Below are 56584 nucleotides of genomic sequence, written 5' to 3' on the forward strand. Positions count from 1 at the left end.
GGATGAAGTGACAGTTGCCGGCCGCGTCTATTCCTCGCGCAACTCCGGCATGTTCATGGATGTGCGTGACGCCTCGGGCAAGATCCAGATCTTCTCCCACAAAGACACGACGCCGGAAGAAGCCCGCGATCTCCTGCCGCTCATCGACCTCGGCGACATCATCGGCGTCACCGGGAAGGTGCGCCGCACCAAGCGCGGCGAGCTGACGATCAACGCCGAAAAGATCACCATGCTCACCAAGTCGCTGCTACCGATGCCGGAAAAGTGGCACGGCGTTTCCGACGTCGAAATCCGCTACCGCAAGCGCCACCTCGACATCATGACCAATGATGAATCGAAGCTGCGCTTCCTGCAGCGTTCGAAGATCATTTCGGGCGTGCGCCGCTTCATGGAAGGCGAAGGCTTCCTCGAAGTCGAAACGCCGATGCTCCAGACGGTTTACGGCGGCGCCACCGCCGATCCGTTCAAGACCTTCCACAACACGCTGAAGATGGACATGTATCTGCGCATCGCGCCGGAACTGTTCCTCAAGCGCACGCTGGTGTCGGGCCTTTCCGACAAGGTCTACGAGATCAACCGCAACTTCCGCAACGAAGGCGTTTCGACCCGGCACAATCCTGAATTCACGATGATGGAGTGCTACTGGGCCTATGCCGACTATGAGGACATCATAGGCCTCGTGGAACGCCTGACCGAGACGCTGGCACTGTCGCTCTACGGCTCCACCGAAGTGACCTTCGGCGACAAGGTGATCAACTTCAAGGGCCCGTTCAAGCGCGTCCCGATGCCCGATGCGGTCAAGGAAGCAACCGGCATCGACTTCCTCGCGATCAAGACGGACGAGGAAGCCCGGGCCGCCGCCAAGGCCGCCGGCTTCGAAGTCGAGAAGGACTGGACCTGGGGCGAATGCCTTGCCTTCATCTTCGAGGAGAAGGTGGAAGGCACGCTGATCCAGCCGAGCCACGTCACCCACTTCCCGAAGGACATCTCGCCCTTCGCCAAGGAAGTGCCGGGCGAACCGCGCCTCGTGGAACGCTTCGAGAGCTACTGCAACGCCTGGGAAATCGCCAATGCGTTTTCGGAGCTCAACGATCCGGAAGAACAGCGCCGCCGCATGGTGGAACAGCTTGAGCAGGCACATGCCCGCGGCGAAAAGGACAAGCAACTCGACGACGAGTTCCTCGACGCCATCGACCAGGGCATGCCGCCTGCCGGCGGTCTGGGTATCGGCATCGACCGTCTTATCATGCTCTTGACCAATGCCCCGTCCATCCGCGACGTCATTCTCTTCCCGGCCCGCCGCAACAAGGCGGACTGAGCGCCGGAACGCGACAATCCATCGAAGGCGGGGATCAAACCCCGCCTTTTTTCATGTCCAAATCCAGATACATCAGCCGCGCCGGGCCTTCTCGATCGTGGCGACGTCGATCTTCTTCATCGTCATCATCGCCTCGAAGGCGCGCTTGGCTTCCGCCCCACCCACAGCCAGCGCGTCGGTCAGCACCCGCGGCGTGATCTGCCAGGAAATGCCCCACTTGTCGCGGCACCAGCCGCATTCGCTTTCCTCGCCGCCATGGCCGACAATGGCATTCCAGTAACGGTCGGTTTCCTCCTGATCCTCAGTGGCGATCTGGAAGGAAAAGGCCTCGCTATGCTTGAAGACCGGTCCGCCATTGAGACCAATGCAGGCAACGCCCGCCACCGTGAAGTGAACCACCAGCACATCGCCGTCGCGCCCGGAAGGGTAATCACCCGGCGCACGATGCACCGCCTGAACGGCACTGTCGGGAAACACGCTGGCATAGAAACGCGCCGCTTCCTCGGCATCCTTGTCATACCACAGGCAAATCGTATTCCTGGCCATCTCCGGCTCCTCCCGCTGTCGCTGCATGCCAAATGCACGAAGGCCGACGACGTTCCCGCCATCGGCCCGAAAGTTGACAGTGGCCCGGAGCCGTCGCTCAGTGGCTGGGAGGCGCTTCCGCCGAAGCGTGCTCATCGCCCGTGGATGCTCCATGGCCGCCATCGGTGGGTGCATCGTGACCGGCAGCCGGTGCTTCGCCGTGACCGCCTTCTGCCGGAGCGTCATGACCACCCGCCGGAGCCTCTCCATGTTCGCTACCCTTGGCCGCACCGCCCGTCAGGTCGCCGCAAAGGTCGCGCGTGGAAATGGAGGCGGCCAGCGCCTTCACATCCTCTTCCAGCATATCCACCTTCTGGCCGTAGAACAGACCATCCGGGCCGGCCGTGCCATCGATGAAGCGGGCCGAGAACTCTGCCGCCGGCATTTCCTTGGGCAGCTTCGCCGGGTTGGAAATCAGGAGAACGTTTGCGCCAATGGCGCGGCCGCGAATATCGGCGCGCTTGGTCGGCCCCTTGGCGTCGAGCACCACGACCTGGACGAGATCGGGCTTTTCCTTTTCCTGCACCGCCAGCGCCACACGCATGGCCGTGCGCGCACGGTCAGGACCATCGCCCTCGGCGGAAATATACTTGCGGACCCAGAAACGGTCGACCTTATGAATAACTTCGGTCTGCACATCCAGGCAGGCCACACCATTGGGATCGACGGCCTTTTTGGCCACTTCCTCGCCGCCCACCCTGTCGGCGAAGAAATAGAGCGCCGCGCCGCCGCTCGCGCCGAAGAGCACAAGCACACCCGCAGCGATGATGACGATCTTCTTCGAAAAATGAATCTTCGGAAGACGGATCTTCTTCAACAGCCCCTTCATGCCGAGTACTCCGGCATAGCACACCCCGCGTTACGCAAAACAGAGCCCGATCATGCCCAATTCTGGTTGAGGAATGCTTAAGCGGGTTCGTCAGCGGTTAAGGCTCACACCATTTATTGCAAATAATTCGCAATAGCGTTGACAAGCTCGACGGAATACCCAATCTTGTTGCGAATGGTTTGCAACAAGGATCGAAACCTTGGTGATGTTGAAATTACGTCATACCCTCTCCGCCACTCTGGCCGCGCTGCTGCTGGCAGGCTCTGCATCCGCCGCGGAAAAACCAAAGGTGGTCACGACCTTCACCGTCATCGCCGACATGGCCCAGCAGGTGGCGGGGGATCACGCGATTGTCGAAAGCATCACCAAGCCCGGCGCGGAGATCCATAATTACCAGCCGACGCCGCTCGATATCATGCGCGCCCGCGACGCCGATCTCGTCCTGCGCAACGGGCTTAACCTTGAGAGCTGGTTCGAGAAATTCCTTGCCCATATCAAGGACGTGCCGAGCGCCACTCTTTCCGATGGTGTGGAACCCATCGCAATCGGCGGCGGGGCCTATGAGGGCAAGCCCAACCCGCATGCGTGGATGTCGCCGGATGCGGCCCTCATCTATGTCGCAAACATCGAAAAGGCGCTGGCCGCACTCGACCCGCCAAACGCGAGCGCCTATGCCGAAAACGCCCGAGTCTATTCGCAGAAGATCCGCGATGCTCTGGAACCGGCACGCAAACGCATCGCCGCCCTGCCACCGGAACGGCGCTGGCTGGTGACGAGCGAAGGCGCCTTTTCCTATCTCGCCCGCGACTTCGGCCTGAAGGAGCTTTTCCTTTGGCCGGTCAATGCCGACCAGCAGGGCACGCCGCAGCAGGTGCGCCACGTCATTGATACGGTACGTGCCGAAAAGATCGCCACGGTGTTTTCCGAAAGCACGATCTCGCCGGAACCGGCCAAGGAAATAGCCCGCGAGACCGGCGCGCATTACGGCGGCATTCTCTATGTGGATTCGCTGAGCGAGCCGGATGGTCCGGTTCCCACCTATCTCGATCTCCTGACCGTGACCGCCGGCACCATTGCGGAAGAACTGAGCCGATGATGAAAATGGGTAAGCGCCGCGGTACCGGACTGGTGGTCGACAGCGTGACCGTCACCTACCGCAACGGCCATACGGCGCTGCGCGATGCAAGTTTCCACATGCCGCGCGGCTCCATCGCCGCGCTGATCGGGGTGAACGGCGCCGGCAAATCCACGCTGTTCAAGGCCATCATGGGTTTCCAGACACCCTCGGCCGGCAAGATTACCATTCTGGACATGCCGGCTCGCAAGGCGCTTTCGCGTAACCTCGTGGCCTATGTGCCGCAAAGCGAGGAAGTAGACTGGAACTTTCCCATTCTGGTTGAAGACGTGGTGATGATGGGCCGCTACGGCCACATGAATTTCCTGCGCATTCCCGGCCGCCGCGACCGCAAGGCGGTGGACGATGCGCTGGCCCGCGTCAATATGAGCGATTTCCGCAAGCGCCAGATCGGCGAATTGTCCGGCGGACAGAAGAAGCGCGTCTTTCTTGCCCGCGCGCTGGCTCAGGAAAGCGATGTCATTCTGCTCGATGAGCCCTTCACCGGCGTCGATCTCACCACGGAAGAACAGATCATCACCCTGCTGACGGAACTGCGCCGCGAAGGCAAGGTGATGCTCGTCTCCACCCACGATCTCGGCAGCGTACCGCATTTCTGCGATTACTCGGTTTTCGTGAAGGGTACGGTCATCGCCTTCGGCCCCACCGATACGACCTTCACCGAAGCCAATCTGGAGAAGGCCTTCGGCGGCGCACTTCGTCACTTCGTTCTCGGCGGGCATGATCTGCACGATGACGAGGACCCGCGCCGCGTCAAGGTCATCACCGATGACGAACGCCCCTTCGTGCTGTATGGCGGCGAGCGGCTGGCGCTTCAGGAGAAGAAAGGCGAGGCCAATGGCGACGCTTCTTGATCCCTTCGCCTATGGCTACATGGTCAACGCCATGCTGGTTTCGGCGCTCACGGGCGCGGTCTGTGGCTTCCTGTCAGCCTATCTCATGCTGAAAGGCTGGTCGCTGATCGGCGACGCGCTGTCCCATTCCATCGTTCCGGGCGTGGCCGGCGCCTACATGTTCGGCCTGCCGCTGGCACTCGGCGCCTTCGTGTCCGGCGGTCTTGCCGCCGCCTTCATGCTTTATCTTTCCAGCCGTACCAAGCTGAAGGAAGATGCCATCATCGGCATGATTTTCTCCTCCTTCTTCGGTCTCGGCCTGTTCATGATCTCGATCTCGCCGGTTTCGATCAGCATCCAGACCATCGTCATGGGCAACATTCTGGCGATTTCGCCGGGGGATGCGCTGCAACTCGTCGTTATCGGCGCGGTCAGCCTGACGATCCTGACCGCCAAGTGGAAGGACCTGATGGCGGTGTTCTTCGATGAAACCCATGCCCGCACCATCGGCCTGCATCCGCGCGCCATGAAGATCCTGTTCTTCACACTGCTCTCCGCCTCCACGGTCGCGGCCATGCAGACGGTTGGCGCCTTTCTCGTCGTCGCCATGGTCGTCACACCCGGTGCCACCGCCTATCTGCTGACGGACCGTTTCGGCCGCCTCATCTGGCTGTCGCTTGCCATCGGCGCCGTCACCAGCTTCACAGGTGCCTATCTCAGCTTCTTCCTCGATGGCGCCACCGGCGGCATCATCGTCGTATTGCAAACGCTGATCTTCCTGACCGCCTTCATCTTCGCACCACGCCACGGCATGCTTGCCAACCGCGCAAGGGCCAAGGCTACAGCCGCGGGCGACACACCATGAACGACACGATTTCCATGCTGCTCCTGCCATTGCAGGTCGATTTCATGCGCAATGCCTTCATCATCACGCTGGCGATTGCGCTGCCCATGGCGCTCCTCTCCTGCTATCTTGTGCTGAAGGGCTGGTCGCTGATGGGCGACGCCGTGTCCCATGCCGTGTTGCCCGGCGTGGTACTGGCCTACGCCGCCGGCCTGCCTCTCGCGGTCGGTGCTTTCGCCGCCGGCATGGTCTGCGCCATTTCGGCAGGCTTCATCAAGAACAACAGCCGCGTCAAGGAAGACACGGTGCTCGGTATCGTCTTTTCCGGCATGTTCGGCCTCGGCGTCGTCCTGATCGTCAAGGTTCAGAGCGGCGTCCATCTCGACCACATCCTGTTCGGCGACATGCTGGGCATTACGGCACCTGACATGGTGGAAGCGTTGGCGATCGCGGTTGCCGCCACCGCCTTTCTGCTCATCCTGCGCAAGGATCTGATGGTTCACGCCTTCGATCCGCACCACGCCCGCGCCATCGGGCTGAAAGTCGGCCTGCTGCACTACGGCCTGCTGGTGGTGTTGTCGCTCGTCGTTGTCGGCGCACTGACATCGGTTGGCATTATTCTGGCCATTGCCCTGCTGGTCGCGCCCGGCTCCATCGCCTTCCTCGTGGCCCGCACCTTCGGCGGCATGCTGGTGACCGCGGTGACCGCCGCACTCTTCGCCGTCTTCACCGGCATCTATGCCAGCTTCTTCATCGACAGCGCCCCCGCCCCAACCATCGTTCTGGTCATGAGCGGGCTCTTCATTCTCGCCTTCATCCGCAACCGGATCGTCGCTCACCGTCAGGCAAAGGCCATCGTCGCGGCCTGACCATCAAACGAGACTGGCGCCGATATTGATCGCCAGCGCCAGAATGGTGGTGTTGAACAGGAACGACAGGATCGAATGCAACGTCACGAGGCGCCGCATGCGCGTGGAAGTGACGGATACATCCGCTGTCTGTGCCGCAACGCCGATGGTGAAACCGAAATAAAGAAAGTCCCAGTAGCCGGGCTCTTCCTCCTGTTCGGGAAAGAGCAGCCCGCCGCCATCGCCATCATCCGAATAGAAACGATGGGCGTAATGCAGGGTGAACAGCGTGTGCAGGAAGGTCCACGCCATAAGGACCGTGACCATGGCAAAGGTCGCGCCGATAATCTTCGCGTCCATCGGTCCCTCGCGGGAGCCGATGACCTCGAAGGCGATGCCGACGAGGCTCGCCAGTGCGGCCAGAATGGACAGGATAAGGATGACGGAGTCGGAAAAGTCGAGATCGGCGGCGCGGCGCTTCAGCCGCTCGACACCCGAGGTAAGCATGCGCGACCAGACGACCGCGAGATAGACGAGGATCGCCAGATTCCACACCAGAAGCGCCCGGATGATCGTCCGCTCCTGCCAGAGCAGGAAGACCGCCGCAATGGCGGCGGTCATGATGGCGGTAAAGAAGGCCGGATGGCGACGAATGGAAACGAGCATGCGGATCAGGCTGCGAGAGCAGCTTTCACCTTGTCGCGCAGCGTGCCGAGATCCTTGGCGAAGAGGCGAATGCCTTCGGAAAGCTTTTCCGTCGCCATCGCATCCTCGTTAAGCGCCCAGCGGAAGGCTTTCTCGTCCAGCGAAACCAGCGGCTCCGGCGTCACCGTTTCGGGTGACAGCACCCGCGCCAGCGTGCCCGTATCCTTGTCGAGTTCCTCAAGCAGCGCAGGGCTGATCGTCAGGCGGTCGCAACCGGCCAGTGCCTCGATCTCGCCGGCATTGCGGAAGGAGGCGCCCATGACCACCGTCTTGATGCCGTTGGCCTTGTAGTAGTTGTAGATCGCACGGACCGAAACAACACCCGGATCGGTTTCAGCCGTATAGGTTTCGCCGGTCGTCTTCTTGTACCAGTCGAGAATGCGGCCGACGAAGGGCGAGATGAGGAAGGCGCCGGCCTCTGCACAGGCAATGGCCTGGGCCTTGGAGAAGAGCAGCGTCAGATTGCAGTCGATACCTTCCTTCTGCAGTACTTCCGCCGCGCGGATGCCTTCCCACGTCGAGGCAAGCTTGATGAGGATACGCTCGCGCCCGATGCCGCGCGCCTGATAGGCGGCGATGATCTGATGCGCCTTGGCGACGGAGGCGGCCGTATCGAAGGAGAGATCGGCGTCTACTTCAGTCGAGACGCGGCCCGGAACGAGGGCGGCAAGCGCCGCACCAACGGAAATCGCCAGACGGTCGGCCACCGCGGCGGTGACCGCTTCGGACGAGCCGCCCTGGCTCTTGCCCCACTTCACCGCCTCGGCAAAGGTCTCTTCAAAAGCCGGCGTCTGCAATGCCTTGAGCACGATGGTGGGATTGGTCGTGCAATCCACCGGCTTCAGACGGGCGACAGCTTCGATATCGCCGGTATCGGCAACGACGGTCGTGATCGCGCGGAGCTGGTCAAGCTTGGACGTCATGGGGGCTTTCCTCTGTTCCTGCCATTTTGGAGGCCGACTATTCCCCGCCTGCCGCGCGTCGTCAAGGAATTTGGCCCGATCAGGACATTTGAGCGGCTTCCCAGCCAAGCATGGCCCGCTTGCGGGTCAGGCCCCAGTGATAGCCGGTCAAAGCACCGCTCTTTCCAAGCGCGCGATGGCACGGCACGACGAAGGAAATGGGGTTTCGTCCGACCGCCGCCCCCACCGCCCGGCTGGCCGTCGGCTGGCCGATATCCCGCGCGAGGTCGGAATAGGTGACGGCCTTGCCAAGCGGGATCTTCAACAGGCTTTCCCACACCCGGACCTGAAAATCCGTGCCGATCAGCACTACCCGGAGCGGCTGTTCGCACGACCATTTGCCGGGATCGAAAATATGGGCGGCATAGGGCGCGGTCGCGGCACTGTCTTCCACATAGGTGGCATTGGGCCAGCGCTGCGCCATGTCCTCGTAACAGGCACGTTCACCGCCGAGATCGGCAAAGGCAAGGCCGGCAAGGCCGCGTTCCGTGATCATGACCAGCGCCAGACCGAAGGGCGAAGGATGAAAGCCGTAGCGGATCGTCAGACCACCACCGCGCGCCTTCCACTCGCCGGGTGACATGGCCTCATGCGTGACGAAAAGATCGTGCAGGCGACCGGGACCGGAGAGGCCGACCTCGAACGATGTTTCGAGCAGGGGCAGCCGCTCCTGCCCGAGCAGACGTTTGGCGTGATCGAGCGTCACCGCCTGAAGAAAGGCCTTGGGCGACAGGCCCGCCCAGCGCGTGAACACCTTCTGCAACTGCGTCGGTGACTGTCCGAGCCGTTCGGCAATGGTTTCCAGCGACGGTTGCTCGCGGTAATCATTGGTAATCATCTCGATCACCCGGCGCACGGTCTCGTAATCGCTGCCTTCGGGCGTGATGTCGGTCGCGGATACGGCATTGACAAGCATCGTCATTCTCCTTTGTAACGCAGAGGACCACGATGCGCCGGGCTTTGCCACCCGATTCTTGCGCCCATCCACGGACAGAGTTTCCCATGCCCACCAAGCCTGCCAAGACCACGCCCCGCAAGCGCAAGTTCAAATCGCCCTACAGCGAGGCAGACCTGCGCGAAATCTTCCGCCGCTTCTCGATCCAGCGGCCGGAGCCGAAGGGCGAGCTTGCCCACACCAATCCTTTCACGTTGCTGGTGGCCGTGGCGCTTTCGGCGCAGGCCACCGATGCCGGCGTCAACAGGGCGACGAAGGAACTGTTCAAGGTGGCCGATACGCCGGAAAAGATGCTGGCGCTGGGTGAGGAAAAGCTGCGCGACTACATCAAGACCATCGGGCTCTTCCGCAACAAGGCAAAGAACGTCATCGCCCTTTCGGAAAAGCTCATAACCGATTTCAATGGCGAGGTGCCCAAAACCCGGGAGGAACTGGTGACCTTGCCGGGCGTTGGACGCAAGACGGCGAACGTCGTGATGTCCATGGCTTTCGGGATACCGACCCTCGCTGTCGATACCCACATCCTGCGCATCGCCAACCGGCTCTGTCTGGCGCCGGGCAAGACCCCGGACGAGGTGGAGCAGAAAATGCTGGCGATCATTCCCGAGGACTATCTTTTCCACGCCCACCACTGGCTCATTCTGCACGGGCGCTACTGCTGCAAGGCGCGCAAGCCCGAATGCGAAAAATGCGTGATCGCCGATCTCTGCAAATCGCCGGAAAAGACCTGCGACGTGCCGGCCCCGCTCGTGGAACTGCCGCCGCAGATGATCGACTAAACCCCGGTCGACGCCTGACGGACGCTGGCCATGACGGCATCGCGCCGGGAAAGCCGCTTGTGCAGATGCACCATCAACCCGGCCGCAAACAGCGGTGTCATGAGGTTGACGAAGGGAATGGCGAGGAAGGCGGCAATCACCAGACCGGCGGTGAAGACGATGGCCGAGTTCTTCGCCCGGAACTCCCGTGCCTCCGCCGGCGTGCGGAAGCGCATGGCGGCAAACTCGAAGAACTCACGCCCTAGCAGATAGCCGTTCACCAGAAAGAAGGCGATGATGTTGATGCCCGGCACGAGCAGCAGGAAGAGCGCCACGATGTTGCCGACAATGACGACGCCGAGAAATTTCAGCGAAGCGACGATGGCCTCGCCAAGTGGCATGGCCCGGCCCGGCGGATCCTCGGGAAAATCGCGCTTTTCGATCACCTCGGCCACGTCATCGAGAAAGACGCCGGCCACCAGCGCCGTCACCGGCGCAATCAGCAACGCCAGCGCCAGCGCCAGCCCGAGGCTGGCAAGAATGGCGACGACAAAACCGAACCAGCCAGCCCATTCCGGCAGATCGGGAATGAAGGTCTGCAGCATCGGCAGAACCCAGTAGACGAAGGTTTCGCGCAGCGAAATCCACAGCGCGATCAGAATGAGGATCGTCAGCCCCAGCGATTTCCAGAAGGCCGAGCGCGTTTCAGGCGCAAGAAGATTGACGAGGGCAAGCCTGGCCGAGTCGAAAATCATGAGGGTCGTCTCCGGATGATCGTGAAACTGATTTAGGAAGGCAGGCCGCACGCGGCAAGGCTTTCAGACGAAGACGCCGCCGATCAGGAAAACCGCTGCCTTGAAGAAGGCGAAGATAACCCCTCCGGCCACGATCATGGAAACCACCGCCACGGCGAACCCGGCCAACGTGAACAGCCCGTCCTTTTCGATCAGCCCGAGCGCGAAAAGACAGATCGAAATGGCCGGCAGGATATTGGCGAGCGGAATGGGCAGGGCCAGCACCACAGCCAGCACGAAACAGACGAGACCCGCCAGATAATCCACCGGCTCGCCCGTCAGCACGCCGAAACGCGGTATCAGCATCCGCTCCGCCCGCGCCAGCCAGGGCGATATGCGGTTGACGACCACGGCGAAATCCGTCCGCGCCATGGAACGGCGGGTGATGAAGCCGGGAAGCCAGGGCGACAGGCCAAGCGCCAGCCGGGCCGAAAGAAAGACAAGCGGCGTGCCGGTGATCGCCGAGGTGCCGGGCGGCGTCGGCACGATATTCGGAAGCGCGAAGGCCAGCATCAACGCGCCGAAAGCGCGGTCACCCAGACGCTCGAACAGATCCCCGACGGAGACGCGCTCGCGCGTCTCGTCCATGGCCAGCGAAACGAGAATATCGGAAAAGCGATGGCTGTCGCCAGTACGCTCGTCACCGCTCATGCCATTCTCCCGCCGTTGCATCGCAACCGGCCTTAACGACGAAGCCGCGCGAAAGCAACGCGGGATCGCTCACAAGCGATTGAACCGGCCCTGTCAGACCCGCTTCCCGACAACGGCGCCGTAGAGTTCGGGCCGGCGCTCGGCAAGATAAGGCAGTTCCGCCATGGATGACGCATAAAGGTTGCGGTCGAGATCGACCGTAATGAGTGCTTCTCCCCGCCCCGCGCGGGCGAGATGGGCGCCATCCGGCGAACAGATCACGGAATGCCCCTCATAATCGAGCACACCATCGCTGCCGCAGAGATCGGCGTAAATCACGAACATCTGGTTCTCCAGCGCCCGGGCCGGCACGATCCTGTCCGGAATCATGCGATTGGCCTCGGAGGCCGCCAGCGCCGTCGGCACGATCAGCAACTCAGCTCCGGCCAAGGCAGCAGACCGCACGAATTCAGGAAATTCGACATCGTAGCAGATGACCATTGCCGCCTTCAGCCCACCGATCTGGAAAACAGCCGGCGGCGTGTCCGATGCCCGGAAGGCTTCGCGCTCCAGAGCGCCGTAAAGGTGGCACTTGCGGTAGACTTCAATCGTCCCGTCCGGCCGCACCAGCGCGGCGCTGTTATAAATGGCGTCACCCAATCGCTCGGGAAAACCCGCGACGACCGCAATATTGCGGGCGGCGGCCATCGCCTCCAACCGGGCCAATATCGGCCCATCCGCAGGCTCGGCAAAAGACGCGGTCTCCGCACCCAGCGCATAGCCGGTGACCGACATTTCCGGCGTGACGAGAAGCGCCGCGCCCATGATTGACGCGGCGAAGACCGCCTGCTCGATACGAGCAAGATTATCCGCCACCGCTCCGGGCGTCGCCTGCATCTGGTAAAGGGCAACGCGCATGAGGGATCAGGCGGCAAGGGCCGCCTCGCCCTCCGTGACCTGCACAAGATGACCGGGCGAAATCTCGATATAGCTGCGCTTGGGGGCCACGTAGCCGACCGGGCGAATGGGGCTCTTGATCTCGTCGGTCGACAGGTTGCGGCGCAGATGGCGGCGGGCCGGGTCGGGCACCGGAACGGCCGCCATCAGCTTGCGGGTATAGGGATGCTGCGGGTTTTCAAACAGCGCCTCGCGCGGCCCGATCTCGACGATCTCACCGAGATACATGACGGCAACACGATGGCTCACCCGCTCCACCACCGCCATGTCGTGGCTGATGAAGAGATAGGCGAGGTTCAGGCTTTCCTGCAGGTCCATCAACAGGTTGCACACCTGCGCCTTGATCGAGACATCGAGCGCCGAAACCGCCTCGTCCGCCACGATCACCTTGGGATCGAGCATCAGCGAGCGGGCAATCGCCACGCGCTGGCGCTGGCCGCCGGAGAATTCATGCGGATAGCGCTTCATCATGTCGCCGGAAAGCCCGACCTTCTTCAACAGGTCCGCCGCCTTGTCGCGCGCATCGGATTTGGAACCCAGTCCGTGTTCGATGAACGGTTCCATCACCGCCGACCCCACGGTCATGCGCGGATTGAGGCTGGCGAAGGGGTCCTGAAAGATCATCTGGATCGACCGGCGCATGGTGCGCAGTTCGGCCTTGCCCAGCGTCAGCGTATCGAACCCGTCAACATTCACATAACCGCTCGTCGGCTCGATGAGGCGGGTGATGGACCGACCGGTCGTGGATTTTCCGCAGCCGGATTCGCCGACCAGCGAAAGGGTTTCACCCGGCGACAGGCTGAAGGACACATCCTCCACCGCATGGACCGCGCCCGAGGGGCGGCCGAGCAGACCTGAACGGATCGTGAAGCGGGTAGTGAGGTTCTTGACCTCGACAATCGGCGTCGTCGCGGAAATCGTGGTGAGCACCGGCTTTGCTTCGCTCATCGAGCCCGTCGCAACATCGACGATGGGAAAGCGCAGCGGGGCCTTCTCGCCCTTCATGGACCCGAGCTTCGGTACGGCGGACAAAAGCGCTCGCGTATAAGGGTGATGGCCACGATTGAAGATGTCGTCCGTCGTGCCGGTTTCCACCACATCACCGCGGAACATTACGATGGTGCGATCGGCCACTTCCGCCACCACACCCATGTCGTGGGTGATGAAGAGCACCGCCATCCCCTCCTCTTCCTGCAACTGCTTGATGAGGTCGAGGATCTGGCCCTGGATCGTCACGTCAAGCGCCGTCGTGGGTTCGTCGGCGATGAGAAGCCTGGGCTTGGAGGCCAGCGCCATGGCGATCATCACGCGCTGGCGCATGCCGCCGGAAAACTGGTGCGGATATTCGTCGAAACGGCCCTTGGCATTGGGAATCCGCACTTTCTCCAGAAGGCGCAGCACCTCCGCCTTGGCGTCCTTGAAGCTGATATCCTGATGGCAGGTCAGCGCCTCGGCAATCTGCTTGCCGATCGGGAAGATCGGGTTGAGCGAGGTCATCGGCTCCTGGAAGATCATCGAAATGTCCTTGCCACGGACATGCCGCATCTCTTCCTCGGAAAGCGTCAGAAGCTCGCGGCCCGCAAGCTTGACCGAACCTTCGATGCGGCTCACGTTCTTTTGAAGAAGCCGCATGATCGACAGCGACGTAACGCTCTTGCCGGAACCGGATTCGCCGACGATGGCCACCGTTTCCCTCGGAGCGACATCGAAGCTCATATCCCGTACCACGCTCTTCCACCCGTCACCGGAGCGGAAGGACGTGGTCAGCCCCTTGACCGAGAGAACGGGCTCTGCGGCCCCGCTGCCGATCGTTCCAGACGCCATTTTTTCCCCTTTTTTCTATATGTTCACGTCGGATCGCTTCAGGCGGCCAGCTTCGTCTCGGCCAGCGTCACCCAATAGCTGATGCCATAGGGGATCGCTTCGTCGTTGAAATCATAGGACGAGTGATGCAGGACGGGCGTGTCACCATTGCCGAGGAACAGGAACGCGCCCGGCTTTGCTTCCAGCATGTAGGAGAAATCTTCCGCGCCCATGACCGGCGCCATGTTGTCGTTCACGGCCGTCTCGCCAGCCACCTTGCGGGCAACGTCAACCGCAAACTCGGTCTGCTGTTCGTGGTTGAAGGTCACGGGATAGCCGCGCACATAATTCACTTTCGCCGTCGCACCGCAAAGAGAGGCGGCGGCGCTGGCAACTTCCACCAGACGCTTTTCAGCGAAATCACGGGTCTCCGGCAGAAGCGTGCGCACCGTCCCCGTCAGCCGCACTTCGTTGGGGATCACATTATAGGCATCGCCGCCATGGGTCGTGGTGACGGTAATCACCAACGATTTCAGCGGGTCGGTCTCGCGCGATACGATGCTCTGCAACGCCACGATGACATGGGCAGAGGCAAGAACCGGATCGATCGTCGTATGCGGTGCCGAGGCATGGCCGCCACGACCGGTTACGACAATCTCGAACGTATCGGAGGCCGCCATGACGGAACCGGGTCGCGAAGCGAACTGGCCGACCGGCATGCCCGGCGAATTGTGCATGCCATAGACCTCGGTAATGCCGTAATTCTTCATCAGGCCATCATCGATCATGGCCTTCGCGCCTGCACCGCCTTCTTCGGCGGGCTGGAAGATCAGCGCCACGGAACCGGAAAAATTACGCGTTTCCGCCAGATACTTGGCCGCGCCGAGCAGCATGGCCGTGTGGCCATCATGACCACAGGAATGGGCCTTGCCAGGATTCTTGGAAGCCCAGGGCTTGCCACTCGTCTCGTTGATCGGCAGCGCATCCATGTCGGCACGCATGCCGATGGTCGGCCCATCGCCCAGACGACCCTTGATTATGGCGACAACGCCCGTGCGGCCGATGCCGGTATCGATCTGGTCAACGCCGAATTCGGCCAGACGCTCGGCCACAAAACGCGACGTCTCCGTCAGATCGTAAAGCAGTTCCGGCGTTTCATGCAGCTTGCGGCGCCAGCCGGCGACTTCTTCCTGCATTTCGTTCACACGGTTCAGAATCGGCATATCAGGCATTCTCCAGGCATCGGGTAGACGGCGAAGCCGGTATATTGGGATAGGTTTCAACCGTTTTGCAAGCTGCGATTTTGACCCTTGAACGAAAAATAGGCCTATGTTTAGATGGCGTAAATTTTCGGCACTTCGACCGCGTTGACTGAAATGTCAACTTTGCGAAAACTTTCCTGCAACTCATGCGAAGCCGCAAAAAATTCCTGCAAAACAACAGCTTGACAAGACTATACAATTACGGAAAGTTTCCGGCGCGCTGCCCGGTTGCAATCGCCGGAAGCGTCGTAAAGCCTGTTGGAAAAGTTTTTGAACGACATCCAAAGCGATAAGAAAATCCGGGGTCGATGAGGCCGGGCATTGCAAAGTGCACCGTTCGCCGCACCCACATCAAGGGGAAAACGTATGAAGAAACTTACGGTATTTCTGGCAAGCACGGCCGCCGCGCTGGCGCTCGCCGGCACTGCGGCCAATGCCGAACGCGCGACCGACGGCGATCTGAAGATCCTGTTCTGGCAGGCCGTTTCCACCCTCAATCCCTATCTGTCCGGCGGCACCAAGGAAATCTACAGTTCCTCGCTGACGATTGAACCACTCGCCCGCTACGACCAGACCGGCACTCTGACGCCCTGGCTCGTGACCGAAATTCCGACCGTCGACAATGGCGGCGTGGCCAAAGACATGACGAGCATCACCTGGAAGCTGAAGCCGGGCGTCAAGTGGTCGGACGGCACGCCCTTTACGGCAGAAGACGTGATCTTTACCTGGCAGTACTGCACCGCGCCCGATGGCGGCTGCGCGCAGAAGGCCCAGTATGAGGGCGTGAAGTCCGTCGAAGCGCTCGACCCCACTACGGTCAAAGTCACCTTCACCGAGCCGAAATACTACCCCTACAGCGCCTTCGTCGGCGCCCAGTCTCCGATCATTCAGAAGGCACAGTTCAAGGATTGCGTCGGCGCCAAGGCTCCGGGCTGCACCTCGGCCAACTTCGGCCCCATCGGCACCGGTCCGTTCGTCGTGAAGGAATTCAAGCCGAATGACGTGGTGACCTATGTCGCCAACCCGAACTATCGCGATGCCGCCAAGCCGGCCTTCGCTTCCGTGACGCTCAAAGGCGGCGGTGACGCTCCCTCGGCCGCCCGCGCCGTTCTCGAAACCGGCGAATTCGACTATGCTTGGAACATGCAGGTGGAGCCGGAAGTGCTCGCCACCATGATCGCCAAGGGCAAGGGCAAGATCGAAACCGCATTCGGCACGCAGGTCGAACGTATCAACCTCAACTGGTTCAATCCGGACCCGGCGCTCGGCGACAAGCGCTCCACCAAGGAGGCCGGCCCGCATCCGGCGCTCAAGGACCCGGCCGTGCGCAAGGCCCTGTCGATGGCCATCGACCGCGAAGTCATCGATGAAGTCGGTTACGGCGAAGCCGGCAAGCCGACCTGCAACATCGTTCCGGCCCCGGATATCTACATTTCCACGACCAATGACTGGTGCCTGAAGCAGGACATCGACGGCGCCAACAAGCTGCTCGACGAAGCCGGCTGGAAGAAGGGTTCGGACGGCATTCGCGCCAAGGATGGCGTGAAACTTTCCTTCCTCTACCAGACCTCGACCAACTCGGTCCGTCAGGGCACGCAGGCGCTCGTCAAGGACTGGTGGCAGCAGATCGGCGTTGCATCCGAACTGCGCAACGTTGCCGCGTCCGTCTTCTTCGGCGGTGATCCGGCCAGCCCCGACACCTTCCAGAAATTCTATGCCGACGTTGAAATGTACACCAACAACTTCGACGGCACCGATCCTGAAAAGTACCTGGCAGAATGGCTCTGCGACAAGATCCCGTCGCCCGCCAACGGCTGGCAGGGCCAGAACATTCCGCGTTATTGCAACCCGGATTACGACAAGATCGTCGCTGAACTGGCCAAGACCGGCGACCTCGCCAAGCGTGCCGAACTGGCCAAGAAGGCCAACGACATGCTGACCGCAGAAGGCGCGCACATCCCGCTCATCCACCGTGGTCAACCCTCCGCGATCTCGAACACCCTCGCCGGTGTGAACATGAACGCCTGGGATTCCGAACTGTGGAACGCCGCTGACTGGTCCCGCAAGAAGTAAGATGCCGGATGCCGGGCTCTCCCGACGGGGAGCCCGGCATTTTCGCATTCGATTTTTGCCGATCAGGAGGCGTTCATGTTCAATTACACGCTGCGACGGCTTTTGTTTGCAATACCGACGCTGCTCGTCATCAGTTTCATCATCTTCGCGCTGCTGGATCTTGCCCCGAACGACCCGACGGGTGAACTCCCGCTGACAATTCCGCCGGAAGTGCGCGAACAGATCCGGGCTTCGCTGGGTCTGGATCAGCCCTTTTTCATCCGCTACCTGCTGTGGATGCAGCAATTCTTCATCAACGAGCCGCTCAACCTGCTGGAAAAGATGACCGGCTGGCAGATCGGCGATGGCAGCCGCATGCGCATCCTCTCCTGGGCAACCCGCTCGCCCGTGGTTGATCTCATCGTGGAGCGCCTGCCGCAGACGCTGTGGGTTGTCGGCCTGTCCTACCTGCTCGCCGTCATCATCTCGATCCCGATCGGCGTCATATCGGCCTACAAGCAATATTCGATCTTCGACCAGATCGGCACCTTCGTCTCGATGGTCGGCTTCTCAGTGCCCACCTTCTTCACCGGCGTGGTGCTCATCGTCATCTTCAGTTCATGGCTGCAATGGTTCCCGTCGGTCTACGACACCAACCATCAGGTCACGGACTTTGCGAGCCTGATGTTCCAGATCAAGCAGATGGCGCTCCCGGTCATCGTGCTGACGCTTTACAACACTTCGCAGATCGCCCGCTTCGTGCGCGCCTCGATGCTCGATAACCTGAACCAGGATTATGTTCGCACCGCCCGCGCCAAGGGCGTGAAGGAAAACATCATTCTTCTCGTTCACGTTCTGCGCAACAGCCTTATCCCGGTCGTAACCGTGATCGCACTCGGCGTGCCGACGATCTTCTCCGGCGCCATCATCACCGAGCAGATCTTTCGCGTGAACGGTCTCGGGCAGTTGCTCATCACCGCGATCCAGGGAGCAGACATTCCGCTGGTGCAGACGCTGACTTTCATCTTCGCGGTGCTGATCGTGCTTTTCAACCTGATTGCCGACGTTCTCTACGGCATTCTCGACCCGAGGATCCGCTATGACTGACGCGACCACCGCCGCCGCGCCGCAGCCGCCGGCGCGCTCCCTCACCCGCGAGATATGGGGCCAGTTCCGCAAGCATACCGGCGGCCTCATCGGCCTCTGCGTGTTCATCTTCATCGTTCTTGCAGTCTTCGTGGGTCCCTATATCCACACGATCGACCCCAACAAGATCGATATCCGCGCCAAGAACCAGGGACCGAGCGTCCTGCATCCGCTTGGCACGGACAATCTTGGCCATGACATGCTGGCGCAGATCCTCGCCGGCGGGCGCATCTCGCTCGCCGTCGGCATCACCGCCATGCTCTTGTCACTGGTTCTCGGCACGCTGGTCGGCGTCATTTCCGGCTACATCAAGAAGCTCGACGGTCCGCTGATGCGGCTCACCGATCTGTTTCTGGCGCTGCCGCTGCTGCCGCTACTCCTCGTCATCATCATGCTGTTTCGCGATACGCTCAGGGCCGCCTTCGGTCCGGAAACCGGCATTTTCATCCTGATCGTCTTCGTCATCGGGATCACGAGCTGGATGCACACGGCGCGCATTGTGCGCGGCGATGTGCTGGCGGTCAAAAGCCAGGAATTCATTCTGGCGGCGAAGTCCAGCGGCATGCGGGAATGGCGCATCGTGCTGCGTCACATCCTGCCGAATGTCATGAGTTCGATCATGGTGTCGGCAACGCTCGGCATCGCATCGGCCATCATCACGGAATCGGCGCTGTCCTTCCTCGGTCTTGGCTTCCCCTCGGATTTCCCGACCTGGGGCCGCCTGCTGTTCGATGGCGCGAACTTCCTGCAGATCAACCCGTCCCGCGTCATATGGCCGGGTCTGGCAATCTCACTGACGGTTCTGAGCGTCAACTACCTTGGCGACGCCGTGCGCGATGCACTCGACCCGCGCATGCTGAAGCGTTGAAACCGACAGCCTTTTACAGACAGAAATGGCGGCTTTAAGCCGCCATTTTCATGTGCTGAAAGCAGATCTATTCCGCCGCCTCGACCGGAAAACAAATGACGTAGCGAATAAGCTCGCCGCCAACATTGTATTCCGCCTTGCCGTTGACCGAAGCCGGCACAACGCGTTCCAGAACGGTGCTGCCGAAATGCGCCTCGCTGTTTTCCAGCGCCAGTCGCGCCGCCGGCGAAAGCGGCTCCTCCCAGACGATCTCGATGCTCGCCCCGTCCTCCGTCTCGAGCTGGCGACAGGTGACGACAACGGGCTTGCCGTTGACCAGCAGCCCGCCATGAATGACGGCATTGACCACCAGTTCGTGCAGGGCCAGCCCGATATGCAGTGCCGCGTTCGGCGTCAGCATCAGGTCCTCGCCCTCTATCTGCACGAGATCGCTGTTTTCAGGCAGATATTTTTCCGTCTGCTGGCGTATGAGCGAGAAAAGACCGGCACCACGCCAGCTTGAATCCGTGATGAGATCCTGCGATTGCGCCAGTGAATAGAGCCGTCCACGAAATTTCTGCAGAAAGAAATCCAGCGAACGGGAGTGGCGCGCCGTCTGAAGCGCAAGGCTCTGGATAATGGCAAGCAGGTTCTTCGAGCGGTGGCTTACCTCGCGCAGCAACGCTTTCAACAGGCGTTCGCGATGGCGCTCATCGGAACGATCCACCAGCGTCGTCAAATGGTGCACCTCGTCGTCGCCGGCCGCGACAGCCTGGATGCGAAATTCGAAAATCTGCTCGGCACCGGCCATGATTTCGACCACAGCACGGTCCCCGACCGCAACCAGCCGATCCTTGGCGCGTGCCAGGCGTTCGGCAATTTCGAGCCCGAAAATGCCGGCCATGTCCGGTTCGCCGTCAAAGGCCAGCCGCCAGGGAGAAGGAACATTGGCGATATAAACAATATCGCCCGAAGGACCCTGCACGATAAAACACAACTTGAGATCAACCAGACCGGGAATCACATATTCCCTGAGCCTGTCTTCCCTTGGAAAGGGCTTGGTCCATATCAGCCCTTCTGACATGCCCGATCTCCGCTGAACTACTCTTCGAACACAGACGGAAGGTGCACAACGCACCTTCCGTCCGCCTCACATATTTCCGGCGATCCTGCCGCCGTAGCGTTAAACCTTTCTGAACCGGCCGGCGATCACCGACAGGACCAGAAGCACGAGGAACACAAAGAACAGGATCTTCGCGATACCGGCGGCTGCACCGGCAATACCGCCGAAACCGAGAACGCCGGCAACCAGCGCCACAATCAGAAAAACGAGAGAGTAGTAAAGCATGATACGCTCCTTCCGGGTTTGATGGAGGTATAACGCCTTGCCAGCTCAATCGTTCCGTCGGTTGAAGATCAGGCAGCCTCTTCCTTCACCGCCTCATTGAAGAACAGCGCCTGACTGATCAGCGCCTTGACCATGTCCGGATTGAACGGCTTGGTCACGAGGAAGGCCGGCTCCGGTCGTTCACCGGTCAGGAGCCGTTCCGGGAAGGCGGTGATGAAGATCACGGGAACGCTGGCGCTCGCGAGAATTTCGTTCACCGCATCGATGCCGGAACTGCCGTCAGCCAACTGGATATCGGCGAGAATCATCTTGGGCTTCGTCTTGGCAAAAAGCGCCACCGCTTCTTTTTGGGTACGGGCGATGCCAGTCACACGGTGACCGATATCGAGCACCATCTGTTCGATGTCGAGGGCAATCAGCGGCTCATCCTCGATAATCATGATGTCCGTTGCCACCTGGCGGGAAATCTCCTGCGAGGCGTCGTTGAGCAGCACCCGCACGCGGCCTTCATCCACGCTCAGGATCTCGGCCACTTCCGGCATAGAGAAGCCTTCGACGGAGGCAAGCAGGAAAGCGTGGCGCGCCTGGGTCGGCAACACCGAGAGATTGTCGATCGCCCGCCGCTCCCAGGCATAAGGCGTTTCCTGCGGAACGATCTCCACATTGACGGAACCGAACAGCGCGACGAAGAGTTTGTAGAGGGAAACACGATCTCCGGATGTTTCGGGAAAGATCGAAAGATCCGCGATCAACGCTTCCAGAACGGCGGCCACATAGGCGTCTCCCGATGTCTGGGAACCCGTCACGGCGCGCGCATAGCGACGCAGATAGGGAAGATGGGAGGCAACGCGGGCAGTGAGCGACATGCGATTTCCTTTCATCCGGCATGCTAGATGTCGGAAACCAGAACGCAGGGCCGGAAAAAAAGTTCCGGACGCGTGGAACTTTTTTTAAGAAGGCACGTTTCGAAAGCGACGTGAAATGCGGATTGAATGATGACAGAAACAAGCAAGAAGCCCGGACACCCAACGGAAGCCGAAGGCAGTCATGCCGGCTTCACCGGCCTTGATCCGAATGCCTCCATCTCACGAAAGTTGCGCGACTATTACGGTGCACTTCAGGAAGAGGCCATTCCCGACCGGTTCCTCGACCTCCTCGAACGGCTCGATGCAGCCGAACGCAAAGCCCAGCCGACGGAAAAGACATGACGGAAAAGGGCAAAGAAGACGACCGGAGCTTCAAGCGCACGCTTTTGGCAACCCTGCCCAACCTGCGCGCCTTCGCCGTTTCGCTGAGCGGACGGCAGGACCGCGCCGACGATCTGGTGCAGGACACGATCATGAAGGCCTGGGCCAACCAGGCCAGCTTCACGCCGGGCACCAACATGAAGGCGTGGCTCTTCACCATTCTGCGCAACGAGTTCTACAGCCAGATGCGCAAGCGCGGTCGCGAGGTTCAGGATACGGACGGCGTGTTTTCCAGCACGCTCGCCACCCATCCCGAGCAATACGGCCATATGGATCTCGCCGATTTCAAAAGCGCGCTCGACCAGTTGCCGGAAGACCAGCGCGAAGCGATCCTTCTCGTGGGTGCGGCGGGCTTTGCCTATGAGGAAGCGGCAGATGTGTGTGGCTGCGCCGTTGGCACCATCAAGAGCCGCGTCAGCCGGGCCCGTAACCGCCTGCAGGAACTGCTCGGTATTTCCGGAGAGGGCGAGTTCGGACCGGATTCGGAAGCCGCGTCGGTTACTGTACGCGCACTCGGCGGCTGAAAAGCCGCCGAGATCCTTTTATTCCTGTCACCCTTACTTCCGTTTCGATGTCGCGGCAAAGCCGGCGGCAAAAGCCGTCAGCGCGGCAACAAAAACCGAAACGAACGGGCTTCCCCGCGTCAACACCGGCAGAATGGAAAGCAGCGAACCGGTAAGGTTGCCCGGCCGGGACGCCTGCTCCTGCAAAAGCTGTTCGCGCAGAAGCTGCAGCTCGCGTTCGCGCCGGTTGGCCGAAATAACCACCGCCAGCACGGCAAGGGCTGCCGCCAGCGCACCGATGGCAATGCTCAAAAGAGCAATGGCCGCCCCGGCAATTTCCGTGAGATAGATGGCGAGCGCCGCAAGTCCGGTGACGTAGGCCGTCAGCAGCAAGACGGCCACAACGGCATAGAGTACGGCGTTGCGGCCCGTCTGGCGGGCGAGCGCGCCATAATCGCGGGACATGGCGGAAACGAGAAGGCGCGAGAGATCGGCCATCATGCCCGCCGCGTCAGCACAGCCAGAACGAAGCCGAGACCGGCGGCAATTCCGAGCGCCTTGAGAGGCTTCGCCCGGATACGCTCTTCAAGATCGGACTGGACGGCGCAAACCTGGTCGCGAGCCGCGTCGAGCGCATGCACCGAAGCCTCGGCCGCGTCGTTACCCGCCCTGTAGGCCTGCGCCTTCACTTCCTCTGCCTTGCCGGCGGCAAGCGCCGCAATCGTCTCGGCAAGCGCGGCCACATCCTTGCGGATTTGCTCAAGCTGCTGCTGAAGGTCGTTTTCAGATGCCATGGTAATCTCCTTTGTCCATGGGAACGAAACGTTTCATCGGCGTTCCGGTTCCGCCAGAGTGACAGAAAGCCGCAGCCCCTCAGGCAACCGGCGGTTCCGGCCAGGTCTTCACCCCACCGCCCCAGCTTTCGTAAAGACGCGAAAGCTGGAGAACCGCAAGATCCGCAAAACGCGGACCGACGATCTGCAGACCGATGGGCATGCCGGATTTGGAGAAACCGCAATTGATGGACGCCGCCGGCTGATCCGACATATTCCACGGTACGGTGTAGGCGATATGTTCGAAGGGCAGCGCCGGATCGTTGGTGGGCGAGGCCCAGTCCGCCGGGTAGGACACGATGGGATTGACCGGCGACAGCAGCGCATCAATGCTGGTAAAGAGCACGCTAGCCGCCCGGCGCATCTCCAGCATACGGTTGAAACCGCGTGCTGCCTCGACGCCGGTCACATCCGCCCCGCCGCGCGCCCAGTCGAGAATATAGGGCAGGATTGACGCCTTGCGTTCGTCGGAAAGTCCCTCGATATCGCCCCAGAACTTAGCCCGCCAGAACTTGTCGAGACCGTCGAGCATCTCGCGCGTCAGAACGGGATCGACGGGAATGATGATGGCGCCGGCCTTTTCGAAGCGAAGCGCTGCCTTCTCCACCGCTTCACGCACCTCAGGGTCCAGCGGCAGACCGCAGCCCGGCTCCAGCATCAGGCCGATCTTCAGGCCGCGCACATTGGTGGAAAGGTCGGTCCAGTCGATCTCTTCCGGCGGCAGGCTGGTGGCGTCGCGCCAGTCGGGCCGGGCAAGCGTAAACATCGACCACGCCGCATCTTCCACCGTGCGCGTCATTGGCCCGGCGCAGCGACCGGGATAATAGGGATCGACGGGAATGCGACCCTGGCTGGGCTTGAAACCGAAAAGACCGGTCCAGCCGGCGGGAAGCCTGACCGAACCGCCGATATCCGTGCCGATATGCAGCGGCCCGAAGCCCGCTGCCCCGGCAGAGGCCGCACCGGCACTCGAACCGCCCGGATTTTCCGAAAGCTTCCACGGGTTGCGGGAAAGGTTGTGAAAGCTCGACAGGCCGGAGGACAACATGCCGTAATCCGGGCAGGTGGTCTTGGCGAAGATCACCGCACCGTCTTCCCGCAGCCGTGCGGCGGCCGGCGCATCTTCGGTGGCCGGCACCTTCTCCGTCGCCGCGGTGCCGAGCGGCACCGGCACGCCCTTCGTCGCCACCAGTTCCTTCACCGAAACCGGAATGCCATCAAGCGGGCCAAGCGGCGCGCGACGCGCCCAGCGTTCGGTGGACTCCGCCGCCTGCCTGCGGGCTTCTTCGGGATCATAGGCATAAAGCGCCTGCACATGCGGTTCGAAGGCGTCGATGCGCTTTTCAACCGCCTGCCAGTATTCGAAGGGGGAAAGCGTGCCGGCCTCGTAATGCTGCAACAGGTCCTTGATGGAAAGGGAAATCAGATCGTCCATGGCAATGGTCTTCTTCGAATGCAAAAGGGAAAGGGCGAAGGAAAGGGCAGGCTCATCCGCTCTCGGCACGCGGATCGATCACATCGCGCAGGCCATCGCCCAGCATGTTGAGACCAAAGACGGCCAGCGCGATGGAAAGGCCGGGCAGAATGGCGAGCCAGGGCGCGAGACCGAGATAGGTCTGTGAATCCGCCAGCATCCGCCCCCAGCTTGGTGCCGGCGGTGCCATGCCGAGCCCGAGGAAGGAAAGGCCCGCTTCCGTCAGGATCGCAAGACCGAGCTGGATCGCCGTCTGCACGATGATCTGGCCTGCGACATTCGGCAGGATATGCACCAGCGTGATGCCGAGCGGGCGCTTGCCTATACTCTGCGCCGCCGTCACATAATCCCGCGCCCAGATCTGCCGGGCCGATCCCAGCACGACACGGGCAAAGACCGGCACCATGAAGGTGGCGATGGCGATGATGGCGGTGAACCGCCCCGCCCCCAGAAACGCCCCGAGCATCATGGCCGAAAGAATGGGCGGCACCGCAAAGATCACGTCGCAGACGCGCATCAAAAGCTGTTCCACGAACCCCTGCCGGGCGGCAGCGAACAGGCCGATGGCCGTGCCGGCAACACCACCGATAATGACAGCCGCCAGGGCGGTGGACAACGAATTCCACGTACCTACCATCAGCATGGAGGCCACGTCCCGGCCGAACTGGTCGGTGCCGAGCAGGCCATGGTCGAACGGGCCCTTGAGCTTGTGGACGATCTGCATCTTGGACGGTGAAAGCGGTGTCCAGACGAGGGAGATAAGCGCCACGGCGAAGAGAAGCGCGGTGACGAAAGCACCCAGCCACAATTGCGGACGCCGGCAGAAGGAACGGAACAGGCTCATACCCCACCCTCCCTGCGCAGGCGTGGATCGATGAAGAGATAGGCGATATCGACCGCGAAGTTCATAAGGATGACGAACGCGCAGAAGAAAAGGACGACATCCTGCATGACGATGATGTCACGCTGCGCCAGCGCCTGATAGGCAAGTCGCCCCAGCCCCGGCAGGTTGAACACGTTTTCAACAAGCACGGCGCCGGCAATGAGGAAGGTAAACTGCAGGCCGAGAATGGTGACGACCGGGATCAGCGCATTCGGCACGGCATGCAGCCAGAGTGCCGCGCGCGGTGTCAGCCCCTTGGCGCGGGCAGTGCGAACAAAATCCTCTCCCAGCACATCGAGAACGGCGGTGCGCGTGACCCGCGTCAACACACCCGCCTGTGGCAGGCCGAGCGCCACGGCTGGCAGGATGAGCGCCTTGAAAGCGGGCCAGAACCCCGCCGCCCATCCCGGAAACCCGCCAGCCGGCATGATGCCGAGCGTGGTGGCAAAAACGATGATGAGAATGAGACCCACCCAGAAGCCGGGTACGGCAATGCTGAAATGCGAGAAAAGCCCGACCAGAAAATCCGCAACACTGCTCTTGCGCGATGCCGCCAGAACCCCGAGCGGAATGGCAAGCCCGATGGAAATGGCGAGCGCCAGGATGGCGAGCGGCACCGTGACCTGCAAGCGCTCACCAATCAGCCCCGCCACCGGCACACCGTAGGTGTAGGACGTCCCGAGATCGCCGGTCAGCGCCCCACCCAACCAGTGCAGATAGCGCACGAGAAAGGGCAGATCGAGGCCCATTTCCCGTCGCAGCGCCGCAAGCGTATCGGGACTTGCGGAGGTGCCGAGCATGATTTCGGCGGGATCGCCCGGCAGCACGTCCATGACCGTGAAGATCAGGAACGACACCGCCAGAAGCGTGATGATGAGGCCGCCTGCCCGGCGTGCCAGAACCGCAATCATTCCGTTTTCCCGCTCATTCAGCAGTTTTCATGGTCGATGGGAAAGTCTCTTCCGGCAAGGACAAAGCGGAAGGCTTCGGCGTTCCTCCCTCCCCCCCTTGAGGAGAGAAGGCCGCGGCAGCGGGAGAAGGGTCTCTCAGGCAAAGACCTCAAAGAAGCCCCCTTCCCTTTGCCGGCTGGATCAGTCCTCCCACTGAACTTCGTTCAGCACGTTGGACGGGATCGGTTCGTTGGCCCAGAGGCCCTTCACCTTGGCGTTCCACACGCCGAGCTTAGGCATCACGAAGAGGTAAAGCGCCGGCACGTCGTTGGCCAGAATGGTCTGCGCCTCGCCGTATAGCTTCGCCTGTTCCGCAGCGTCGGACGTGGCCTGCACCTTGGCCAGCACATCGTTGAAAGCCGGGTTCTTGTAGTGGAAGTAATAGGGATCGCGGGCATAGATATCGATATCCATCGGCTCGGCATGAGCCACGATGGTCATGTCGTAATCGCCGCCCTTGAACACATCCGACACCCACTTGGCCGGAAACTCGGTCGTCTCGATGTTCATCGTCACGCCGATTTCGGCAAACAGCGCCTGCAGGATCTGCGAGGAGCGCTGCGCATACTGCATCTGGGGTGCCTTGATGGTGAAGGTGAAGCCGTTCGGATAGCCCGCTTCCTTCAAAAGCGCCTTGGCCTTGTCGACATCATAGGCATGGACACCGGTCAGATCGACATAGCCGGGATCGTTCGGCGTGTAATGGCTGCCGATCGGCGTGCCGAAGCCCGACCATGCGCCCTCCACCACGGCGGCGCGATCCACGGCCATCATAAGCGCCTGGCGCACGCGCTGGTCATCGAAGGGCTTGCGGGCATTGTTCATGCCGGCCACGACCTTGAGTTCGGTATTGCCGATCACGACGGAAAGCTTGGCGTCCTTTTCCAGATCCGCAATCAGTTCAGGTGCGCCGAATTCCGGGAACGAATCCACATCACCCGATTTCAGCGCAGCGGCCTGCGCCTGCGGGTCGGCAATGAAACGGAAGGTCGCGGTTTCCAGCTTCGCGGCCTTGTCCTTGTTCCAGTAGTCCGGATTGCGGACGAGCTCGACCTTGTCGCCCTTCGCCCAGCTCTTGAACTTGAACGGACCGGTGCCGACCGGTGTCGTCTTGTTGTCGGCGGCCGACCTGGTGCCGACGATGGAGGAAGACGGCCAGCCGAGCCAGTAGAGAAGGCTGCCGGTGGGCTTGGAAAGCTTGAGCACCAGCGTTTCCGCATCCGGGGCCTCGACGCTTGCGATGGTGGCGAAATAACGCTTCTGCGGATTGACGGAGTCCGCGCCGCGGGCACGCTCGATGGCCGCCTTCGCGACAGCGGCGTCGAAGGCCTCGCCATCATGGAACTTCACGCCGGTCTGGAGCTTGAACGTGTAGGTCAGGCCATCGGCGGAAATGTCCCAGCTCCTGGCAAGCTGCGGCTGGATCTTGCCGTCGCGGTCGATGGTCACCAGTCCTTCGAAAATGTTCTGCCAGGTCACCTGACCGATGGCGACAGGTGCGGCAACCGTCGGATCGAGGCCGGCCGGTTCGACCGCCATGCCAAGCACGAGCGAAGTCTTGGCCGCTTCGGCAACGCCGGCGCCGGAAACGGCGAGCGCAAGGCCCAGAACCGCATTCCTCACCCATGCACGCGAAGTCGAAATCATTGCACTGGTCATGCCATGCCCCTTCCAGTTTGCCGCAACGGCTGTTCCCTGTCAGCCGTTTTCGGCTTTCGTTGCTGAAACTGTGTCATTGGTTTGGCGCACACACAATCGCAATTTTGTGTGCCCCGCGTAGCCGAAACAGCTACACGAGATTACCCCCGGTGCCCACAGGAAATGTAAGGGCGCACGCAACAGGAAACCGGCTCTTTGAGCGCCGGTCAAAGCATGGTGTTTCACATCAGCCCCGGTGGGGGAACGAACCACGCATCAGCCACCGGCCTTGCGCATGAAGCGTTCGATGAAATCGGCCAGCTTGTTCGCCGCAAAGGATAGCGGCCTGTCGGGCGCAACGCAAAGTTCCACCGGCGTCCGCACGGCCTTGCCCTCGGTGACGGGCACTGCCGCCATCAACCCGGCTTCCAGTTCGCGCTTCACCGTCAGCGCCGGCAAAAGTGTAACCGCTGCACCCCGCAAGACCAGTTCGCGCAGCATTTCCAGCGAGCCGGTAACGAAGACGGGATCAAGCGACAGACCCTCTGCCGCAAACAGCGCATCGAAAGCCTGCCGCGCGGCAAAACTCTTGTCCGGCAGCGCCAGCGGCAGGGCCGCCAGTTCAGCCAGCGTAATAGAAGATTGGCCCGCCGCCGGATGCGTGGCCTGCATGATGGCGTCGTACTGGATATCGGAGCGCATCCGCACCTTGACCCCTGACATTTTCGGCGAAAACAGCGTAACGGCGATATCGGCCTCGGCGCTGCCCAGCGCTTCCACCGCCGCCCGCGCGCTGGTGATCGTCACTTCGAACCGCAGCTTCGGATATTTCAGGCAGAACTCGGCCAGAACCGGTGCAATCAGCGTCGCCACCGCCGCGCCGTTGGCATAGATCGAGACATGGCCGCGTTGCAGCCCCTTGAGATCATCGATCAGCCGGTGAACATGCTCGAGTTCCCGTAGAGTGCGCCCGGCATGGGCGGCGAGAAGCTCTCCCGCCGCCGTGAGCTTGACGCCCCGGTTGGAGCGTTCGACAAGCTGTGCCCCGAAATGATATTCGAGGTTTTCGATCTGCCGGCTGATGGCGGTCGGCGCAACGTTCAGGTTTTCCGCCGCCGCCCGCATGGAGTTCGTGCGCACCAGTTCGTCGAAATACATCAGCGCCCTGAGTTGCATGCCCGAAACTCCATGGAAAGATCAGTCGCGCCGGAAACCCTCGCTGGCGACAAGAAGCTGACGTGTGTAATCGGCTTCAAAGGCGCGGCTTGTCAATGCCTCCGGCAGAATGGTCTCCACCACTTCGCCGCCCTTCATCACCGCCAGACGATCGCACATGTGACTGATGACGCCGAGATCGTGACTGACCATGATGAAGGTCAGGTCGCGGTCGCGACGGGCCTGTTCCAGCAGGTTGAGGATTTCCGCCTGAATGGACGCATCGAGTGCCGAGGTCGGCTCGTCGAGCAGCAGGATCTTCGGCTCGACAATCAGCGCACGGGCAATGGCGATGCGCTGGCGCTGGCCACCCGAAAGCTGGTGCGAATAGCGGAAGCGGAACCCGTTACCGAGCCCCACCTCATCCAGCGCGCGCGCAATGCGGGCTTCGGTGTCGGTGAAACCATGGATTGCCAGCGGCTCCAGCAACAAACGGTCTACTGTCTGGCGCGGATGGAGCGAACCGTAAGGGTCCTGGAACACCATCTGCACCGTGCGATAGAATGTCTTGTCGCGCCCCTTGGCCGGATAGCTCTTGCCGTTGACCTTGAGGTCACCGGAAACAAAGCTGTTCAGCCCCGCAATCGCACGCAGCAGCGTCGACTTGCCCGAGCCGGACTCGCCAACGATGCCGAAAGATTCCTTCGGCTGAACAGAAACGCTCACATCCTTGAGGGCGACATATTCATCGAAAATGACCCGCATGTCGCGGACGGAAACGGCGGGTTCGGTCATAGGCGCCACTCCGCCTGACGTTCGAGAACCGGCAGCGGATGGCGGTCGGAACCGATGGTCGGCAGGCAGTTGAGAAGCCCCTTGGTATAGGGATGCTTCGCGTTTCTGAGATCGGCGGACGGCAGTTCCTCCACCACCTTGCCCGCATACATGACGAGCACGCGGTCGCAGAAGGAGGAAACGAGGCGCAGGTCATGGGAAATGAAGATCAGCCCCATGCCGCGTTCGGCCACCAGCTTGTCGAGGATTTTCAGCACGTCGAGCTGAACCGTCACGTCGAGCGCCGAGGTCGGCTCATCGGCGATCAGCAGTTCGGGCCCGCAGACCAGCATCATGGCGATCATGGCGCGCTGCCCCATGCCGCCCGAAACTTCGTGCGGATAGAGGTCGAAGACGCGCTCCGGATCACGGATCTGCACCGCTTCCAGCATGGCGAGCGCCCGCTGGCGGGCCTCCTTCATCGAAAGCGCTTCATGCGTCTTCAGCGTCTCGACAATCTGCCGGCCGATGGTCATCACCGGGTTCAGCGAATATTTCGGGTCCTGAAGGATCATCGCCACCCGCTTGCCGCGGAGTGTGCGCCGCTCGCGGGGGCTGATCTTCAGCAGGTCGAGACCAGAAAATTGCAGCGTATCGGCGGTGATTTCCGCCTGCGACGGCGTCAGCCCCATGATGGCACGACCGGTTTGCGACTTGCCGGAACCGGACTCACCCACGATACCGAGCCGCTCCTTGCCGAGCGTGAAGGATACGCCGCGCACGGCCTCCACCCGGCCCGTGCGGGTCGGGAAGGTCACTTTCAGATTATCGACGGTCAGAAGCGTCATTGTCCCGCCTCCTTCGGATCGAGCGCGTCGCGCAGACCATCCCCCAGCAGGTTGAAGCCAAGGCTGACGACGAGGATGGCAAAGCCCGGCATGCCGGCGACCCACCATTGATCAAGAATGAAGCGACGGCCGGACGCGATCATCGCACCCCATTCCGGCAGCGGCGGCTGGGCGCCGAGACCGAGGAAGCCGAGACCGGCGGCAATCAGGATAATGCCGGCCATGTCGAGCGTCACCCGCACCACCAGCGAGGAGGTGCAGAGCGGCATGACATGCAGCGTGACGATCCGGATCGGTGATGCGCCCATCAGCTTCACCGCATGGATGAAGTCCGAGTTGCGGAAGGTCATGGTTTCGGCGCGCGCAATACGCGCATAGGGCGGCCATGAGGTGATGGCGATGGCAAGAATGGCGTTCTCGATGCCGGGGCCGAGGGCCGCAACCAGCGCCAGCGCCAGAACGAGCTTGGGGAAGGCAAGGAAAATGTCGGTGATGCGCATCAGGACAGCATCCACCCAGCCGCCCGCATAGCCGGCGACAGTGCCGACCAGAAGGCCGATGGGAGCGGCGATGATCGCCACCAGAATGATGACCATCAGCGTCAACCGCGAACCGTAGATGAGACGCGAGAGAATATCGCGACCCTGATCGTCGGTGCCGAGGATGTAGCCTTCGGCGCCCGGCGGCAGCAGGCGGGCATAGCGCAGATCGCCCTGCGTCGGATCATGCGGTGCCAGTTGACCGGCGAAGACCGCAACGACGATCAGTCCCAGAATGATCAGAAGACCGGCCAGCGCCAGCCGGTTTTCCGAAAACCGGCGCCAGATGACATAGGCGCGGCCGAGCCGGGCCTGACGCCGCGAAGCCGGGCGGTCGGACAGGAGCCATTCGCGCAGCGAAGGCGAGCTATTTACGGTTCCGCTCATCGGCTGGTCCTCGGGTCGAGCAAGCGGTACAGGATGTCCGACAGGACATTGATGCCGATGAACACGGCGCCAATGATGATCGTGCCGCCGAGAACGGCATTCATGTCGGCATTCTGCAACGAATTGGTAATGTAGAGGCCAAGGCCCGGCCAGGAGAAGATGGTTTCGGTGAGAACCGAACCTTCCAGCAGGCTGGCATAGGACAGCGCGATCACGGTAATCAGCGGCACGGCGGCATTGCGCAGCGCGTGGAACCAGATGATCCGCGCTTCGGACAGGCCCTTGGCACGGGCGGCGATGACATATTCCTGGCTCAACTCGTTGAGCATGAAGGAACGCGTCATGCGGCTGATATAGGCAAGCGACACATAGCCCAGAAGCGACGCGGGCAGGATGATGTGGCGGAACACGTCCCAGAAGATTTCCCACTCGCCCTGCATGATCGCATCGATCAGGAAGAAACCGGTCACGGGCGTGAAGGTGTATTCATAGACGATATCGATACGCCCCGGAAAAGCCACCCATTGCAGCTTGGCGTAGAAGAACACCAGCGACAGCAGGCCAAGCCAGAAGATCGGCACGGAATAGCCGATCAGGCCGATCAGCCGCACCAGTTGGTCGATCAGCGACCCGCGCTTCACGGCGGCCAGCACGCCGAGCGGCACGCCGAACATGGCGCCGATGATGGTGCCGACCGTGGCAAGCTCGACCGTCGCCGGAAACACGCGCTTGATGTCTTCCATCACCGGATGGGTCGTCAGCACCGAAGTACCGAAATCGCCTGTCAACGCCTGCTTGAGATAGATAAAGAACTGCTGCCACAGCGGCAGATTGAGGCCGAGTTCCTCACGAACGCGCTCAACGACATGGGCAGGTGCACGGTCGCCGACAATGGCGAGCGCGGGATCGATCGGCACGACGCGACCGATGAAGAACGTTATGGCCAAAAGGCCGAGAAACGTCGTGACGACCGTCACCAGAAACCCGAGAACGGACCAAAGGCGACGAGAGGCACGGCTTCTGCCGTGCCTCCCCTTTACGATGGGTGTTGCGGTGCTCAAGGCCAATCTTTCCGATCAGTCCTTGGAGACCGTGTTCACGAAGTTGGTGTCGAAGCTCGGGCCAAGCTTGAAGCCCTTGAGCTTCTTGCTGTAGCCGGCCACTTCGACCTGCTGGAAGATGTTCACGAACGGACCATCGGCCAGAACCTTCTTCTGCAGGTCTTCATAGATCGCAGCGCGCTTGGCGGCATCGGTTTCCAGAAGCGCCGACTGCGTTTCCTTCGTCAGTTCCGGAATATCCCAGGCATTGCGCCAGGCCAGCGTCTTGGTCTTGGCATCGTCGGCATTGTTCGGGTTCGACGAGAAGGTTTCGGCGTTGGAGTTCGGATCGAAATAGTCCGAGCCCCACTGGCCGATATAGAGATCGTGCTGGCGGGCGCGATACTTGGTCAGCGTCTGCTTGCCGTCACCCGGAATGATGTCGACCTTGATGCCGGCCTGCGCCGCCGTCTGCTGGAAGCTTTCGGCAATGCCCGTCACCGGCTGCGTGTTGCGCACGTCGAAGGAAACGGTGAAGCCGTCCTTCAGGCCGGCCTTCGCCAGCAGCTCCTTGGCCTTGGCCACGTCGAACTTGTAGGGGTTTTCGTTCAGCGCACCAAGCTGGCCCTTCGGCAGGAAGGTCTGATGGATTTCGCCGATGCCCTTGATGATGGTTTCGCCGATGGCGTCGTAATCGACCAGGTACTTGAAGGCTTCACGCACTTCCGGCTTGGCCAGGTTGGCGTTCTTCTGGTTCAGGCTGATGTAATAGATCGTGCCCTTCGGTGCAGACGTTGTGGCAAGACCGTCCTTCTTGCTCACAGCGGCCAGATCGCCCGGCTCCAGGTTGCGCGCAATGTCGATATCGCCGGTTTCAAGGGCGAGGCGCTGCGTGGCGCTTTCCTTCATGTAGCGATAGATGACGCGCTTCAACTTCGGCTTTTCACCGAAGTAATTCGGATTGGCTTCCATGACGACGGCTTCATTGGCCTTCCAGGCCAGAACCTTGTACGGGCCGGAACCGGCATAACCGGTCTTCAGGAATTCGTTGCCGAAGTCGGTGTCATACTTGTATTCGGCGGTCGGCGTGACCGGCTTGGCCTTGGAAACGACCAGCTTCTTGTCAACGACCGAGGCGACCGTGGAAGTCAGCACGTTGAGCACGAAGCTCGGCGCATAGGGCTTGTCGACGGTCAGCGTAAAGGTCAGCTCGTCGGCGGCCTTGGCCTTTTCCGTCACGTTGTCGCCGGTCAGGCCAAACTGCGTGAGAAGGAATGCGGGCGACTTGTCGAGCTTGACGGCGCGTTCGAAGGAATAGGCCACGTCTTCGGCGGTGATCGGGTTGCCGGACGCGAACTTCAGGCCCGGTTTCAGCTTGAATGTATAAGTCAGCTTGTCGTCGGAAATGGTCCAGCTATCGGCCAGCTCATTCACCACTTCCGAGGTCTTGTCCGGATTCAGGCGAACGAGAAGATTGTAGCTGTTGGCCGTCACTTCGGCAGTCGAAAGCTCGAAGGCTTCGGCCGGGTCGATGGAAATGATGTCGTCAATGGCAAAGCCGATCACCAGCGTATCGGCCGGGGACGCTGCAAAAGCCTGCGGCGCAAGGGACATCACCATGGTGACACCAGCGCCAGCCAGCAGCATTCGCATTGTTTTACCGGAAAGCATGTTCATTTTCATTTCCCCCTGTTTGGATTGTGAGAACCGGAAAGGTATAGTCATATTACTCAAACCAGGCAGCGCCCAATACCCGTAACCAGTTTTCCCGGCAGATTTTTTTCAGATCGGCGGAAGCGTAGCCCGCGTTCCGGAGCGCCGCAACCAGATTCTGGTTGCCGGCCGCGTCGGCGATATCCGCAGGAATTGTCGCACCGTCGAAATCCGAACCCAGCGCCACGCAATCGATACCCATGCGCTCCACGAGATAGTCGATATGCCGCACCATGTCGGAAAGCGGCGTGGCCGCATTCTCCTGCCCGTCGGCCCGCAGCATGGTCGTGGCATAGTTCAGCCCCACGATACCGCGGCTTTCGCGGATGGCGTCAAGCTGCCTGTCCGTCAGGTTACGGGCCACCGGCGTTAGCGCATGAGCATTGGAATGGCTGGCGATCAGCGGCTGGTCGGTGGTCTTCGCCACATCCCAGAAGCCCTTTTCGGTGATATGGGCGAGGTCGATGGCGATACCAAGCTTGTTGCAGGCCTTTACCAGTTCGAAACCGGCATCCGTCAGTCCCGGCGCGGTATCCGGCGACATGGGATAGGCGAAAGGCACGCCGTGGCCGAAAATGTTGTGGCGGCTCCACACCGGGCCGAGCGAACGCAGGCCGGCGGCATAAAACACCTCAAGCGCCGCCAGGTCCTCCCCGATGGCCTCGCAGCCTTCCATATGCAGAACGGCTGCGAACACACCATCCTCGAAAGCTTTGCGAATATCGGCAGTCGAGCGACAAAGCCGCCAGGCACCGACGCGGTCGAGCTTGAGCGCAATCGAGGCAAACTCCAGCGCCGTATCGAGCGAGGGTTCGCGCTTGAGGGGGGCCGCCAGCGGTGTGGCATAATGCCCGTTGGCGTCCGGCGCCTTGAACACGAGATCGCCCGAAGGAATGTAGATGGCGGAAATGCCGCCGGCCAGACCGCCCTTTTTGGCACGCGGCCCGTCGATATGGCCGCTCGTCGTGCCGTTGACGAATTCAGCGATCGGATCGCCACCGGCCCGAAGCGTCTGCCACAGCCGCAAAAGCACATCATTATGTCCGTCGAACACCAGTTCCATCGAAAAATTCCCGAGATATTTCTAAAAGTCCCGCCGGGATCGGCGGAGAGGAGATGAGCAGATGCTAGGCCAGCCGAAGGAAACGCCGCAAGAGCGTCTGCGGATTTATTTGGCGCGCGTGATCCGCCTCAGAAAGTGCGCTCCGCCATGGCCCGGTAGAAGGCAAGATTGCGGGCCTTCAAACCCTCATCGAGCGGATTGGGCTGCGAGGATTGCTTGACCAGAACCGTACCGCTCGCACGATCCACATAAAGCCATTGTCCGTGAATGCCGATGGCGCAGAACACGCCCTCCGGCTCGCCGAACTGATACCACTGGCTGCGGTAACGACCTTTGGTGATCAGCGCATCGCCATTCGGCTTCCACGCCTCGGGGTCGCCATTCTCGAACATATCGGCGATCCATGACTGCGGCAGAACCTGCATGCCCCCGGCCTTGCCGCCAGTGCGCACCAGTTCGCCGACGCGGGCGAGATCGCGGGCCGTGACCGACACGCCCCCCGCCGAACGCGGCGTGCCAACGCTGTCGACCGTAATCATGGCATGGTTCTTCGCGCCGAGCGGCTGCCACAGCAGTTCGGACATGGCTTCGGCATAGCGCTTGCCCGAGGCCCGCTCGACCAGAAGGCCGAGCACGTCGGCATTCGGCGAAACGTAATAGAAAGGACCGCCGTGATCTTCGCCCGGCTTCTTCTTCAGCGAGCAGAGAAAATCAAGCAACGGTTCGATGATTGCCCCCGGTTCCGGCGGGTTCCAAAGCATGGCGCGGCGATAGCGCGCGAAAGAACCATCGGGATCGAGATAGGCTTCCTCGAAGTCGAGCGAAACGCGCATATCCAGCACATTGCGGCATGAACAGTCGCCATAGGCGCTATCCTTCGCCTCCGGAATGTAGTGACTGACCGGAAGCGCGGGATCGAAAAGCCCCAGTCCTTCGAGAATGCCGAGCAGCGTGGCCGTCAGCGATTTCGAGATCGAGAACACCAGATGCGGCGCGTTCGGGCCAGACCACGGTGCATAATACTCGGCAACGATCCGGCCGTCTTTCATCAGCACGAAACTGTCGGTAAACGTGTCTTCCAGATAGGCCTGAACCGTAGCCGCCGCCTCTCCGGCGACACCCACCGGCGAAGCCAGAAAAGCAGCGGATTCAACCGGCGTTTCCACCTCTTCCCGCACAGCTTCGATGCGGGCGGACGGCACGAGTTCCGCGACATTCTGGAAGGAAAAGCGCGCAAACGGCGGCAACCGCCAGCTTGCCAGTGTCACGTCCCTGCGGGCGAAACCATAAGTCTCGGAAAAGCGGTCAGTCATGGAGAGGTCCGGATTCGGAAAGGAAGGTCCGTACCTTTTCCCCTTCTCCTTCGCTTGGCAAGAGGAAATCTTCACGACCCTCACCAAGCCGGCACTTCCTCCTGCGCCCGGTAACGCGCCACCTCGTCCAGCAACCAGTCGCGAAAGCGAATGACCGGATCGTAACCGGCCTTCTTGTGCGGCACGGCCAGATAATAGGCGCTGGCACTCTTCACTGGCAGGTCGCAGGCAATGACGAGGTGACGTGCTCTCAACTCGGAATCGATCAGGAAAAGCGGCATCAGCGCCACGCCGAGACCGGCAATGCAAGCCTGCGCAACGTTGGAAAACTGTTCGAAGCGCATGCCCTGCGCCGGCGGTGTCGAAAGACCGGCATGATCGAACCAGTGCCGCCAGGCACCCGGCCGCGAGGCCATGTGCAGAAGCGGCAGGCGCGCGACGTCTTCCGGCGAATGGATCGGGTTTTCGGCCAGAAAGGCAGGGCTCGCCACCGGCGCGACAGTCTCGCTCATCAGATAGGTGCAATCCGCTCCCGGCCAGTCCGGCTGGCCGACATGGATCGCGGCATCGAGCCCGTCGCGATCGAAATCGAACACGCCGATGCGGGTGGCGAAGTTGAAGGTGATCTGCGGATGGCTGGCGACAAAACCCGGCACGCGCGGCAAAAGCCAGCGGGTGCCGAAGGTGGGTAAAATGGCGAGATTCAGCATGTTGCTATGAATTCCCGTCATGACATTGAGCGAGGCCGAACGGATTTCGGCAAGCGCTGCCGCAATGGCCCGCGCATAGGTTCCGCCGGCCTGCGTCAACCCCACGCCGCGGCTGGTGCGCTCGAAAAGCTGCACTCCGAGCTGTTGTTCCAAAGTCTGTATCTGCCGGCTGATCGCCCCTTGCGTCAACGAAAGCTCGTCGGCCGCAGCCGAGAAGCTGCCGAGCCGGGCAACCGAATCGAAGGCCGCCAGCGCGCTTGTGGAAGGAAGGAGTTTTCGGCTCAGAATGCTCATGACCTATGATTAGATGTAATAGCAAAATGAGTAAAGATCGCTTGTCGGCGCGCCCCGGTTTTTGGATATTTGCGCCACATCTCATTACTGGAGGAATTGAAGTTGAGCTCTCTGGCGCCGTTTAAATGGGAAGATCCCTTTCTTCTGGACGAACAACTGACCGAAGACGAGCGGATGATCCGTGATTCCGCCTCGGCCTTCGCGGAAGCAGAGCTTCTGCCGCGCGTGCAGGAGGCCTATCTGAACGAGGAAACGGATGCCGGCCTCTTCAAGCTGATGGGCCAGACTGGCCTGCTCGGCGTCACGCTGCCGGAAAAATACGGCGCAGCCGACGCAAGCTATGTCGCTTACGGTCTCGTGGCCCGTGAAGTCGAGCGTATCGACAGCGGCTATCGTTCGATGATGAGCGTGCAGTCCTCACTGGTCATCTATCCGATCTACGCCTACGGTTCCGAAGAACAGCGCGACAAGTATCTGCCGGGCCTCGTTTCGGGCGAACTCATCGGCTGCTTCGGCCTGACCGAGCCGGATGCCGGCTCCGATCCGGGCGGCATGAAGACCCGCGCTGAAAAGATCGCGGGCGGCTACCGTCTGCGCGGCTCCAAGATGTGGATTTCGAACGCCCCCATCGCCGATGTCTTCGTTGTCTGGGCCAAGTCGGAAGCCCATGGCGGCGCCATTCGCGGCTTCATTCTCGAAAAGGGCATGAAGGGTCTTTCGGCCCCCAAGATCGGCGGCAAGCTTTCGCTGCGCGCCTCGATCACCGGCGAAATCGTGATGGACGGTGTCGAAGTCGGCGAAGATGCGCTGCTGCCCAACGTCTCCGGCCTCAAGGGTCCGTTCGGTTGTCTCAACCGTGCCCGCTACGGCATTTCCTGGGGCGTGCTCGGTGCGGCCGAAGATTGCTGGCACCGCGCCCGCCAGTATGGCCTTGACCGCAAGCAGTTCAACAAGCCGCTGGCCGGCATGCAACTTTACCAGAAGAAGCTTGCGGACATGCAGACGGAAATCGCGCTGGGTCTTCAGGCCTCGCTACGCGTCGGCCGCCTGATGGACGAGGACAAGATGGCGCCGGAGATGATCTCGATCATCAAGCGCAACAATTGCGGCAAGGCGCTCGACATCGCCCGGCAGGCCCGCGACATGCACGGCGGCAACGGCATCCAGATCGAATACCATGTCATGCGCCACGCCCAGAACCTTGAAACCGTCAACACCTATGAGGGCACGCATGACGTTCACGCGCTGATCCTCGGCCGTGCACAGACGGGCATTCAGGCGTTCTTCTGAGATTGAAGCCGCAAGGCCGGGGGTGACAAGCGCCCCGGCCTCTGCAATAAAAGCCCCGTTGAGACAGGGGCGGTCATTTCTGAACGAATGGCCTGAGAAGCACCCTTTGAACCTGAACCGGATAATGCCGGCGGAGGGAGTCTGACGGGTCTTCGAGGGTTCCCCCTGCCGCAAGCCCGTCCGGTCGCCCCCGCCTGAAAGGGGCGAAATGACGGAACCGACCACACTCACGACCACACCGGGCGCAGCACTTGAAGCCATGCGCGCCGCGCGGCCTCTCATTCACTGCATCACCAACTTCGTTGCCATGAACATCGCCGCCAACACGCTGCTTGCCGCCGGTGCCTCTCCCGCCATGATCCACACGCCGGAGGAAGCGGGCGAATTCGCCCGCATTGCAGCAGCGCTGACCGTAAACATCGGCACCCTCTCGCCGCTGTGGGTGGAGGGCATGAAACTGGCCGCCGAAGGCGCCAATGCGGCTGGACGCCCCTGGGTGCTCGATCCCGTCGCCCATTACGCCACCGCCTATCGCAGCCGCGCCAATGCCGAGCTTCTGGCGCTTTCTCCCACCGTCATCCGCGGCAATGCCTCTGAAATCATGGTGCTTGGCGGTGAAACCAGCGCCACACGCGGCGCCGATGCCGCCGACCCGGTGGCCGCAGCCGAAAATGCCGCGCGTTCGCTGGCGCTGAAACAGACCTGCACCGTGGCCGTAACCGGCGAAATCGATTTCGTGACGGACGGCACGCGCGCCCTGCGCATTCATGGCGGCTCGGCGTTGATGCCGCAGGTCACCGCGCTTGGCTGCTCGCTCACCTGCCTCGTCGGCGCCTATGCCGCAGTCCTGCCCGATGCTTTCGAGGCGACCGTGGCAGCACTCGTGCATTACGCCGTTGCCGGTGAGAACGCAGCCGCCGACGCCGATGGCCCCGGCTCCTTCGGCTGGCGTTTTCTCGACGCGCTGGCGGCCTTGACGCCGGCGGAACTGGAAGCCCGTGCACGGGTCGAAGCCGCATGAGACACGCCCTCGACCTTTCGCTCTATCTCGTGCTCGATCCGGACCTCTGCGCCGGTTACGGCATGGTGGAAACCACCCGCGCCGCCATCGCCGGCGGCGCAACCGTTGTTCAGCTTCGCGACAAGCAGGCCGACACCACCCGCATGATCGAAACCGGCCGGGCGCTGAAGGCAGCGCTCGCAGGAACGGGTGTCGGCCTCATCGTCAACGACGATGTGGAGGCGGCCATCGCCATCCGTGCCGATGGCCTGCACATCGGGCAGGACGACATGACGGCCGCCGAGGCCCGGCATCTGATCGGGCGCGACATGGTGCTCGGCATATCCGTCCACACACGCGATCTGGCCGCTGGCGTCGATCCTGCCGTCGCCGATTATGTCGGTGCCGGCCCGGTGTTCGCCACCGCCACCAAGCCCGGTCACAACAAGCCGGTCGGCTTTCCCGGCCTGACCGAGATCATCGCCGCTGCACCGGTTCCGTCGGTCGCCATCGGCGGCCTGAAGGCCGAACATGCCCGCCCGGTCTTCGCAGCCGGAGCAGCCGGACTGTGTGTCGTTTCGGCCATTTGCGGCCAGCCGGACCCGGAAGGCGCGACACGCCGTCTCGCCCGCGCCATTGCGGAGGCGCGCGCATGATCCGCAACGTTCTTTCCATCGCCGGCTCGGATCCCTCGGGTGGCGCAGGCATTCAGGCCGATCTCAAGGCCTTCTCGGCGCGCGGCACCTTCGGCATGGCTGCGCTGACGGCGCTGACGGCCCAGAATACGCAGGGCGTCTCCGCCGTTCATCTTCTGCCGCCGGAGTTCGTGGCGGCGCAAATCCGTGCTGTCTTCGCCGATGTGCGCGTCGATGCCGTGAAGATCGGCATGATCGCGAACACAGAAATCGCAGAGGCCGTGGCCGATGCGCTCACCCCCCATCGCGGCCTGCCGATGGTGCTCGATCCCGTGATGATCGCCAAGGGCGGTGCCGCGCTCCTTGATCCGCACGCGGTCGAGACGCTGAAAGCCAGGCTTCTGCCGCTTGCCACGCTCGTGACACCCAACCTGCCGGAAGCAGCAGCCCTGGCCGGACGACCGGAGGCGACAAGCCGCGCTGAAATGGCGGCGCAGGCCCGCGCGCTGCTGGCCCTCGGCCCGACCATGGCGCTGGTCAAGGGCGGGCATCTGGGCGGCGCGACAAGCCCCGACATCCTGATCGGTCCGGACGGCGAAACCTGGTTCGAGGCGGAGCGCACCGAAACGAAAAACACCCATGGCACCGGTTGCTCCCTCTCCTCGGCCATTGCCGCAGAACTCGCCAAAGGCGCGAGACCGGCGCAGGCCGTCGCGCGGGCAAAAGCGTGGCTGGCGGAAGCGGTTCGGCGTTCCGGCGACCTCACCGTCGGCTCAGGCCACGGACCGGTGCACCACTTCCACGCGCTCTGGCAGAGCTCGCAAGCTGCGGAGGTGACGACATGAGCATCTTCACATCGGTGTTTTTTCAGCGCATGCCCGTTGCAAGCCACGGAAATTTCGTCAATATATCGGTCAATTCCCGACAGCGCGAAGGCCTATCGCCCATACCAGCGTCAGCAGGTCCACGCTTTTCGTTAGCATTTCGCCACACCCGGCCCGCCCGACGGACCCAATCCGCACGGACCGCCCAATGAAACATAAAGGGGTTCCCTCATGACCAGTTATCCTGACGTCAAGCTTCTCATCAACGGCGAGTGGCGTGATGCCATCGGCGGCCGCACGCTTCCCGTTTTCGACCCGGCCACGGAAGAGAAGATCGGCACCGTTGCCCACGCCGAAAAGGCCGACCTCGATGCAGCGCTCGCCTCTGCCGCCAAGGGCTTCGAAATCTGGCGCGAAACTTCGGCTTTCGAGCGCTCCAAGCTGATGCGCCGCGCCGCCGACATCCTGCGCCAGCGCAAGGACGACATCGCCGTTCTGATGACGCTCGAAAACGGCAAGCCGCTTGAGCAGTCGAAGATCGAACTGGCGAACGCCGCCGACGTCATCGACTGGTTTGCCGAGGAAGCCCGCCGGACCTATGGCCAGATCATTCCGCCGCGCTTTGCCGGCGTCTCGCAGATGGCCATCAAGTTTCCGATCGGCCCTGTCGCAGCCTTCACACCGTGGAACTTCCCGGTAAACCAGGTCGTGCGCAAGCTTTCCGCCGCACTCGCCACCGGCTGCTCGATCATCGTCAAGGCTCCGGAAGAAACCCCGGCCTCGCCGGCTGAAATGATCCGCTGCTTCATCGATGCCGGCGTTCCCGCAGGCGTCGTCAACCTCGTCTACGGCATTCCGGCGGAAATCTCCGAATACCTCATCGCTCATCCGGTCATCCGCAAGCTCACCTTCACCGGCTCCACGCCGGTCGGCAAGCAGCTTGCCGCGCTCGCCGGCCTGCACATGAAGCGCGCCACGATGGAACTCGGCGGCCATGCGCCGGTGATGATCTTCGATGACGCCGATGTCGAAAAGGCGATTTCGGTCATGGGCATGACCAAGCTGCGCAATGCCGGTCAGGTCTGCGTCTCCCCCACCCGCTTCCTCGTTCAGGAAGGCGTGGCCGACCGCTTCACCGAGGGCTTCACCAAGATCATGGCCGACGCCAAGGTCGGCAACGGCCTCGATCCGGAAACGGTCATGGGTCCGCTGGCCAACGAGCGCCGCATTCCTGCCCTCGAAGGTCTGATCAACGACGCCGTTGCCCACGGCGCGACGCTGAAGACCGGTGGCCGCCGCATTGGCAACAAGGGCTATTTCTTCGAGCCGACGGTTCTCGCCAATGTGCCGACCACGGCACGCATCATGAACGAGGAACCCTTCGGCCCGGTCGCCATCGTCAACCGTTTCAAGACGCTGGATGAGGCCGTGACGGAAGCCAACCGCCTGCCCTTCGGCCTGGCCTCCTACGCGTTCACCACCTCGACCCACACGGCCCATGTGCTCGGCCAGAAGGTCGAGGCCGGCATGCTGACCATCAATCACAACGGCCTTGCCCTGCCGGAAGTCCCCTTCGGCGGCGTGAAGGATTCGGGCTATGGCACGGAAGGCGGTTCGGAAGCCGTCGAAGCCTATCTCGAAACCCGTTTCGTGACGATGGCGAGCTGATTTCCGGATCATTCCGGAACACAGGAAGGGCGGGAGGCGCACACCTCCCGCCCTTTTGCTTTCCTGCGGCCATATCACCGGTTGAGCTTTGCCGTCTGTTGCCCCAAATAGAATGTCGAGTGACTTCCGACCGGACCGAGGCCCCAATGAACAAGCAGACGCAGTTCCACATCTGGTACTGGATCGCCGCCTTCTTCGGCATCCTTCTCCTGCAATATGCCTTCGTCACGGCACAGCAGGTCGCGGAAGTTCCCTACAGCGATTTCGAGAAATACCTGAAGGACGGCAAGATTGCCGAGGTGGCGATCTCCGAAAACTATCTTCAGGGCACGCTGAAGGAAGCGCTGCCCGGCGGGCAGAAGCAGTTCATCGCCACCCGTGTCGAACCGGATTTTGCTGAAAAGCTCGACCAGTACGGCGTGAAGTTCGCAGGCCGCATCGAAAGCACCTTCCTGCGCGATATCCTTTCGTGGATCATCCCGGCCGTCTTCTTCATCGGCATCTGGGTCTTTCTCATGAACCGCATGGGTGGCGGGGCCGGCGGCGGCCTGATGCAGATCGGCAAGAGCAAGGCCAAGGTCTATGTGGAGTCCGATACCGGTGTCGATTTCTCCGATGTTGCCGGCGTCGACGAGGCCAAGGACGAACTGAAGGAAATCGTCGCCTTCCTGAAGGACCCGGACGGTTACGGTCGCCTTGGCGGGCGCATGCCGAAGGGGGTGCTTCTCGTCGGCCCGCCCGGCACCGGCAAGACGCTGCTGGCCAAGGCCGTGGCCGGTGAGGCGAAAGTGCCGTTCTTCTCGATTTCCGGTTCGGAATTCGTGGAAATGTTCGTCGGCGTGGGTGCCGCCCGCGTGCGCGATCTCTTCGAACAGGCCCGCGCCAAGGCGCCCGCCATCATCTTCATAGATGAGTTGGATGCCGTGGGCCGCGCGCGCGGCATTGGCCCCTTTGCCGGCCATGACGAGAAGGAGCAGACGCTGAACCAGCTTCTGGTCGAACTCGACGGTTTCGATTCCTCTTCCGGCCTCGTGCTTCTCGCCGCCACCAACCGGCCAGAGATCCTCGATCCCGCGCTGCTGCGCGCCGGGCGCTTCGATCGTCAGGTTCTGGTCGACAGGCCCGACAAGCCGGGCCGCATCCAGATTCTCGCCGTGCATCTGAAGAAGGCAAAGCTTGCAGCCGACGTGAACCCGGAGGAAATCGCCGCCCTGACGCCGGGCTTCACCGGAGCCGACCTCGCCAATCTCGTCAACGAGGCAACGCTGCTCGCCACCCGTCGCGGCGCCAATGCCGTGACGATGGATGATTTCAACAATGCCGTGGAGCGCATCGTCGCCGGTCTCGAGAAGCGTAACCGGCTTCTGAACCCGCGTGAACGCGAGATTGTCGCCTATCACGAAATGGGCCACGCGCTGGTGGCAAGCCTCCTGCCCGGTTCGGACCCCGTGCACAAGATCTCGATCATTCCGCGTGGCGTCGGCGCGCTCGGCTATACGATCCAGCGCCCCACGGAAGACCGCTTCCTGATGACGCTTGAGGAATTGCAGAACAAGATGGCCGTGCTGCTCGGCGGCCGCGCGGCTGAATGGGTGGTCTATCGACACCTCTCGACCGGAGCGGCGGACGATCTCGCCCGCGTCACCGATATCGCGCGCGCCATCGTCACCCGCTACGGCATGACGGAAAGGCTCGGCCATGTGGCACTCGACCGTGACCGGCAATCCTTCCTGCAACCGGGCGAAACTGCCTTCGGCCAGCCGACGCACGACTATTCCGACGAGACGGCCGATGCCATCGACGGAGAAATCCGCCGCATCATCGATGACGCCTTCGAACGGGCAACGGGACTTCTGACCGAGAACCGCGAACTTCTCGAAAAGACCGCCCGCGCCCTGCTCGCCAAGGAAACGCTGGACAGCAGCGACCTCCGCGCCTTCCTCGGCGCGGAACACGTTGCATAGTCCCGACCTTGCCGGAACCTTCCCGGCCCGCATATTCACGGCCCACACCTTCCCGGAAAGTCGTGCTTTGCACCGGCCTGCACCCCCTCTATAAGGGGCGCATGCCATGGGGAGGAGAAAACCATGATGCTGGACGTGACATCGCCCGCGCTTTATGTGGCGATCCTGATTGCCGCGATCCCCTATGCCGTGCGCTGGTTTGCCGACCGCCGCGACACGGCCGAGGCCGAGCGGATTTCGCTTTTGACCCGCCACCCCTTCACGGTCGGCGCGTTCATGACGGCGGGCCTCGGCGTCTATCTCTTCAATAGCTGAACGTCACGCATCGGGCGCACAGGTCAGGCCCGGATCGTTTTCGCCCTTCGTCAGATCGAACAGCGTGGCGTCGTCGCCCTTCACCCACCACACCAGCGCATCGCCGGCATATTTCGCGCCGGACGCTGCCAGCACATTGGCGGCGACGGTGAAGGTGTCGCCGCGCGTCAGTGTCACCAGCGAAACGGCTCCTGCGTTGATGTAGTCGGCAATCACCGTTTCCTCGCCGCAGCGATAGGCGACCTGGTTTCGTTCGACGCTCTGAGCCCCCGGTACGGTGATGGTGATCTGGGCCGGCTCATCCATGCGCGCCAGAACGACGAGCGGCTTGCCCGCCTTGTCCGACAGCGTCAGCTTGCGGGTCGCCGCATCATAGGCAAAATCCGCGACCTCACCGAGCGCCCGGAAGAACTTCATCTCCTGATCCATCGTCGCGGGCGGGCAGGCCATGCGCGTCGCCGCCGCCGGGCCGAAGGCAACGCCTTTATCTGCAAACTTCAACTGGCCCCGATAGCGGTTGCAACCACCATTGCCGAAAAAGCCACCTTCGGCACTCACTTCGAGCGTCGTCTGCAGCCGGTCGATCACGCCGCCACCATCGATGGATTCGGCCAGCCAGCGTCCCTGAAGCGCCGAGGGAACGTCGGCGGCGCTGACTGCGGACGCGAGAAAGACGCCGGCACAGGCGGCGGTGAAAAACTTCATGGGGCATTCCTCCGGACATTTTATTTTCGTCTGATTTGGCGCAGTCCGCCCAAAAGTCAAAGTCATAAATCACACTTTGAACTTGTGGGGCGAAGTTATCGAGGTTAGACCGGGGTCAAAATCACAACAGGCGGTATTCTGCATGACTTCGGCTGCACCTTCCCGGCGTCGGATCACGATCCTCGGTTCCACCGGCTCCATCGGCACGAATACGCTGGATGTCGTCGGGCGGCTGGGCGGTCGCGAGAGCTTCGACGTGATGGCGCTGACGGGCAACGGCAATATTGCATTGCTGGCCGAGCAGGCGAAAACCTTCGGCGCAAAGCTCGCCGTCACCGCCAGCGATGAGCATTACGAGGCGTTGAAAGATGCGCTGTCCGGCAGCGGCATTGCCGTAGCCGCCGGCAAGTCAGGTCTTGCGGAAGCCGCCGCGATGGATGCCGGCTGGGTCATGGCCGCCATCGTCGGCACGGCCGGCCTGCGGCCCACGCTGATTGCCGCCGAACGCGGCGCGGATATCGCACTGGCCAACAAGGAATGTCTGGTGTCCGCCGGCGCGCTGTTCATCGAGGCCGTGAGGCAGGGTGGCGGCAAGCTTCTGCCGGTCGATAGCGAACACAATGCCATTTTTCAGGTGCTTGAGGAAAACCAGCGTCACGCGCTGGAACGCATCATCCTCACCGCATCCGGCGGCCCCTTCCGCACCTGGACGCTGAGGGAGATGGCCTCGGTGACGGTGGAGACCGCCCGCGCCCACCCGAACTGGTCGATGGGCCTGAAAATCTCCATCGACAGCGCCTCGATGTTCAACAAGGCACTGGAAATGATCGAGGCCCAGCACCTCTTCCGCCTGAAGCCGGAGCAGGTCGAGGTGGTCGTCCACCCGCAATCGGTCATCCATTCCATGGTGGGGTATACGGACGGCTCGGTGCTGGCCCAGCTTGGCAGCCCGGATATGCGCACCGCCATCGGCTATGCCCTTACCTATCCCAGGCGCGGCCATCTGCCGGTCGAGCGGCTGGATTTCACCAAACTTTCTCGGCTGGATTTCGAGGCTCCGGACCCGGATCGCTTCCCGGCTCTGCGCCTTGCCCGCGAAGCCATGGAAACCGGTGGCGTGGCCGGCGCGGTGCTGAACGGCGCCAAGGAAGTGGCGCTCGAAGCTTTCATCGCCGGGCGGTTGCGCTTCCTCGACATGCCCCGGATTGTCGAGCGCACCATGGCGATGCTGTCGCAGCTTCCGGCCGCATCCTCCATGGACGATGTGTTCGCTGCCGACGAAAAAGCCCGGCAGGTGGCCGCCGGGCTTCTGTAGTCTCACACATTTACACGAGGATCAGGCGACGGCGCGGGCCAGTGCGCAACGCGACCACAGGCTATGCAGCGCACCCACAAGATGCTCGATATCGGCATCGGTGTGCATCGGCGTCGGCGTGAAGCGCAGGCGCTCGGTCTTGCGCGGCACGGTCGGATAGTTGATCGGCTGAACGTAGATGTTGAAGTCGTCCAGCAGGATATCCGAGATCCACTTGCACTTGGCAGCGTCGCCCACCATCACCGGAACGATGTGGCTGGGGTTCGGCATGTGGGGAATGCCCTTGGCCTCAAGCGCGGCGCGCAGCTTGCGCACGCGGTCCTGATGACGAGCGCGTTCGAACTGGCTGACCTTGAGATGACGGATCGAGGCCAGCGCACCGGCAGCCAGCGTCGGCGGCAGAGCCGTCGAGAAGATGAAGCCCGAGCCGAAGGAACGGATGAAGTCGCAAACGGCAGCCGAACCGGTGATGAAACCGCCCATGACACCGAAGGCCTTGCCGAGCGTGCCTTCGAGAATGGTGATGCGGTCCATCAGCCCTTCGCGTTCGGCAATGCCGCCCCCGCGCGGACCATACATGCCCACCGCATGCACTTCATCGAGATAGGTCATCGCGCCGTACTTGTCGGCCAGATCGCAGATTTCCTTGATGGGAGCGATGTCGCCATCCATCGAGTAGACCGATTCGAAGGCAATCAGCTTCGGCGCGGCCGGATCGGCGAGCGCGAGCTTTTCCTCAAGGTCCTTCAGGTCATTGTGCTTGAACACAACGCGCTGACACTTGCCATAGCGAATGCCCTCGATCATCGAGGCGTGGTTGAGCGCATCCGAGAAGATGATGAGGTTGGGGATCTTGGCGCCCAGGGTGCCGAGTGCCGTCCAGTTGGAGACGTAGCCCGATGTGAAGGTCAGCGCGGCTTCCTTGCCGTGCAGATCGGCAAGTTCCTGTTCCAGAAGAACGTGATAGTGGTTGGTGCCAGAAATATTCCGGGTGCCTCCCGCACCCGCGCCACAGTGATCGATGGCCTGCTTCATGGCCTCGATGACGGCGGGGTGCTGGCCCATGCCGAGATAGTCATTGGAACACCAGACGGTGACCTCCCGCTCGCCATTCGCCGTATAACGGGTGGCGCGGGGAAAATGGCCGCGATGCCGCTCGAGATCCGCAAAAACGCGATAACGGCCTTCCTGATGCAGGCTATCCAGCTCGCTTTTGAAAAATGCTTCGAAATCCATGACAGTCTCCAAACTTCGGCGTCCGTTTTCGGTTCTGAGACCCGCGAGGTCAAGATCACGTTTCCGAAAAGGCCGCCCCTGCGGCAAAAGGCGCACATTTTTGAATTATTCCAAGCGGAACCTACCGAAAAGGTGTTGCCGTGAAATTGATTCATATCAAGCTGATGAAGCTTGAGCGAGCACGACCTATGCAGAATTGCCGGCCGTCTGTTTCAGTTCGTATCCGAAATTTAAGAATATCGGCGGAGTGGAGTGGACTTCACGAAAAGGCGCGATATTTTCAGACAACCGTGCGGCATGAAAAACGCCCATGCGAGCATCGGAACGACGCTGAAAAAGCGGGGACGAATTTACGAAATCGAGCTTCATCTGAGGAGAGTGACATGAAGAAGGCTCTTATTCTTGCCGTGGCGGGCCTTATGCTCGCCGGCTGCACGCAGACGGAAAAGGGCGCGACGATCGGCGCCGCTTCCGGCGCCATCATCGGCGGTGCCGTTTCCAACAGCTGGCGCGGCGCAGCCATTGGCGCGGCCATCGGCGGCGCAACAGGCGCTGTTCTGGGTCGCGTATCCGAACAGCCCGGCCAGTGCTACTACCGTGACCGCTACGGTCGCCGCTACATCGATAGCTGCCCGCAGAGCTACCGCTACTGATAAAATTTGAATCAAAAGAGGCGCGCTTAACCTTTAAGCGCGCCTTTTGTATTAGAATGACGGCGCGGCTTCCGCAAAATACGCGTATCGGGTAACATGGCTTATGCGGAAATTTGGGACACGTCCGGTTTTGAGTAGTGCGTATTCGCGGGCAGGTCTCGTTGGCACGCTCGCTGGTGCCTTGCTTGTTACCTGTGCCTCCATCCGCCCGGCCGATGCCTTCGAGCTTTTCGGCATTCACCTTTTTGGCGAACGCAAGGAAACGGAAACGCTCTCCGATCCCGTGCGCTACGCGCTGACGCTGGAAGCGCCGGCTGCGGACAAGGCCCTTCTCGAGACCCTTCAAACGGCATCGGCCCTCTACAGCGACCGCGAAAAGCCGGTGTCCGGCGATCTCGGCGTTGTCGTCAAGGCGCGCGACGACCGCGACCGGCTGATTGCCGCCCTTTATGAAAATGCCCGCTATGGCGGCGTGGTAAAGATCAGCGTCAACGGCACCGACATCGATTCGCTGCCACCCAACCCGACCTTTTCGGGCAAAGGCCCCGTGCCCGTGACCGTCCATGTCGAACCCGGTCCGGTTTTCACCCTGGGCGAGGTCCATCTGGAAGGTGAAGCGGCAGGGCGCGACCTGAAGCAGCTCGGCCTTGAGCCTGGCGGCGCGGCCGGCTCCCTCGTCATCCTGCGCGCCGGTGAACGACTTGTCGCCACCTTCCGCGACGAGGGCCGACCGCTCGCCAAACTCGACAAGCGCGAGGTCGTTGCCGACCATGCCACGAATACGGTGGACGTGACACTGGCTGCAACCGGCGGGCCCGTTGCCCCGGTCGGCACGGTCACGGTCAACGGCACGAAGACGGTGGATGGCGATTTCGTCCGCGATTATTCCCGCCTCAACGCCGGCCAGCCGTTTAATCCCGGCGACATGAAAAAGGCCGCCGACCGGCTGCGCGATCTCGGCGTCTTTTCCAGCGTCACCGTCAAAGAGGCAAACCGGCTGGCGCCTGACGGCTCGATCCCGGTCGGCATCGAGGTTGCGGAAGGCAAGCACCGCTATTTCGGCTTCGGCGCGCAGGTTTCGACCACGGATGGCGCCGGCCTTTCCGGCTATTGGGGCCACCGCAACCTGTTCGGCAAGGCCGAAACGCTGAAATTCGAAGGCGCCGTCTCCCGTCTCGGGGAGACCACCGATATAACCGGCCTCGATTATTCCGCCGGCGTCAGCTTTTCCAAGCCGGGCATTTTCGTGCCCGCTGCACGGCTCGACGCCAGCCTGAAGGCCAAGACCGAGCATCCCGACAGCTACGAGGCCAACTCGGTGACCGCCGCGACCGGCATTACCTACGAGCTGAACGACCGCGACACGGTGAGCGCCGGCGGCGAACTCGACTGGTCGAAGACAACCGACGCCTATGGCGATAACGAATATTTGACCGCCTCCCTGCCGCTGACCGCCAAGCGCGACGCCCGCGACAACAAGCTTGACCCGACCGAGGGCTACACCGCCTCGCTGGCCGCCAAGCCGAGCTATGAAATCAATGGCGGCACCTTCTTTTCGTCCTTCGAGGGCGCAGTGACCGGCTACAAGGGTGTGGGCGAAGACAACCGCGTCGTCTTCGCCGGCAAGGCCGCGCTCGGCACGCTCGTCGGCACCGGCGATCTCGAGAAAATCCCGACGACAAGGCGCTTTTTCGCCGGCGGCGGCGGTTCGGTTCGCGGCTATTCCTATCAGGAAATCTCACCCTATAACGCCGCCGGCGATGCCACCGGCGGGCGTTCCTATGCGCTTGGCTCGGTCGAAGCCCGCGTGAAGGTCACCGACACGATCGGCGTCGTACCCTTCATCGATGCCGGCACGGTCTCCTCCGCAATGGTGCCGGATTTCTCGGATATTCGTGCCGGTGCCGGCGTTGGCCTGCGCTATGCGACGCCTTTCGGCCCCTTGCGCCTTGATGTTGCCGTTCCCTTGAACAAATACGACAATGGAACGAAATACGGCATCTATGCCGGAATTGGTCAGTCTTTCTGATCGCAGCAAGTAAAAAGAACGGGTTAGATGGTTTCATCCGCACGCCAGACAGGTCGGTTTGGGCGAATCGCCGGCATCGTGGCGGCATCCTTGCTGGCGTTGATGGTTCTCCTGATCGTGCTGGTCGGGCTTTTGCCTGTGGGCGGACGGTTGATTGCCGGCACGGTTGCCGCGCTCGCTTCCAATGAGGAGCGGACGGTTACGCTGTCTCCCCCGACCGGTATTTTCAACGGCCGCCTGCGGATTGACACGATAACCGTCGGTGATCGCGACGGCACCTACGCCACCATCTCCGATCTGGCGGTGGACTGGTCGCCCGCCTCGCTCATCCGTGGCGCCTTCCATGCCAGCAATGTTTCCGCCGGGCGCATCGCACTGTCCCGCAAACCATTGCCCTCGCAAACACCGGATGACGGCAAGCCCTTCTCTCTGCCCATCGCCATCGAGGTGGAAAAGCTGTCGGTTCCCGACATCGCCCTTGCCGAAGCCGTACTCGGCCAGCCCTTTGCGCTTGCCGCCACCGGCTCCATCGACGCCCATCGCGATCAGGCAGGCCTGACACTTGAGATCGCCAACCGCGACCAGCAGGATGCCCGGGCCTCGGCAAACCTCGTCTATGCTCCGCAGGATAACCGGCTGACGCTGGAGGCCTCGGTGAGCGAGCCGCAGGGAGGGATGCTGGCCCGCCTTGCCGGCCTGCCCGGCAATCCCGCCGTGGAACTCGACCTGACCGGTGCCGGCCCGCTGTCGGACTGGAACGGTCGTCTCACCGGCAAGGTCGATGGCGCGGAGGTTCTGGCAATCGCTGGCAGGCATCAACTCACCAAGGACGGCCACGCCATCGCGGTTCAGGGCGGCGGTACGCCGGTCGAACTTCTGCCCCCGGCCCTTCGTCCGCTTTTCGTCGGAAAGACACGCATCGATATTGCCGCGCTTGTGAAACCGGATGGCGGCGTGCGGATCGACACCGGCCGCGTGGAAACCGACGCGCTGACGCTGAAAGCCGCTGGCACCTATGATCCCGCAGGCGGCGCCAACGATTTGAGCGCCAGCCTTGCCGGCGTGAACGGCCCGGCCGATTTCCGCCTGCCGCTCGAAACCGGTGAGGCCCGCGCCATGATCCGCAGCCTGACGCTATCGCTCTCCGGTCCGACGCAGTCGGCCACACTTTCCGCCGCCGCCACAGTCGATTCCGTTACTATGCCCGGCATCGGGTTGAGCGGTGTGCAGATCGGCGCCCACGGCGAAAGCATTGATCTCGCCAGCCGCAAGGGCCGCATTCTCGCGGAGATGACCATTGCCGCCAGTGATATGGCCGACGAAAATCTCGCCCGTGTCGTGCGCGCGCCGGTCAAGCTCACGGTCCCGCTTGCCCTCTCCGGCGAGACCATCGCCATCGAAAGCGCGGGACTGGAAAGTGCGGCCATCGGCGGTTCGTTAAGTGGCTCTTACGGACTGGAAACGAAAGCCTTTGCCGGTGATGTCCGCCTCTTCGCCCTGCCCTCCGTGCTACCGCCTAATCTCGCCGCGAAGCTCACCACCACCATTGCCGCCTCGGGCAAGCTGACGGCTGGCAACGGAGCTTTCGGCTTGAGCGAACTTGCGGTCAAATCCGAACTTCTCGAAGCCGCCGGTTCGGTTTCGCTGGCGGACAGGGACTTGAATGCGGCGCTGACTGGCACCCTGCCCGATCTCGGCAAGTTGCTGGCCGATGCCACCGGCACGGGCGCCTTCACCCTGTCTGCCAGCGGTTCAATCGATGCACCAGCCTTCAAGGCTGGCCTGGACACGAAGAACGCCGTTCTCGCAGGCAAGAAGGTTGGACACCTTTCCGTCAAGGCGGAAGGTAAGGCCGACAAGACCGCCCCGACCGCCGAACTGACGGCGGACGGCAAGCTGGACGGTCAGACGTTGAAGGCCACTGCCAGCCTGATCTCGACGCCCCAGGGCCCCAACATCCCGAAACTCACCCTTGACGCCGGACCGAACAAGCTGACCGGCGCACTACGCTTTTCGCCGGCCTTCAAGCCGCTCGACGGCAAGATTACTTTCGATTTCCCGGATGTTTCGCTGCTGGCAGCACTCGCCGGCCAGAAGGCGAGCGGCGGCCTTGCCGGGAATGCCGCGCTGACGCCGCAAAACGGCGTAACAGGTTTGACGGCAAAGGCCTCCGGCAGTGTCGCAAGCGCCGGCGCCTCGCTTGAAAAGCTGGTGCTCGACCTGAGGATGCCGGACATCACCTCCATCGCGGTGGATGGCGTTCTTTCCGCCGCCCGCGCCGGCACCAATGACGCCGGCGTACAGAACCTGAAGCTCGATATCGCGCATAGCGGTGACAGCACCGGCTTCAACCTCGACGGCCGCTACGACAACGCTCCTCTGGCGCTGAAGGGCAACCTGACCCGGAAGGATGGCGCAATCGCCATCCGGCTCGACAATTTAACCGCTGCGCCGAAACAGATCCCGGTGCGCCTCGCCGCGCCGACCGCCATCCGCGTGGAAAACGGCACGGCCACCCTCAACAACCTCAAAATTGCGACGGGTAGCGGTTCGATCACCGTCAACGGCAGCGCCGGCAAGACGCTGAACCTCACTGCGGCCCTCGCCGCCCTGCCAGCCAGCCTCGCCAATGCCTTCGCACCCGATCTGGCTGCCGAGGGTACGATTTCCGGCGAAGTGAAGGCCACGGGCGAAGCGGCAAACCCGGCCGTTGCCTACCGGCTGGACTGGGCGAACGCGGCAACCAGCCAGACCAAGGGGGCCGGCCTCTCGCCGCTTGCCATCAAGGCCAACGGCACCTTTGCCGGCGGCAGACTTGGCCTTGACTCCGAGGTCAACGGGTCTGGCGGACTGGCGATTTCCGGCGGTGGTAATGTTGAAGTGGCAGGCGCGAAGACGCTCCAGCTTTCCTTCAAGGGACGCGTGCCGATGGCCGCCCTTCAAGGCAAACTGACCGATCAGGGCCTTTCAGCTGAAGGAACGGCCGATCTCGACGTGACTATTGCCGGCACCTCCACATCCCCGGCCGTGACGGGCGCTGTCACACTGAACGGTGCCAGGATCATTGACCTGCGCCGCAACCTCACCCTCAACGACCTCAAGGGCACGCTGCGCTTCGATGGCGCGCAGGCAACGCTTTCAGAATTGACGGGACGTCTTGGGGGCGGTGGCACGATCAGCGCCAGCGGCACCATCGGCATTCAGCCGCAAAGCGGCTTCCCCGCCGATATCGCCGTGAAGCTGAACGGCGCCACCTATGCGGACGGTACGCTCTTCACCACATCGGCGAGCGGCGACCTCGCCCTCAAAGGTCCGCTTATGACCGCGCCGGTCCTCTCTGGCCGCATCGCTCTTTCGAAGACGTCGATCACCGTTCCTGAAAAGTTGCCCGCCTCGCTGTCGGAAATCGACATTCGCCACAAGAACGCACCGGCGGCGGTGAAGGCGCAGGCCCGCGACATGCGCGGCGACGAGACCAACGGTTCGACGTCCGCCATCGGGCTCGACCTGGCCATCAACGCTTCATCGGGCATTTTCGTGCGTGGCCGTGGTATCGATGCCGAACTTGGCGGCGACCTCACCATTCGCGGCACGGCGGCGGACCCCGTCGTGGCAGGTGCCTTCACCATGCGCCGCGGTCGTCTGACGATCCTGTCGCGGCGGCTTGATTTCTCCTCAGGCACGATCACTTTCGGCGGCGCGCTGATCCCGGTTCTCAATCTCGAGGCCACCACCAGCGCCAGTTCGACGACGATTACCGTCGATGTCACCGGCCTGGCCAACGACCCGACCATCACCTTCTCCTCCTCACCGGCTCTGCCGCAGGACGAAATCATCGCCCAGCTTATTTTCGGCCAGTCGATGTCGAAGCTTTCGGCCCTGCAGATCGCCCAGCTTGCCGATGCCGTCAGCCAGCTTGCCGGCGGGCGCTCGTCCTCCCTGTTCGAAAAACTCCGGAGCAATCTCGGCGTGGATGATCTCGACATTTCAACCGACGACAAGGGACAGGCCAAGGTTTCCGCTGGTAAGTACTTGAATGAACGAACCTATATCCAGCTTGAACAAGGCGGCTCATCCGGCGGCAAGGCCGTCATCAATCTCGATGTGGGCAAGGGCGTGAAGCTGCGCGGTCAGGCTGGCGCCGACGGATCAGGGGCGGCAGGCGTGTTCTACGAACGCGAGTACTGATCTGGCGACCGCACAATGCGCCGTATATTCGCTTTTGCAAAAATAACGAAAACCTTAACGACGTATAGAAATCTTTCAATAATTTGGACGACTATGCATCTGCACGGACGCGATTTGCGACACATGATGTTTTCCGGCGCCGCCTGATGATTGGGCCATTTCCGAATTCGACGCAATAATCGCCCTTACCGGGGCATATTCCGATGCCGCATTCCGACAGGTGCGGTTGTCCGTGATTAATGTGGATGCGAGACCCGTTGTCCAATGGAGACGGGTCGACAGGAAGGCAAAGATGCGGCTCTTTTCTCGGTCGTCCAAATCGACCAAAGAAGTTTATACGGCCCTCGACCGCTCGTGCGCCATCATTCAGTTCGACCTGAAGGGCACGATCCTCGAAGCGAACGACAATTTCTGCAAGACCATGGGATATGCAGCGGCTGAACTTGTCGGCAAGCACCACAGCATGTTCTGCGACCCCGAAGACGTCAAAAGCCCGGATTATGCCCGTTTCTGGGCAGACCTCGCCGCAGGAACCTATAAATCGGGTGAATTCCGTCGCCTGGACAAGGCCGGCAAGGATATCTGGCTGGAAGCAAGCTATAATCCGGTTCCCGTCGGCGGCCGTCCGCACCGCGTCGTCAAGGTTGCCTCGGATATTACCGCCCGAAAGCTCGCCTCGCTTGAAGCCGAAGCCCGGATGGCAGCGCTTTCACGCGTGCAGGCCGTCATCGAGTTCACCCCCGACGGTGAAATCCTCGACGCCAACGAGAACTTTCTCAAGGTCTTC

General features: G+C 61.9%; 53 protein-coding genes and 1 riboswitch (2 of these 54 only partly in view). Of the genes, 23 read left to right on the plus strand and 30 right to left on the minus strand.

Features of this window, described 5'->3' with window-relative positions; genetic code table 11:
• On the plus strand, window positions 1-1318 hold the 3' portion of the coding sequence (gene lysS, locus GGQ66_RS03380) for a lysine--tRNA ligase (RefSeq protein WP_183789390.1). Its footprint begins 176 nt before the window's first position; 1318 of the gene's 1494 nt are visible here — the last part of the coding sequence; its start codon lies off the left edge, out of view; its stop codon occupies window positions 1316-1318.
• Between the two features lie 72 nt (window positions 1319-1390).
• On the opposite strand, the gene GGQ66_RS03385 is transcribed toward lysS, so the two are convergent.
• Together GGQ66_RS03385 and GGQ66_RS03390 are read right to left on the minus strand one after the other, a co-directional pair.
• Window positions 1391-1864 carry a VOC family protein gene (locus GGQ66_RS03385; RefSeq protein WP_183789392.1) on the minus strand — a complete coding sequence of 158 codons (474 nt, stop codon included), beginning with the start codon at window positions 1862-1864 and terminating at the stop codon, window positions 1391-1393.
• Window positions 1865-1961: 97 nt separating this feature from the next.
• Window positions 1962-2732, minus strand: coding sequence for a flagellar basal body-associated FliL family protein (locus GGQ66_RS03390; RefSeq protein ID WP_183789394.1), 771 nt, complete (start codon window positions 2730-2732; stop codon window positions 1962-1964).
• Between the two features lie 205 nt (window positions 2733-2937).
• On the opposite strand from GGQ66_RS03390, the gene GGQ66_RS03395 reads away from it, so the two are divergent.
• From GGQ66_RS03395 to GGQ66_RS03410, 4 genes are read left to right on the plus strand one after another with little or no spacing between them, the layout of a single operon-like run.
• The gene (locus tag GGQ66_RS03395; protein WP_183789653.1) at window positions 2938-3828 is read left to right on the plus strand and encodes a metal ABC transporter substrate-binding protein; all 891 of its coding nucleotides are present in this window, start codon (window positions 2938-2940) and stop codon (window positions 3826-3828) included.
• On the plus strand, window positions 3828-4721 hold the full coding sequence (locus GGQ66_RS03400; RefSeq protein ID WP_183789655.1) for a manganese/iron ABC transporter ATP-binding protein: 894 nt from the start codon (window positions 3828-3830) through the stop codon (window positions 4719-4721). The genes GGQ66_RS03395 and GGQ66_RS03400 overlap by 1 nt, the downstream gene beginning before the upstream one ends.
• The gene (locus GGQ66_RS03405; protein ID WP_183789396.1) at window positions 4705-5565 is read left to right on the plus strand and encodes a metal ABC transporter permease; all 861 of its coding nucleotides are present in this window, start codon (window positions 4705-4707) and stop codon (window positions 5563-5565) included. The genes GGQ66_RS03400 and GGQ66_RS03405 overlap by 17 nt, the downstream gene beginning before the upstream one ends.
• Window positions 5562-6413, plus strand: coding sequence for a metal ABC transporter permease (locus GGQ66_RS03410; protein WP_183789398.1), 852 nt, complete (start codon window positions 5562-5564; stop codon window positions 6411-6413). Before GGQ66_RS03405 ends, GGQ66_RS03410 begins: the two co-directional genes overlap by 4 nt.
• A gap of 3 nt (window positions 6414-6416) precedes the next feature.
• Here the strand turns inward: GGQ66_RS03410 and GGQ66_RS03415 are convergent, their stop codons facing one another.
• From GGQ66_RS03415 to GGQ66_RS03425, 3 genes are all read right to left on the minus strand, one after another.
• Complete coding sequence (locus GGQ66_RS03415) at window positions 6417-7058, minus strand: DUF1345 domain-containing protein (RefSeq protein ID WP_183789400.1); 642 nt, start codon at window positions 7056-7058, stop codon at window positions 6417-6419.
• Window positions 7059-7063: 5 nt separating this feature from the next.
• Window positions 7064-8020, minus strand: coding sequence for a transaldolase (gene tal, locus GGQ66_RS03420; protein WP_183789402.1), 957 nt, complete (start codon window positions 8018-8020; stop codon window positions 7064-7066).
• 79 nt (window positions 8021-8099) lie between these two features.
• Window positions 8100-8981 (minus strand): methylated-DNA--[protein]-cysteine S-methyltransferase, encoded by an 882-nt coding sequence (locus tag GGQ66_RS03425; RefSeq protein WP_370686278.1) that lies wholly within the window; start codon window positions 8979-8981, stop codon window positions 8100-8102.
• An 80-nt stretch (window positions 8982-9061) separates the two neighbouring features.
• Here GGQ66_RS03425 and nth point away from each other — a divergent pair, with 80 nt between their 5' ends.
• Window positions 9062-9793, plus strand: coding sequence for an endonuclease III (nth, locus tag GGQ66_RS03430; protein ID WP_183789404.1), 732 nt, complete (start codon window positions 9062-9064; stop codon window positions 9791-9793).
• Here nth and GGQ66_RS03435 read toward each other — a convergent pair.
• The 5 genes from GGQ66_RS03435 to GGQ66_RS03455 all read right to left on the minus strand — a co-directional run bounded on the left by GGQ66_RS03435 (window position 9790) and on the right by GGQ66_RS03455 (window position 15179).
• Complete coding sequence (locus GGQ66_RS03435; protein ID WP_183789406.1) at window positions 9790-10527, minus strand: sulfate transporter family protein; 738 nt, start codon at window positions 10525-10527, stop codon at window positions 9790-9792. The genes nth and GGQ66_RS03435 overlap by 4 nt on opposite strands.
• Window positions 10528-10590: 63 nt before the next feature.
• Complete coding sequence (locus GGQ66_RS03440; protein ID WP_237358770.1) at window positions 10591-11217, minus strand: exopolysaccharide biosynthesis protein; 627 nt, start codon at window positions 11215-11217, stop codon at window positions 10591-10593.
• Between the two features lie 93 nt (window positions 11218-11310).
• Window positions 11311-12114 (minus strand): carbon-nitrogen hydrolase family protein, encoded by an 804-nt coding sequence (locus GGQ66_RS03445; protein ID WP_183789410.1) that lies wholly within the window; start codon window positions 12112-12114, stop codon window positions 11311-11313.
• A gap of 6 nt (window positions 12115-12120) precedes the next feature.
• Window positions 12121-13977, minus strand: coding sequence for an ABC transporter ATP-binding protein (locus GGQ66_RS03450; RefSeq protein WP_183789412.1), 1857 nt, complete (start codon window positions 13975-13977; stop codon window positions 12121-12123).
• Between the two features lie 38 nt (window positions 13978-14015).
• Window positions 14016-15179: a M20 aminoacylase family protein gene (locus tag GGQ66_RS03455; protein WP_183789414.1), complete on the minus strand. Its 1164-nt coding sequence runs from the start codon at window positions 15177-15179 to the stop codon at window positions 14016-14018.
• A 405-nt stretch (window positions 15180-15584) separates the two neighbouring features.
• On the opposite strand from GGQ66_RS03455, the gene GGQ66_RS03460 reads away from it, so the two are divergent.
• From GGQ66_RS03460 to GGQ66_RS03470, 3 genes are all read left to right on the plus strand, one after another.
• Window positions 15585-17291 (plus strand): peptide ABC transporter substrate-binding protein, encoded by a 1707-nt coding sequence (locus tag GGQ66_RS03460; RefSeq protein WP_183789416.1) that lies wholly within the window; start codon window positions 15585-15587, stop codon window positions 17289-17291.
• 75 nt (window positions 17292-17366) lie between these two features.
• The gene (locus GGQ66_RS03465) at window positions 17367-18377 is read left to right on the plus strand and encodes an ABC transporter permease (RefSeq protein ID WP_183789418.1); all 1011 of its coding nucleotides are present in this window, start codon (window positions 17367-17369) and stop codon (window positions 18375-18377) included.
• A complete protein-coding gene (locus GGQ66_RS03470; protein WP_183789420.1) occupies window positions 18370-19284 on the plus strand; it encodes an ABC transporter permease in 915 nt (304 codons plus the stop codon). The genes GGQ66_RS03465 and GGQ66_RS03470 overlap by 8 nt, the downstream gene beginning before the upstream one ends.
• 67 nt (window positions 19285-19351) lie before the next feature.
• On the opposite strand, the gene GGQ66_RS03475 is transcribed toward GGQ66_RS03470, so the two are convergent.
• From GGQ66_RS03475 to GGQ66_RS03485, 3 genes are all read right to left on the minus strand, one after another.
• Window positions 19352-20347 (minus strand): sensor histidine kinase, encoded by a 996-nt coding sequence (locus tag GGQ66_RS03475; RefSeq protein ID WP_183789422.1) that lies wholly within the window; start codon window positions 20345-20347, stop codon window positions 19352-19354.
• Between the two features lie 99 nt (window positions 20348-20446).
• Window positions 20447-20611 carry a DUF1328 family protein gene (locus GGQ66_RS03480; protein ID WP_183789424.1) on the minus strand — a complete coding sequence of 55 codons (165 nt, stop codon included), beginning with the start codon at window positions 20609-20611 and terminating at the stop codon, window positions 20447-20449.
• Window positions 20612-20679: 68 nt separating this feature from the next.
• The gene (locus GGQ66_RS03485) at window positions 20680-21477 is read right to left on the minus strand and encodes a response regulator (protein ID WP_183789426.1); all 798 of its coding nucleotides are present in this window, start codon (window positions 21475-21477) and stop codon (window positions 20680-20682) included.
• Window positions 21478-21606: 129 nt separating this feature from the next.
• On the opposite strand from GGQ66_RS03485, the gene GGQ66_RS03490 reads away from it, so the two are divergent.
• Both GGQ66_RS03490 and GGQ66_RS03495 read left to right on the plus strand, forming a co-directional pair.
• On the plus strand, window positions 21607-21819 hold the full coding sequence (locus GGQ66_RS03490) for a NepR family anti-sigma factor (protein ID WP_183789428.1): 213 nt from the start codon (window positions 21607-21609) through the stop codon (window positions 21817-21819).
• Window positions 21816-22382 (plus strand): RNA polymerase sigma factor, encoded by a 567-nt coding sequence (locus GGQ66_RS03495; protein WP_183789429.1) that lies wholly within the window; start codon window positions 21816-21818, stop codon window positions 22380-22382. The genes GGQ66_RS03490 and GGQ66_RS03495 overlap by 4 nt, the downstream gene beginning before the upstream one ends.
• Window positions 22383-22415: 33 nt before the next feature.
• Here the strand turns inward: GGQ66_RS03495 and GGQ66_RS03500 are convergent, their stop codons facing one another.
• From GGQ66_RS03500 to GGQ66_RS03570, 15 genes are all read right to left on the minus strand, one after another.
• Window positions 22416-22859, minus strand: a complete 444-nt coding sequence (locus GGQ66_RS03500) for a hypothetical protein (protein WP_183789431.1) — start codon at window positions 22857-22859, stop codon at window positions 22416-22418.
• Window positions 22859-23155, minus strand: a complete 297-nt coding sequence (locus GGQ66_RS03505; protein WP_183789433.1) for an ElaB/YgaM/YqjD family protein — start codon at window positions 23153-23155, stop codon at window positions 22859-22861. Before GGQ66_RS03505 ends, GGQ66_RS03500 begins: the two co-directional genes overlap by 1 nt.
• Window positions 23156-23234: 79 nt before the next feature.
• A complete protein-coding gene (locus GGQ66_RS03510) occupies window positions 23235-24629 on the minus strand; it encodes an amidase (protein ID WP_183789435.1) in 1395 nt (464 codons plus the stop codon).
• Window positions 24630-24681: 52 nt separating this feature from the next.
• Window positions 24682-25512, minus strand: coding sequence for an ABC transporter permease (locus GGQ66_RS03515; RefSeq protein ID WP_183789438.1), 831 nt, complete (start codon window positions 25510-25512; stop codon window positions 24682-24684).
• Window positions 25509-26462, minus strand: a complete 954-nt coding sequence (locus GGQ66_RS03520; protein WP_183789439.1) for an ABC transporter permease — start codon at window positions 26460-26462, stop codon at window positions 25509-25511. The genes GGQ66_RS03515 and GGQ66_RS03520 overlap by 4 nt, the downstream gene beginning before the upstream one ends.
• A gap of 180 nt (window positions 26463-26642) precedes the next feature.
• Window positions 26643-28160 (minus strand): ABC transporter substrate-binding protein, encoded by a 1518-nt coding sequence (locus GGQ66_RS03525; protein WP_183789441.1) that lies wholly within the window; start codon window positions 28158-28160, stop codon window positions 26643-26645.
• Between the two features lie 255 nt (window positions 28161-28415).
• Window positions 28416-29315, minus strand: coding sequence for a LysR substrate-binding domain-containing protein (locus GGQ66_RS03530; RefSeq protein ID WP_183789444.1), 900 nt, complete (start codon window positions 29313-29315; stop codon window positions 28416-28418).
• A 21-nt stretch (window positions 29316-29336) separates the two neighbouring features.
• The gene (locus GGQ66_RS03535; protein ID WP_237358771.1) at window positions 29337-30089 is read right to left on the minus strand and encodes an ABC transporter ATP-binding protein; all 753 of its coding nucleotides are present in this window, start codon (window positions 30087-30089) and stop codon (window positions 29337-29339) included.
• A complete protein-coding gene (locus GGQ66_RS03540; protein ID WP_183789446.1) occupies window positions 30086-30916 on the minus strand; it encodes an ABC transporter ATP-binding protein in 831 nt (276 codons plus the stop codon). The genes GGQ66_RS03535 and GGQ66_RS03540 overlap by 4 nt, the downstream gene beginning before the upstream one ends.
• Complete coding sequence (locus tag GGQ66_RS03545; protein ID WP_183789448.1) at window positions 30913-31842, minus strand: ABC transporter permease; 930 nt, start codon at window positions 31840-31842, stop codon at window positions 30913-30915. The genes GGQ66_RS03540 and GGQ66_RS03545 overlap by 4 nt, the downstream gene beginning before the upstream one ends.
• Complete coding sequence (locus GGQ66_RS03550; RefSeq protein ID WP_370686283.1) at window positions 31839-32885, minus strand: ABC transporter permease; 1047 nt, start codon at window positions 32883-32885, stop codon at window positions 31839-31841. Before GGQ66_RS03550 ends, GGQ66_RS03545 begins: the two co-directional genes overlap by 4 nt.
• A 33-nt stretch (window positions 32886-32918) precedes the next feature.
• Window positions 32919-34565, minus strand: coding sequence for an ABC transporter substrate-binding protein (locus tag GGQ66_RS03555; RefSeq protein ID WP_183789452.1), 1647 nt, complete (start codon window positions 34563-34565; stop codon window positions 32919-32921).
• A gap of 43 nt (window positions 34566-34608) precedes the next feature.
• Complete coding sequence (locus GGQ66_RS03560; protein ID WP_183789454.1) at window positions 34609-35658, minus strand: dipeptidase; 1050 nt, start codon at window positions 35656-35658, stop codon at window positions 34609-34611.
• Between the two features lie 128 nt (window positions 35659-35786).
• Window positions 35787-36971, minus strand: coding sequence for a serine hydrolase domain-containing protein (locus GGQ66_RS03565; protein WP_183789456.1), 1185 nt, complete (start codon window positions 36969-36971; stop codon window positions 35787-35789).
• An 80-nt stretch (window positions 36972-37051) separates the two neighbouring features.
• Window positions 37052-37975, minus strand: coding sequence for a LysR family transcriptional regulator (locus GGQ66_RS03570; RefSeq protein ID WP_183789458.1), 924 nt, complete (start codon window positions 37973-37975; stop codon window positions 37052-37054).
• Between the two features lie 102 nt (window positions 37976-38077).
• On the opposite strand from GGQ66_RS03570, the gene GGQ66_RS03575 reads away from it, so the two are divergent.
• The 7 genes from GGQ66_RS03575 (at window position 38078) to GGQ66_RS03605 (ending at window position 45671) form a co-directional block, all read left to right on the plus strand.
• Window positions 38078-39265, plus strand: coding sequence for an acyl-CoA dehydrogenase (locus GGQ66_RS03575; RefSeq protein WP_183789460.1), 1188 nt, complete (start codon window positions 38078-38080; stop codon window positions 39263-39265).
• 55 nt (window positions 39266-39320) lie between these two features.
• Window positions 39321-39421, plus strand: a riboswitch (TPP riboswitch).
• A 52-nt stretch (window positions 39422-39473) separates the two neighbouring features.
• Entirely contained in the window at window positions 39474-40286 is an 813-nt protein-coding gene (gene thiM, locus GGQ66_RS03580; protein ID WP_183789462.1) for a hydroxyethylthiazole kinase, read from the plus strand.
• On the plus strand, window positions 40283-40921 hold the full coding sequence (gene thiE, locus GGQ66_RS03585) for a thiamine phosphate synthase (RefSeq protein ID WP_183789464.1): 639 nt from the start codon (window positions 40283-40285) through the stop codon (window positions 40919-40921). Before thiM ends, thiE begins: the two co-directional genes overlap by 4 nt.
• Complete coding sequence (thiD, locus tag GGQ66_RS03590; RefSeq protein ID WP_183789466.1) at window positions 40918-41745, plus strand: bifunctional hydroxymethylpyrimidine kinase/phosphomethylpyrimidine kinase; 828 nt, start codon at window positions 40918-40920, stop codon at window positions 41743-41745. Before thiE ends, thiD begins: the two co-directional genes overlap by 4 nt.
• 210 nt (window positions 41746-41955) lie before the next feature.
• The gene (locus GGQ66_RS03595) at window positions 41956-43392 is read left to right on the plus strand and encodes an NAD-dependent succinate-semialdehyde dehydrogenase (protein WP_183789468.1); all 1437 of its coding nucleotides are present in this window, start codon (window positions 41956-41958) and stop codon (window positions 43390-43392) included.
• Between the two features lie 146 nt (window positions 43393-43538).
• A complete protein-coding gene (gene ftsH / locus GGQ66_RS03600; RefSeq protein WP_183789470.1) occupies window positions 43539-45356 on the plus strand; it encodes an ATP-dependent zinc metalloprotease FtsH in 1818 nt (605 codons plus the stop codon).
• 123 nt (window positions 45357-45479) lie between these two features.
• Window positions 45480-45671 carry a hypothetical protein gene (locus tag GGQ66_RS03605; protein WP_183789472.1) on the plus strand — a complete coding sequence of 64 codons (192 nt, stop codon included), beginning with the start codon at window positions 45480-45482 and terminating at the stop codon, window positions 45669-45671.
• 3 nt (window positions 45672-45674) lie between these two features.
• On the opposite strand, the gene GGQ66_RS03610 is transcribed toward GGQ66_RS03605, so the two are convergent.
• The gene (locus GGQ66_RS03610; protein ID WP_183789474.1) at window positions 45675-46376 is read right to left on the minus strand and encodes an META domain-containing protein; all 702 of its coding nucleotides are present in this window, start codon (window positions 46374-46376) and stop codon (window positions 45675-45677) included.
• Between the two features lie 142 nt (window positions 46377-46518).
• On the opposite strand from GGQ66_RS03610, the gene dxr reads away from it, so the two are divergent.
• Entirely contained in the window at window positions 46519-47691 is a 1173-nt protein-coding gene (gene dxr / locus GGQ66_RS03615) for a 1-deoxy-D-xylulose-5-phosphate reductoisomerase (RefSeq protein ID WP_183789476.1), read from the plus strand.
• A gap of 21 nt (window positions 47692-47712) precedes the next feature.
• Here the strand turns inward: dxr and hemA are convergent, their stop codons facing one another.
• Complete coding sequence (gene hemA / locus GGQ66_RS03620; RefSeq protein WP_183789478.1) at window positions 47713-48927, minus strand: 5-aminolevulinate synthase; 1215 nt, start codon at window positions 48925-48927, stop codon at window positions 47713-47715.
• Between the two features lie 383 nt (window positions 48928-49310).
• Here hemA and GGQ66_RS03625 point away from each other — a divergent pair, with 383 nt between their 5' ends.
• The 4 genes from GGQ66_RS03625 to GGQ66_RS03640 all read left to right on the plus strand — a co-directional run.
• Window positions 49311-49580 carry a YMGG-like glycine zipper-containing protein gene (locus GGQ66_RS03625; protein WP_183789480.1) on the plus strand — a complete coding sequence of 90 codons (270 nt, stop codon included), beginning with the start codon at window positions 49311-49313 and terminating at the stop codon, window positions 49578-49580.
• A gap of 103 nt (window positions 49581-49683) precedes the next feature.
• Window positions 49684-51609 carry an autotransporter assembly complex protein TamA gene (locus GGQ66_RS03630; RefSeq protein WP_183789482.1) on the plus strand — a complete coding sequence of 642 codons (1926 nt, stop codon included), beginning with the start codon at window positions 49684-49686 and terminating at the stop codon, window positions 51607-51609.
• A gap of 27 nt (window positions 51610-51636) precedes the next feature.
• Window positions 51637-55797, plus strand: a complete 4161-nt coding sequence (locus GGQ66_RS03635; protein ID WP_183789484.1) for a translocation/assembly module TamB domain-containing protein — start codon at window positions 51637-51639, stop codon at window positions 55795-55797.
• Between the two features lie 292 nt (window positions 55798-56089).
• Window positions 56090-56584: the start of a methyl-accepting chemotaxis protein gene (locus tag GGQ66_RS03640; RefSeq protein ID WP_183789486.1), read on the plus strand. It continues 1356 nt past the right edge of the window; 495 of the gene's 1851 nt are visible here — the first part of the coding sequence; the start codon lies at window positions 56090-56092; its stop codon lies beyond the right edge, outside the window.

Source organism: Allorhizobium borbori, from assembly GCF_014196535.1.
GTDB lineage: Bacteria > Pseudomonadota > Alphaproteobacteria > Rhizobiales > Rhizobiaceae > Ectorhizobium > Ectorhizobium borbori.

What these genes read in the sequence shown, in the direction of transcription:
- GGQ66_RS03445 (WP_183789410.1), bottom strand. Translation starts at nt 12,114, where the DNA reads ATGCGCGTTGCCCTTTACCAGATGCAGGCGACGCCCGGAGCGGTGGCG.
- GGQ66_RS03410 (WP_183789398.1), top strand. Translation starts at nt 5,562, where the DNA reads ATGAACGACACGATTTCCATGCTGCTCCTGCCATTGCAGGTCGATTTC.
- GGQ66_RS03555 (WP_183789452.1), bottom strand. Translation starts at nt 34,565, where the DNA reads ATGAAAATGAACATGCTTTCCGGTAAAACAATGCGAATGCTGCTGGCT.
- GGQ66_RS03415 (WP_183789400.1), bottom strand. Translation starts at nt 7,058, where the DNA reads ATGCTCGTTTCCATTCGTCGCCATCCGGCCTTCTTTACCGCCATCATG.
- GGQ66_RS03450 (WP_183789412.1), bottom strand. Translation starts at nt 13,977, where the DNA reads ATGGCGTCTGGAACGATCGGCAGCGGGGCCGCAGAGCCCGTTCTCTCG.
- dxr (WP_183789476.1), top strand. Translation starts at nt 46,519, where the DNA reads ATGACTTCGGCTGCACCTTCCCGGCGTCGGATCACGATCCTCGGTTCC.
- GGQ66_RS03425 (WP_370686278.1), bottom strand. Translation starts at nt 8,981, where the DNA reads ATGACGATGCTTGTCAATGCCGTATCCGCGACCGACATCACGCCCGAA.
- GGQ66_RS03495 (WP_183789429.1), top strand. Translation starts at nt 21,816, where the DNA reads ATGACGGAAAAGGGCAAAGAAGACGACCGGAGCTTCAAGCGCACGCTT.
- GGQ66_RS03515 (WP_183789438.1), bottom strand. Translation starts at nt 25,512, where the DNA reads ATGAGCCTGTTCCGTTCCTTCTGCCGGCGTCCGCAATTGTGGCTGGGT.
- GGQ66_RS03400 (WP_183789655.1), top strand. Translation starts at nt 3,828, where the DNA reads ATGAAAATGGGTAAGCGCCGCGGTACCGGACTGGTGGTCGACAGCGTG.
- GGQ66_RS03390 (WP_183789394.1), bottom strand. Translation starts at nt 2,732, where the DNA reads ATGAAGGGGCTGTTGAAGAAGATCCGTCTTCCGAAGATTCATTTTTCG.
- thiM (WP_183789462.1), top strand. Translation starts at nt 39,474, where the DNA reads ATGACGGAACCGACCACACTCACGACCACACCGGGCGCAGCACTTGAA.
- GGQ66_RS03435 (WP_183789406.1), bottom strand. Translation starts at nt 10,527, where the DNA reads ATGATTTTCGACTCGGCCAGGCTTGCCCTCGTCAATCTTCTTGCGCCT.
- ftsH (WP_183789470.1), top strand. Translation starts at nt 43,539, where the DNA reads ATGAACAAGCAGACGCAGTTCCACATCTGGTACTGGATCGCCGCCTTC.
- hemA (WP_183789478.1), bottom strand. Translation starts at nt 48,927, where the DNA reads ATGGATTTCGAAGCATTTTTCAAAAGCGAGCTGGATAGCCTGCATCAG.
- GGQ66_RS03625 (WP_183789480.1), top strand. Translation starts at nt 49,311, where the DNA reads ATGAAGAAGGCTCTTATTCTTGCCGTGGCGGGCCTTATGCTCGCCGGC.
- GGQ66_RS03460 (WP_183789416.1), top strand. Translation starts at nt 15,585, where the DNA reads ATGAAGAAACTTACGGTATTTCTGGCAAGCACGGCCGCCGCGCTGGCG.
- GGQ66_RS03485 (WP_183789426.1), bottom strand. Translation starts at nt 21,477, where the DNA reads ATGTCGCTCACTGCCCGCGTTGCCTCCCATCTTCCCTATCTGCGTCGC.
- GGQ66_RS03470 (WP_183789420.1), top strand. Translation starts at nt 18,370, where the DNA reads ATGACTGACGCGACCACCGCCGCCGCGCCGCAGCCGCCGGCGCGCTCC.
- thiE (WP_183789464.1), top strand. Translation starts at nt 40,283, where the DNA reads ATGAGACACGCCCTCGACCTTTCGCTCTATCTCGTGCTCGATCCGGAC.
- GGQ66_RS03480 (WP_183789424.1), bottom strand. Translation starts at nt 20,611, where the DNA reads ATGCTTTACTACTCTCTCGTTTTTCTGATTGTGGCGCTGGTTGCCGGC.
- GGQ66_RS03635 (WP_183789484.1), top strand. Translation starts at nt 51,637, where the DNA reads ATGGTTTCATCCGCACGCCAGACAGGTCGGTTTGGGCGAATCGCCGGC.
- thiD (WP_183789466.1), top strand. Translation starts at nt 40,918, where the DNA reads ATGATCCGCAACGTTCTTTCCATCGCCGGCTCGGATCCCTCGGGTGGC.
- GGQ66_RS03440 (WP_237358770.1), bottom strand. Translation starts at nt 11,217, where the DNA reads ATGAGCGGTGACGAGCGTACTGGCGACAGCCATCGCTTTTCCGATATT.
- GGQ66_RS03405 (WP_183789396.1), top strand. Translation starts at nt 4,705, where the DNA reads ATGGCGACGCTTCTTGATCCCTTCGCCTATGGCTACATGGTCAACGCC.
- tal (WP_183789402.1), bottom strand. Translation starts at nt 8,020, where the DNA reads ATGACGTCCAAGCTTGACCAGCTCCGCGCGATCACGACCGTCGTTGCC.
- GGQ66_RS03540 (WP_183789446.1), bottom strand. Translation starts at nt 30,916, where the DNA reads ATGACGCTTCTGACCGTCGATAATCTGAAAGTGACCTTCCCGACCCGC.
- GGQ66_RS03455 (WP_183789414.1), bottom strand. Translation starts at nt 15,179, where the DNA reads ATGCCGATTCTGAACCGTGTGAACGAAATGCAGGAAGAAGTCGCCGGC.
- GGQ66_RS03610 (WP_183789474.1), bottom strand. Translation starts at nt 46,376, where the DNA reads ATGAAGTTTTTCACCGCCGCCTGTGCCGGCGTCTTTCTCGCGTCCGCA.
- GGQ66_RS03605 (WP_183789472.1), top strand. Translation starts at nt 45,480, where the DNA reads ATGATGCTGGACGTGACATCGCCCGCGCTTTATGTGGCGATCCTGATT.
- GGQ66_RS03570 (WP_183789458.1), bottom strand. Translation starts at nt 37,975, where the DNA reads ATGAGCATTCTGAGCCGAAAACTCCTTCCTTCCACAAGCGCGCTGGCG.
- GGQ66_RS03560 (WP_183789454.1), bottom strand. Translation starts at nt 35,658, where the DNA reads ATGGAACTGGTGTTCGACGGACATAATGATGTGCTTTTGCGGCTGTGG.
- GGQ66_RS03630 (WP_183789482.1), top strand. Translation starts at nt 49,684, where the DNA reads ATGCGGAAATTTGGGACACGTCCGGTTTTGAGTAGTGCGTATTCGCGG.
- GGQ66_RS03490 (WP_183789428.1), top strand. Translation starts at nt 21,607, where the DNA reads ATGACAGAAACAAGCAAGAAGCCCGGACACCCAACGGAAGCCGAAGGC.
- GGQ66_RS03525 (WP_183789441.1), bottom strand. Translation starts at nt 28,160, where the DNA reads ATGACCAGTGCAATGATTTCGACTTCGCGTGCATGGGTGAGGAATGCG.
- GGQ66_RS03395 (WP_183789653.1), top strand. Translation starts at nt 2,938, where the DNA reads ATGTTGAAATTACGTCATACCCTCTCCGCCACTCTGGCCGCGCTGCTG.
- GGQ66_RS03465 (WP_183789418.1), top strand. Translation starts at nt 17,367, where the DNA reads ATGTTCAATTACACGCTGCGACGGCTTTTGTTTGCAATACCGACGCTG.
- GGQ66_RS03505 (WP_183789433.1), bottom strand. Translation starts at nt 23,155, where the DNA reads ATGGCATCTGAAAACGACCTTCAGCAGCAGCTTGAGCAAATCCGCAAG.
- nth (WP_183789404.1), top strand. Translation starts at nt 9,062, where the DNA reads ATGCCCACCAAGCCTGCCAAGACCACGCCCCGCAAGCGCAAGTTCAAA.
- GGQ66_RS03510 (WP_183789435.1), bottom strand. Translation starts at nt 24,629, where the DNA reads ATGGACGATCTGATTTCCCTTTCCATCAAGGACCTGTTGCAGCATTAC.
- GGQ66_RS03475 (WP_183789422.1), bottom strand. Translation starts at nt 20,347, where the DNA reads ATGTCAGAAGGGCTGATATGGACCAAGCCCTTTCCAAGGGAAGACAGG.
- GGQ66_RS03595 (WP_183789468.1), top strand. Translation starts at nt 41,956, where the DNA reads ATGACCAGTTATCCTGACGTCAAGCTTCTCATCAACGGCGAGTGGCGT.
- GGQ66_RS03520 (WP_183789439.1), bottom strand. Translation starts at nt 26,462, where the DNA reads ATGATTGCGGTTCTGGCACGCCGGGCAGGCGGCCTCATCATCACGCTT.
- GGQ66_RS03530 (WP_183789444.1), bottom strand. Translation starts at nt 29,315, where the DNA reads ATGCAACTCAGGGCGCTGATGTATTTCGACGAACTGGTGCGCACGAAC.
- GGQ66_RS03545 (WP_183789448.1), bottom strand. Translation starts at nt 31,842, where the DNA reads ATGAGCGGAACCGTAAATAGCTCGCCTTCGCTGCGCGAATGGCTCCTG.
- GGQ66_RS03385 (WP_183789392.1), bottom strand. Translation starts at nt 1,864, where the DNA reads ATGGCCAGGAATACGATTTGCCTGTGGTATGACAAGGATGCCGAGGAA.
- GGQ66_RS03565 (WP_183789456.1), bottom strand. Translation starts at nt 36,971, where the DNA reads ATGACTGACCGCTTTTCCGAGACTTATGGTTTCGCCCGCAGGGACGTG.
- GGQ66_RS03535 (WP_237358771.1), bottom strand. Translation starts at nt 30,089, where the DNA reads ATGACCGAACCCGCCGTTTCCGTCCGCGACATGCGGGTCATTTTCGAT.
- GGQ66_RS03500 (WP_183789431.1), bottom strand. Translation starts at nt 22,859, where the DNA reads ATGGCCGATCTCTCGCGCCTTCTCGTTTCCGCCATGTCCCGCGATTAT.